The organism is Bradyrhizobium sp. 190, from assembly GCF_023073415.1.
Lineage (GTDB): Bacteria > Pseudomonadota > Alphaproteobacteria > Rhizobiales > Xanthobacteraceae > Bradyrhizobium.
In genome coordinates this window covers 909,162-966,198 of the sequence record NZ_JADPJL010000008.1, presented here as the reverse complement: position 1 = coordinate 966,198, position 57,037 = coordinate 909,162, and the positions used below count along the sequence as shown (strand labels likewise).

At 61.9% G+C, this 57,037-nt stretch carries 55 protein-coding genes (1 of these 55 running past the window's edge); 24 read left to right on the top strand and 31 right to left on the bottom strand.

The genetic code is table 11. The features are described from left to right. Nucleotides 1–1,227: the 3' portion of a glycerophosphodiester phosphodiesterase family protein gene (locus IVB22_RS08450; protein WP_247516828.1), read on the top strand. The gene continues 18 nt to the left of window position 1, outside the view; 1,227 of the gene's 1,245 nt are visible here — the last part of the coding sequence; its start codon lies beyond the left edge, outside the window; its stop codon occupies nt 1,225–1,227. 137 nt (nt 1,228–1,364) lie between these two features. Here the strand turns inward: IVB22_RS08450 and IVB22_RS08445 are convergent, their stop codons facing one another. From IVB22_RS08445 to IVB22_RS08415, 7 genes are all read right to left on the bottom strand, one after another. Next, nucleotides 1,365–1,712 carry a hypothetical protein gene (locus IVB22_RS08445; RefSeq protein ID WP_247516827.1) on the bottom strand — a complete coding sequence of 116 codons (348 nt, stop codon included), beginning with the start codon at nt 1,710–1,712 and terminating at the stop codon, nt 1,365–1,367. Between the two features lie 88 nt (nt 1,713–1,800). After that, on the bottom strand, nt 1,801–2,790 hold the full coding sequence (locus IVB22_RS08440; RefSeq protein ID WP_247516826.1) for a tripartite tricarboxylate transporter substrate binding protein: 990 nt from the start codon (nt 2,788–2,790) through the stop codon (nt 1,801–1,803). A gap of 196 nt (nt 2,791–2,986) precedes the next feature. Then, on the bottom strand, nt 2,987–3,583 hold the full coding sequence (locus IVB22_RS08435; RefSeq protein ID WP_247516825.1) for an N-acetyltransferase: 597 nt from the start codon (nt 3,581–3,583) through the stop codon (nt 2,987–2,989). Nucleotides 3,584–3,667: 84 nt separating this feature from the next. Continuing rightward, entirely contained in the window at nt 3,668–4,399 is a 732-nt protein-coding gene (locus IVB22_RS08430; protein WP_247516824.1) for a protein-L-isoaspartate(D-aspartate) O-methyltransferase, read from the bottom strand. A gap of 194 nt (nt 4,400–4,593) precedes the next feature. Continuing rightward, nucleotides 4,594–5,406 carry a hypothetical protein gene (locus IVB22_RS08425; protein WP_247516823.1) on the bottom strand — a complete coding sequence of 271 codons (813 nt, stop codon included), beginning with the start codon at nt 5,404–5,406 and terminating at the stop codon, nt 4,594–4,596. Nucleotides 5,407–5,672: 266 nt separating this feature from the next. Then, the gene (ftsZ, locus tag IVB22_RS08420; protein ID WP_247516822.1) at nt 5,673–6,926 is read right to left on the bottom strand and encodes a cell division protein FtsZ; all 1,254 of its coding nucleotides are present in this window, start codon (nt 6,924–6,926) and stop codon (nt 5,673–5,675) included. Between the two features lie 51 nt (nt 6,927–6,977). Further along, a complete protein-coding gene (locus IVB22_RS08415; protein WP_247516821.1) occupies nt 6,978–7,475 on the bottom strand; it encodes a hypothetical protein in 498 nt (165 codons plus the stop codon). A gap of 242 nt (nt 7,476–7,717) precedes the next feature. Here IVB22_RS08415 and IVB22_RS08410 point away from each other — a divergent pair, with 242 nt between their 5' ends. The 3 genes from IVB22_RS08410 (at nt 7,718) to IVB22_RS08400 (ending at nt 9,281) form a co-directional block, all read left to right on the top strand. Further along, nucleotides 7,718–7,927, top strand: coding sequence for a hypothetical protein (locus tag IVB22_RS08410; RefSeq protein WP_247516820.1), 210 nt, complete (start codon nt 7,718–7,720; stop codon nt 7,925–7,927). 238 nt (nt 7,928–8,165) lie between these two features. Then, complete coding sequence (locus IVB22_RS08405; protein WP_247516819.1) at nt 8,166–8,516, top strand: cupin domain-containing protein; 351 nt, start codon at nt 8,166–8,168, stop codon at nt 8,514–8,516. 306 nt (nt 8,517–8,822) lie between these two features. Continuing rightward, entirely contained in the window at nt 8,823–9,281 is a 459-nt protein-coding gene (locus tag IVB22_RS08400) for a glyoxalase/bleomycin resistance/extradiol dioxygenase family protein (protein ID WP_247516818.1), read from the top strand. 456 nt (nt 9,282–9,737) lie between these two features. On the opposite strand, the gene IVB22_RS08395 is transcribed toward IVB22_RS08400, so the two are convergent. Further along, a complete protein-coding gene (locus tag IVB22_RS08395; protein WP_247516817.1) occupies nt 9,738–10,322 on the bottom strand; it encodes a hypothetical protein in 585 nt (194 codons plus the stop codon). Continuing rightward, complete coding sequence (locus IVB22_RS08390) at nt 10,319–11,851, bottom strand: acyl-CoA carboxylase subunit beta (protein ID WP_247516816.1); 1,533 nt, start codon at nt 11,849–11,851, stop codon at nt 10,319–10,321. Before IVB22_RS08390 ends, IVB22_RS08395 begins: the two co-directional genes overlap by 4 nt. A 133-nt stretch (nt 11,852–11,984) precedes the next feature. On the opposite strand from IVB22_RS08390, the gene IVB22_RS08385 reads away from it, so the two are divergent. The 3 genes from IVB22_RS08385 to IVB22_RS08375 all read left to right on the top strand — a co-directional run bounded on the left by IVB22_RS08385 (nt 11,985) and on the right by IVB22_RS08375 (nt 14,059). Continuing rightward, nucleotides 11,985–12,392, top strand: coding sequence for a DUF4260 domain-containing protein (locus tag IVB22_RS08385; RefSeq protein ID WP_247516815.1), 408 nt, complete (start codon nt 11,985–11,987; stop codon nt 12,390–12,392). 72 nt (nt 12,393–12,464) lie between these two features. Next, entirely contained in the window at nt 12,465–13,466 is a 1,002-nt protein-coding gene (locus IVB22_RS08380; RefSeq protein WP_247516814.1) for a dienelactone hydrolase family protein, read from the top strand. Nucleotides 13,467–13,555: 89 nt separating this feature from the next. Continuing rightward, nucleotides 13,556–14,059, top strand: a complete 504-nt coding sequence (locus IVB22_RS08375) for a hypothetical protein (RefSeq protein ID WP_247516813.1) — start codon at nt 13,556–13,558, stop codon at nt 14,057–14,059. Between the two features lie 48 nt (nt 14,060–14,107). On the opposite strand, the gene IVB22_RS08370 is transcribed toward IVB22_RS08375, so the two are convergent. From IVB22_RS08370 to IVB22_RS08330, 9 genes are all read right to left on the bottom strand, one after another. Next, on the bottom strand, nt 14,108–15,490 hold the full coding sequence (locus tag IVB22_RS08370; protein ID WP_247516812.1) for a serine hydrolase: 1,383 nt from the start codon (nt 15,488–15,490) through the stop codon (nt 14,108–14,110). An 85-nt stretch (nt 15,491–15,575) separates the two neighbouring features. Continuing rightward, complete coding sequence (gene blaOXA / locus IVB22_RS08365) at nt 15,576–16,394, bottom strand: class D beta-lactamase (protein ID WP_247516811.1); 819 nt, start codon at nt 16,392–16,394, stop codon at nt 15,576–15,578. Between the two features lie 192 nt (nt 16,395–16,586). Further along, entirely contained in the window at nt 16,587–16,853 is a 267-nt protein-coding gene (locus IVB22_RS08360; RefSeq protein WP_247516810.1) for an EscU/YscU/HrcU family type III secretion system export apparatus switch protein, read from the bottom strand. After that, on the bottom strand, nt 16,850–18,433 hold the full coding sequence (locus IVB22_RS08355; protein WP_247516809.1) for a flagellar hook-length control protein FliK: 1,584 nt from the start codon (nt 18,431–18,433) through the stop codon (nt 16,850–16,852). The genes IVB22_RS08360 and IVB22_RS08355 overlap by 4 nt, the downstream gene beginning before the upstream one ends. Nucleotides 18,434–18,502: 69 nt before the next feature. Then, nucleotides 18,503–19,276: an ATP12 family chaperone protein gene (locus IVB22_RS08350; RefSeq protein WP_247516808.1), complete on the bottom strand. Its 774-nt coding sequence runs from the start codon at nt 19,274–19,276 to the stop codon at nt 18,503–18,505. A 143-nt stretch (nt 19,277–19,419) separates the two neighbouring features. Further along, entirely contained in the window at nt 19,420–20,646 is a 1,227-nt protein-coding gene (locus IVB22_RS08345; RefSeq protein WP_247516807.1) for an amidohydrolase family protein, read from the bottom strand. Nucleotides 20,647–20,744: 98 nt separating this feature from the next. Further along, nucleotides 20,745–21,941: an RluA family pseudouridine synthase gene (locus IVB22_RS08340; protein ID WP_247516806.1), complete on the bottom strand. Its 1,197-nt coding sequence runs from the start codon at nt 21,939–21,941 to the stop codon at nt 20,745–20,747. Further along, the gene (locus IVB22_RS08335) at nt 21,938–22,255 is read right to left on the bottom strand and encodes a HigA family addiction module antitoxin (protein WP_247516805.1); all 318 of its coding nucleotides are present in this window, start codon (nt 22,253–22,255) and stop codon (nt 21,938–21,940) included. The genes IVB22_RS08340 and IVB22_RS08335 overlap by 4 nt, the downstream gene beginning before the upstream one ends. Nucleotides 22,256–22,267: 12 nt before the next feature. Further along, nucleotides 22,268–22,552 (bottom strand): type II toxin-antitoxin system RelE/ParE family toxin, encoded by a 285-nt coding sequence (locus IVB22_RS08330; protein WP_247516983.1) that lies wholly within the window; start codon nt 22,550–22,552, stop codon nt 22,268–22,270. Nucleotides 22,553–22,739: 187 nt separating this feature from the next. Between IVB22_RS08330 and IVB22_RS08325 the strand changes: the two genes are divergently transcribed. From IVB22_RS08325 to IVB22_RS08285, 9 genes are all read left to right on the top strand, one after another. Continuing rightward, entirely contained in the window at nt 22,740–23,684 is a 945-nt protein-coding gene (locus tag IVB22_RS08325) for an alpha/beta hydrolase (RefSeq protein ID WP_247516804.1), read from the top strand. Nucleotides 23,685–23,903: 219 nt separating this feature from the next. Further along, nucleotides 23,904–24,863, top strand: a complete 960-nt coding sequence (locus IVB22_RS08320) for an alpha/beta hydrolase (RefSeq protein WP_247516803.1) — start codon at nt 23,904–23,906, stop codon at nt 24,861–24,863. 199 nt (nt 24,864–25,062) lie between these two features. Then, the gene (locus IVB22_RS08315; protein ID WP_247516802.1) at nt 25,063–25,353 is read left to right on the top strand and encodes a hypothetical protein; all 291 of its coding nucleotides are present in this window, start codon (nt 25,063–25,065) and stop codon (nt 25,351–25,353) included. 18 nt (nt 25,354–25,371) lie between these two features. Continuing rightward, nucleotides 25,372–25,680 (top strand): GyrI-like domain-containing protein, encoded by a 309-nt coding sequence (locus IVB22_RS08310; protein ID WP_247516801.1) that lies wholly within the window; start codon nt 25,372–25,374, stop codon nt 25,678–25,680. A 351-nt stretch (nt 25,681–26,031) separates the two neighbouring features. Further along, a complete protein-coding gene (locus tag IVB22_RS08305; protein WP_028346689.1) occupies nt 26,032–26,325 on the top strand; it encodes an acyl carrier protein in 294 nt (97 codons plus the stop codon). 9 nt (nt 26,326–26,334) lie between these two features. After that, the gene (locus tag IVB22_RS08300; protein WP_247516800.1) at nt 26,335–26,808 is read left to right on the top strand and encodes a 3-hydroxyacyl-ACP dehydratase FabZ family protein; all 474 of its coding nucleotides are present in this window, start codon (nt 26,335–26,337) and stop codon (nt 26,806–26,808) included. Next, complete coding sequence (locus tag IVB22_RS08295) at nt 26,801–28,003, top strand: beta-ketoacyl-ACP synthase (protein ID WP_247516799.1); 1,203 nt, start codon at nt 26,801–26,803, stop codon at nt 28,001–28,003. Before IVB22_RS08300 ends, IVB22_RS08295 begins: the two co-directional genes overlap by 8 nt. Before the next feature lie 45 nt (nt 28,004–28,048). Beyond that, a complete protein-coding gene (locus tag IVB22_RS08290; RefSeq protein ID WP_247516798.1) occupies nt 28,049–29,326 on the top strand; it encodes a beta-ketoacyl-ACP synthase in 1,278 nt (425 codons plus the stop codon). Nucleotides 29,327–29,346: 20 nt separating this feature from the next. After that, nucleotides 29,347–30,282 (top strand): lipid A biosynthesis lauroyl acyltransferase, encoded by a 936-nt coding sequence (locus IVB22_RS08285; RefSeq protein WP_247516797.1) that lies wholly within the window; start codon nt 29,347–29,349, stop codon nt 30,280–30,282. Nucleotides 30,283–30,598: 316 nt separating this feature from the next. Here IVB22_RS08285 and IVB22_RS08280 read toward each other — a convergent pair whose 3' ends face one another. From IVB22_RS08280 to IVB22_RS08265, 4 genes are all read right to left on the bottom strand, one after another. After that, nucleotides 30,599–31,666, bottom strand: coding sequence for a polyamine ABC transporter substrate-binding protein (locus tag IVB22_RS08280; protein WP_247516982.1), 1,068 nt, complete (start codon nt 31,664–31,666; stop codon nt 30,599–30,601). Nucleotides 31,667–31,708: 42 nt separating this feature from the next. Next, complete coding sequence (locus IVB22_RS08275; protein ID WP_247516796.1) at nt 31,709–32,881, bottom strand: aminotransferase; 1,173 nt, start codon at nt 32,879–32,881, stop codon at nt 31,709–31,711. Nucleotides 32,882–32,889: 8 nt separating this feature from the next. Continuing rightward, on the bottom strand, nt 32,890–33,222 hold the full coding sequence (locus IVB22_RS08270; RefSeq protein ID WP_247516795.1) for a rhodanese-like domain-containing protein: 333 nt from the start codon (nt 33,220–33,222) through the stop codon (nt 32,890–32,892). Between the two features lie 157 nt (nt 33,223–33,379). Then, complete coding sequence (locus IVB22_RS08265; RefSeq protein WP_247516794.1) at nt 33,380–33,829, bottom strand: GNAT family N-acetyltransferase; 450 nt, start codon at nt 33,827–33,829, stop codon at nt 33,380–33,382. A gap of 680 nt (nt 33,830–34,509) precedes the next feature. Between IVB22_RS08265 and IVB22_RS08260 the strand changes: the two genes are divergently transcribed. The 8 genes from IVB22_RS08260 (at nt 34,510) to IVB22_RS08225 (ending at nt 45,866) form a co-directional block, all read left to right on the top strand. Then, a complete protein-coding gene (locus IVB22_RS08260; RefSeq protein ID WP_247516793.1) occupies nt 34,510–36,249 on the top strand; it encodes a PQQ-binding-like beta-propeller repeat protein in 1,740 nt (579 codons plus the stop codon). A 54-nt stretch (nt 36,250–36,303) separates the two neighbouring features. Next, nucleotides 36,304–36,696 carry a cytochrome c gene (locus tag IVB22_RS08255; protein WP_247516792.1) on the top strand — a complete coding sequence of 131 codons (393 nt, stop codon included), beginning with the start codon at nt 36,304–36,306 and terminating at the stop codon, nt 36,694–36,696. Beyond that, nucleotides 36,689–37,495, top strand: coding sequence for an ABC transporter substrate-binding protein (locus IVB22_RS08250; protein ID WP_247516791.1), 807 nt, complete (start codon nt 36,689–36,691; stop codon nt 37,493–37,495). Before IVB22_RS08255 ends, IVB22_RS08250 begins: the two co-directional genes overlap by 8 nt. Nucleotides 37,496–37,635: 140 nt before the next feature. After that, nucleotides 37,636–39,663 (top strand): alpha-amylase family glycosyl hydrolase, encoded by a 2,028-nt coding sequence (locus tag IVB22_RS08245; protein WP_247516790.1) that lies wholly within the window; start codon nt 37,636–37,638, stop codon nt 39,661–39,663. A gap of 162 nt (nt 39,664–39,825) precedes the next feature. Next, a complete protein-coding gene (locus IVB22_RS08240; protein WP_247516789.1) occupies nt 39,826–40,053 on the top strand; it encodes a hypothetical protein in 228 nt (75 codons plus the stop codon). Nucleotides 40,054–40,226: 173 nt separating this feature from the next. Next, nucleotides 40,227–41,447 carry a vanadium-dependent haloperoxidase gene (locus tag IVB22_RS08235; RefSeq protein ID WP_247516788.1) on the top strand — a complete coding sequence of 407 codons (1,221 nt, stop codon included), beginning with the start codon at nt 40,227–40,229 and terminating at the stop codon, nt 41,445–41,447. A gap of 322 nt (nt 41,448–41,769) precedes the next feature. Continuing rightward, on the top strand, nt 41,770–42,294 hold the full coding sequence (locus tag IVB22_RS08230; protein ID WP_247516787.1) for a hypothetical protein: 525 nt from the start codon (nt 41,770–41,772) through the stop codon (nt 42,292–42,294). A gap of 233 nt (nt 42,295–42,527) precedes the next feature. Beyond that, entirely contained in the window at nt 42,528–45,866 is a 3,339-nt protein-coding gene (locus IVB22_RS08225; protein ID WP_308200366.1) for an AAA family ATPase, read from the top strand. Nucleotides 45,867–45,915: 49 nt separating this feature from the next. Here the strand turns inward: IVB22_RS08225 and IVB22_RS08220 are convergent, their stop codons facing one another. From IVB22_RS08220 to IVB22_RS08180, 9 genes are all read right to left on the bottom strand, one after another. Then, entirely contained in the window at nt 45,916–46,488 is a 573-nt protein-coding gene (locus tag IVB22_RS08220) for a hypothetical protein (RefSeq protein ID WP_247516785.1), read from the bottom strand. Between the two features lie 410 nt (nt 46,489–46,898). After that, nucleotides 46,899–47,864, bottom strand: a complete 966-nt coding sequence (gene corA / locus IVB22_RS08215; RefSeq protein WP_247516784.1) for a magnesium/cobalt transporter CorA — start codon at nt 47,862–47,864, stop codon at nt 46,899–46,901. A gap of 128 nt (nt 47,865–47,992) precedes the next feature. Next, complete coding sequence (locus IVB22_RS08210) at nt 47,993–48,829, bottom strand: DUF4118 domain-containing protein (RefSeq protein WP_247516783.1); 837 nt, start codon at nt 48,827–48,829, stop codon at nt 47,993–47,995. Nucleotides 48,830–49,228: 399 nt separating this feature from the next. Further along, on the bottom strand, nt 49,229–51,151 hold the full coding sequence (locus IVB22_RS08205) for a potassium transporter Kup (protein ID WP_247516782.1): 1,923 nt from the start codon (nt 51,149–51,151) through the stop codon (nt 49,229–49,231). 154 nt (nt 51,152–51,305) lie between these two features. Continuing rightward, on the bottom strand, nt 51,306–53,204 hold the full coding sequence (locus tag IVB22_RS08200) for a potassium transporter Kup (RefSeq protein WP_247516781.1): 1,899 nt from the start codon (nt 53,202–53,204) through the stop codon (nt 51,306–51,308). 158 nt (nt 53,205–53,362) lie between these two features. Beyond that, nucleotides 53,363–54,190 carry a flagellar motor protein MotB gene (locus IVB22_RS08195; RefSeq protein WP_247516780.1) on the bottom strand — a complete coding sequence of 276 codons (828 nt, stop codon included), beginning with the start codon at nt 54,188–54,190 and terminating at the stop codon, nt 53,363–53,365. A 32-nt stretch (nt 54,191–54,222) separates the two neighbouring features. Next, nucleotides 54,223–54,996, bottom strand: coding sequence for a motility protein A (locus IVB22_RS08190; protein WP_247516779.1), 774 nt, complete (start codon nt 54,994–54,996; stop codon nt 54,223–54,225). Between the two features lie 192 nt (nt 54,997–55,188). After that, nucleotides 55,189–56,157 carry a tripartite tricarboxylate transporter substrate binding protein gene (locus IVB22_RS08185; RefSeq protein ID WP_247516778.1) on the bottom strand — a complete coding sequence of 323 codons (969 nt, stop codon included), beginning with the start codon at nt 56,155–56,157 and terminating at the stop codon, nt 55,189–55,191. A gap of 37 nt (nt 56,158–56,194) precedes the next feature. Continuing rightward, nucleotides 56,195–56,914: an RraA family protein gene (locus tag IVB22_RS08180; RefSeq protein ID WP_308200365.1), complete on the bottom strand. Its 720-nt coding sequence runs from the start codon at nt 56,912–56,914 to the stop codon at nt 56,195–56,197. Between the last annotated feature and the right edge of the window lie 123 nt (nt 56,915–57,037).

The following is a 57,037-nucleotide window of genomic DNA, read 5'->3' as shown; positions in this document are numbered from 1 at the left end:
TCCGCCCTTCTCTCCGCGCTCTGGTTCCTGACCGCGACCATTCCTGCCGCGGCGCAGGATATCGCCCTCCCCCGCGAGCCGCAGATCGGGCCGCGGCCGTTTTATCTGGTCGACAAGATGAAGGACGGGCCGCTGAAGCAACAGCTCAGCCAATGCACCGGGCCGTTTCGCAAGACCGACTTTTCCATCGGCCACCGCGGCGCCGCGCTGGAGTTTCCCGAGCACACGAAAGAGTCTTATGTGGCGGCCGCCCGGATGGGTGCCGGCATCATCGAATGCGACGTGACCTTTACCAAAGACCGCGAACTGGTCTGCCGCCATTCGCAATGCGACCTGCACACCACGACCAACATTTTGACGGTGCCGGAGCTTGCCGCAAAATGCACGCAGGCCTTCAGCCCGGCCGATCCCTCCACCGGCAAGAAGGCGTCGGCAAAGTGCTGCACCAGCGACATCACGCTCGCCGAATTCCGGCGACTGACCGCGAAGATGGACGGCTTTAACGCGGATGCGAAGACGCCGGAGGAGTACCAGAACGGCACGCCGCGCTGGCGCACCGATCTTTACGCCAATTCCGGCACGCTGATGACGCATGACGAGAGCATCGCGCTGATCAAGAGCCTGGGGGCCAAATTCACGCCGGAATTGAAGGCGCCCGAAGTGGCGATGCCGTTCGACGGCGATTACACGCAGGAGAAATACGCGGGCCAGATGATTGCGGCCTACAAGAAGGCCGGCATTCCCCCGAGCGACGTGTTTGCGCAAAGTTTTAATCTCGCCGACGTGCTCTATTGGGTGAAGACCGAGCCGGCGTTCGGGGCGCAGGCGGTGTATCTCGAGGACCGCTACGAGAAGCAGGGTCTCGATCCCGCCAAACCCGAAACCTGGAAGCCCTCGATGGCGGAATTGAAGGCGCAAGGCGTCGCGATCCTCGGACCGCCGATCTGGACCATGCTGACGCTGAACGACAAGGAAATCGTCCCGTCCGAATACGCCAAGGCGGCGAAGGCCGCCGGCCTCGACCTGATCGGCTGGTCGCTGGAGCGCGACGGCCCGCTGCACAAGGGCGGTGGCTTCTATCACAAATCGATCAGATCAGCGGTCGATCGCGACGGCGATACGCTGACGGTGCTGGACGTGCTCGCCAAACAGGTCGGCATCCGCGGCATGTTCTCGGACTGGCCAGCGACAACGACTTTCTATGCGAGTTGTACGGGGATGAAGTGAGCTTCGTAGCTTCGTAGGGTGGGCAAAGGAGCGTAGCGACGTGCCCACCATCTGTCCGCAGTAATCGCCGTGAAATGGTGGGCACGCTTCGCTTTGCCCACCCTACGGACTACGCACGGCCTTCACGAGCACCCACGTCAACTCAGTTTCATGGGGCTATCACCAACCACCCGTAGATCGATCCTGCCGATCAGATCCGAACGGAGCGCCTCGGCGGCGCTGATGGCGTCGCTCGTTTGCCGCAACGTGCTGACATTCGATCCGAGCGAGACGATTCCGCCGAGTACCGCGGCGATCGATCCGAGGGCGGCAACCTGACTTGAGCCGAACAGGCCGAGCATCATGACGAGCAGCAATACGACGCCGCCGGCGATGACCGCCTTGGAAACCATAATGATCTTCCGGCATCGCTCCGAGACTTCGGCTAGCTCCTCGAGCCGCTCCTCGATGAGTGAAATCTCGTCGGTCGGGTCGTCCTCAGCCATCGCATTCAAGATCGAGCACCAATGTATCAGGTTCGTAAGGTGGGTTAGCGCAAGTGTAACCCACCCTACCCGCTGATCGCCCTTCGCGCTAGGCTGGCTCCAGGCCGAGCGCCTGCGCGCTCTCGATCCAGGTTGGCAATTCGCGCTGGTACAAGGCATTGCTCTCCTTGAAGCCGATCGCCGGATCCAGCACGAAGGTGGCGAGAACTTCCTTCACCTTCGGATCGCTATTGGCCGCCACGCACAGTTCCGCCAACCGATCGACGATCGGTTGCGGCACAGCCTTCGGCACCGCCCAGCCGCTGAAGCCGCTCACGGTGAAGAACTTCGATGTCGCGCCTTGTTCGGGCAGAGTCTTGACGTTCGGGATCGCGGCAACCTTCCTCGAGTGCACTGCGAACACCACGCCGTGGTTGCCTTGCAGGACAGGTTGCGCCGCTGTGTAGCTGCCCATCGCAACGTCGAGCGTGCCGTCCATCAGCCCCGTCCACATCGGCGCTTCGCCACGGTAGTGGATCGGTTCGATCTTGAGTCCATACTGCTTGTTGAGTTCGTTGATGGTCATGTGCGGGGCCGAGCCCGCGCTGTAGGTGCCGAAATTCACCTGGCCCTTCTTGCGCGCGAACGCGACGAAGTCGTCCAGCGTCTTGACCTCGGACTTCGTGCTCGCGACCAATGGCAGCCCGGCGCCCGGGATGATACTGACGAGCGTCAGGTCTCTGTCCATGTCGTAGCCGGGATTCTTCATCATCACCCGGTTCATCACATAAGTGGTCGAGATGGAGCACAGGATGGTGTGGCCATCGGGCGCCGCGCGCGCGACTTCCGCCGCGCCGATCGAGCCGGAGGCGCCCGCCTTGTTCTCGATGACGACGTTCTGCCCCACCTGCTTGGAGATGTAATCGCCGAAGGCGCGCGCCAAAAGATCAGTCTGCCCGCCCGCCGGGTAGCTGCAGACCATGCGGATATTTCGTGACGGCCACGCCGCTTGCGCCGAGGCGCTGCGCAACAAGAAAGGCGTCGCGGCGGCTGCCGTACCGGCAGCGATGAAGTGACGGCGATTGATTTTCATTGACATGATTCCCTCCCTGAATTTTCAGGGAGCGTAGCGCATCGCCCGGCTAGTGCCACATGCGAATGCCGGGACAGATTGGCGCATTGCTCAAACTTGTGCTTTCCAGAAATGCCTCGCAGGCGTGCAATGACGATATATGCAACTCGATTTTTCCGCCTAGGAGAATAAGCGCAGGCTGGGCAACCTGTTCGCTAGCTCGTTAGAGCGCTCGGGATGCGGGCCGCAGCATCGGTGTCAACACGGGAGAAGAGCCGCTTTGTATCTTGCCGGTCATCTTGAAGCCATGGCGTTCATAGAAGGAAATGTTACGCGGATTCGAGCTTTCGAGGTAGGCCGCGACGCCCTCCTCGTCGCATCGTCGAAGAGCGTGTTTCATCAGCAACGTGCCGAGCCCTTGCCCGATCCAGTTCGGATCGGCGGCAACAAGGGGTAGATACCAATGCGGCTCATGGGGATGATGTTCGGCCATGCCTTTCATGACGGCGCCAATGTCCGCGGCGATCTCGGGGCGCAGCGACTGCTCCATGACTGCGTTCATTTCTGCCTCGTCTGGCTCGATGCCTGGCGGCAGCCAAAGGGCTGCGGCGCGAGCCCCTTCAGTGATGTAGGCTGTGCGATGCTCGAAAGCCCGGCCGCCGATAGCATTGACGAACTGAGGCATTATTCTCAGGTATTCGGACGATTCGGGCCAAGCCCAACGCGCCATCGGGTCGGCGGCAAAGCCGAGCACAATGATGCTGATTGCGCTTTCCCGGATGCTCGCGCCCGCGGATTTGACTTCCGGCACCGCCGCCATCGTGTCGTTCCCTTGGTCACCATTCGATTTTAGGCATCGTTAATGTAACCGAGCCGGTGCCTTCTTCAAGAACCCGGCCGGCTCTTAATTTTGTGAACGCGTGAAGGGCACAAAGCGCACGAGAGCGACGGCGCGCGTCGTCGTTTTGTCAGGGGCGATTTTTTCGACGACCGTAAGCTGCTGCGTGGAGTAAGCGGCACCCACCGGCATGACGAGCCGGCCACCTACTTTAAGCTGCTCGATCAGCGGCGCCGGTACCTGCCCAAGCGCGGCGGTCACGACGATGGCGTCAAAAGGACCGCATTCGGGCCAGCCAGCATAGCCGTCGCCCAGCCTGACGCTCACATTGTCATACGCGAGGTCTCTGAGTGCTTTCGCGGCAGTCTCGGCCAATGCCGGGATAATCTCGATGGTGCAGACCTTCCGCGCCAGGTGCGCAAGGATGGCGGCCTGATAGCCCGAACCCGTGCCGACTTCGAGCACGACATGATCGGGCGCGACCTCGGCCAACTCTGTCATCAAGGCGACGATGAACGGCTGCGATATGGTCTGGCCGTGGCCGATCGAAACCGGCCTGTCCGCGTATGCGATGGAGCAAGACCGCTCAGGGATGAACAGATGGCGTTTCGTTCGCCCCATGGCCTCTAAAACTCTCTCCGAGAGGCTCTGCTGTCCGGCACCACTGGAGGCGGAATGGGCGTAGCCCCTGATAGTTTCGACCATGGCGGCGCGCTCGCGGGCGCATAATTCGTCCTGTGCGGTCGCCTCCCGCGCGAAGGTAATCATGGACAGCACCAGTGGCAGCAAGATCTTCATGACCATGCGCTCGGCTATAAAAAATCGAAAGCACCATCCGCTATCTCGGAGGGCTGTGAACGTTGCTGTCGCACCTGTCCATACGGCCTGGGCAGAGCGGATATGCACTGCCCAGCCGCCGGTTTGTGCCCAGAGCCCCTCTCCCGGCAAGAGAGCGAATAGCGCCTTCGGCGGGCGGCGGCGCCGATGAAAGACTACTGTCTCGGCTGCAACTGCACTGGCGCCGCCCGCGCTTGCGCTCTGGCTTCCGTCGGCGCACGCGCCGACACGGGCTTACGCGTCGGCGGTAGTGGGGTCACTGCTGTCCTCGGCCTCAGATTCTGCTCGGAGGCGTTGGCGATCGCGCGCGCCATTTCCTCCTGGTTCGCCCTGAGCTGCTCGGCGGTCTTGGCACTTTCGCGGGCCAATTCAGCCTGGCTGGCCTTGAGCTGCTCGATCTCCTGCTGCACGCTTGCGAGATCGCGCGCCATCGTCTGGAGCAACTGTGCCTGCTCGGCAGCGATCGGGGCGGCTGCCACATCTTGCGGTACGGTCTGGGCCGGAGGTGGCAATTGCGAAACCGCTGCATCTGCCGCAGCCAGCTGAACGGCAGGCGGACTCTGCTGGTCGGCAAGCTTCGGTGCTTCCGACGGCAACGACGAAGCCTCGGCCAGTTGCGGTGCCCACCGGGAGATCATCGGCCTGACCGTCTCGCCATAGGAGTGCCAGGCGAAAGCAGCGGTACAGATGCCTGCTGTCAACAGCAGGCCGATCAAGCCGCGTAGCGCCGGCCTGCCGCGCGATGGCTGACGAATTTTTTTCACCTTCTCCAGCCTGGAAATCTGCTCATTGAACCGCGCAAGCTCTTCATCCGCACGGGCGATCTGTTCATAGGCATGTGCGAGCCGTTCATCGGCGCGCGCGACCAGTTCTTTCTCTTGCGTGGATAGTACCGGATTGACGTGTGGATCGGTTTGCCTGGTGTCCACCGAGGAATCCATAGGCGCCTCCTGCCAGTTTGCCGTCAACTGAACGGGCGATTGTCGGATTGTGGACACTCCCTACCGCCGTTTTGACCAAAGCAAGGCTGGAGCATGGAAAGTATGGGGCTGATTTTGGGCAATAGCCGCTCAGGCATCGCCCCAGAAGACCAGGGCCCGCGGCAGCGTGGCTGGAGAAAGAATAATGCCACGGCGGCATTCGGTGCGATCCGATTGAGTGTAGTCCTCTTGAAGTCGACTAGCAGCGGTCTGCTTCCGGCGCCGGGAAGCGTTGTCCTGGTCCTAACGACGGCTCAATTGGCCTTGCGATTCAGGAAGACCGGGATATCGAGAACCTTTTCCTCGACCGGGTTGCGCACGGGAGCGGCGCGGCCGAATGGATCGAGGCGTTGCGGAGCCGTCGGCCGCGCATGCTCCGCGATCGGCCTTGCCGGTCGCACTTCAGGGTGGCGGGCCGCCGGGATGAGCGATGGCGGGCTCGCGTATTGCGGCGGCGGTGTACTACGGTCGGCGATGCGGCGCCGGTCGTTGCTCAGCCGGCCGGCGAGATCCGTGAGTGAGCTTTCCGCCGGCTGCGTCGGACGCGCCGCGGCGAGATTATCGATGCCGGTCGCCACGACCGAGACGCGGACGACACCTTCGAGGCTTGCATCGAAGGTGGCGCCGACGATGATGTTGGCGTCCGGATCGGCCTCGTCGCGGATGCGGGTCGCAGCCTCGTCGACCTCGAACAGCGTCAGGTCCCTGCCGCCGGTGATGGAGACAATGAGACCACTGGCGCGCTTGATCGAGGGATCCTCGATCAACGGATTGGAAATCGCAGCGACGGCCGCGTTGAGCACGCGCTTCGGGCCGGAAGCCTCGCCCCTGCCCATCATGGCCTTGCCCTTCTCGCGCATGACCGAAAGAACGTCGGCAAAATCGAGATTGATCAGACCTTCCTTGACGATGAGGTCGCTGATGCAGGCCACGCCCGAATAGAGCACCTGATCGGCCATGGCGAAGGCATCGGCGAACGTGGTCTTCTCGTTGGCGACCCGGAACAGGTTCTGGTTCGGGATGATCAAGAGGGTGTCCACCTCCTTCAGCAGTTCCGCGATGCCGGCTTCGGCATAGCGCATGCGGCGCTGGCCCTCGAACTGGAACGGCTTGGTGACGACGCCGATGGTGAGAATGCCGAGCTCACGCGCAGTCCTGGCGATAATGGGCGCGGCGCCCGTGCCGGTACCGCCGCCCATGCCGGCGGTAACAAACACCATATGCGCGCCGTTCAATTGCTCGCGGACCACCTCGATGGCCTCTTCCGCTGCAGCGCGCCCTATGTCGGGCTGCGCGCCGGCGCCAAGACCGCCGGTCACCTCCCTGCCCATCTGGATGATGCGCCCGGCCTTCGAACTGGTGAGCGCCTGGGCATCGGTATTGGCGACGACGAAGTCGACGCCTTCGAGCCCGGCCTCGATCATGTTGTTGACGGCATTGCCGCCGGCGCCGCCGACCCCGCATACAATAATGCGCGCCTTCAACTCGCGGATATCAGTGCTAGACATTCTTGCCCCACGATTGCTCCGCGACGCTGCGGAATGAGAAGACTGGGATAACTACCCACGTGCCGCCTTGCGGTCTGATTCCACCAGCGTCGCCGCGAGCTGCCCCAGCCGGCGTTCCGTCTTGTCGATCGAGCTATCAGTTCGGGCACGGGTCCGCAGGACCGTCACCTCCCCCTCAAGCCGCGCCGCCGCTTCCCTGGCGGCCGTGGCCTCGGCGGTCGCCTGCAGCAGTTCGGCCATCAGGCGATCGGCGCGCTCGCGTTCGTGCTCGAAATCGGCGCGGTGGCCGGCTGCGCTTGCTTCAAGCTGCGCGATCTCCACGTGCAATGCCGCGACCATTGTCGTCCACTGAGCGACGTCGACTGCCTGGCGACGGCTCGGCGGATGTGGCGTATGGCGTATTTCGGCGAGATCAACGCTCACCAGGGCCTTGCCATCCTCCGAAAGCGAGCGCGGCAAGCGGAGCCGCCTGGCAAGCGAGCGGGCGGCCACTGGCGAAATGTTCAGGCGGGCGCCGAGGGCGCTATAGGTCAGAATCTCAACGGACATCGGCTGTTCTCCCCGAACGAACCGGCGGTAAATCCGCTAGTGGTGACTGGCAATGACCACAGGCTAGGCCGCTATGGTTAACAGATGGTTAACGGGCAGGCAGCGAGCCACCAATGTGAACGTGGCCGGGCAACGATGACCGCCCGGCTTCGTCCCCGGAAGGTAACTAAGCGTGTCGAAAGTTGGCACAGGATCAACAGGTTGCGGTATATTTTTGGGATTGCGGCTGAGGCGCGATGCCCATGGACGACGAACAACTCGCTGACCTGCACAGATTCCTTGCCGAGCACCATCGAAGGCTCGCCAAGGAAGCGGTGCTCGACGTCGTGCAACAATATCACTCCGATCTCGCGCAGCGACTCGCGGATGAGGCCGCGCTGATCTCAAGACGAACGGCGATCGCACAGCGCCTTCGCGAAGGCGAGCAGCGGAAGAAGAACGATCTGGAGTGAACGGCAGCGGCGGCGGTCTCAGTCTCGTAGGGTGGGCAAAGGCGCGCTTCGCGCCGTGCCCACCGGTTCTGGCGCGTCGATAAAATTGGTGGGCACGCTTCCGCCTTCGCTCTTCGAGCTACGGCGGACAAGTCGCTTTGCCCACCCTACGAAGCTAAGCGTTTCGTCAATGGCAGAGGAAAGCTATCATCGCGCGACATCACCACGCGAGGGGGCGGATGATCCGAGGGAGGCCGTCATGAGCCAGCCGCAGCCAGTCAAGGACGCCAGTCACCTTTACGAAGTCGAGCGTCGTGCCTACCACGCCGAGCGCCCGGGCTTTCGCATTACGGAGTTGCAGCTCTCTGCAAAGCAGAAGGTGCCGTGGCACACCCACAGCAATGTCTCCGATACTTTTTACGTTCTGGAAGGCCACATGAGGCTGTTCCTGCAAAATCCGAAAGAGGAAGTGAATTTGAAGCCCGGCGAAGTCTACGTCGTCAGGCCCACGCGTCCGCATCTGGTGACTAACGGCGACACGAAATCGCTCACCTTCCTGGTCCTGCAAGGGGTAGGCGAATACGATTTTGTTCCGCTGGTGTCGCGTTAGGCCGCGCTTTCATGATGTTGAGGAATGTTCGGCGCGATCTGCAGAAGCGTGCGCCTGCGCGCGCACGCTAGACCATCGCGCTGCGTTGCGAACTTCGTGCGGGATGCTCAAGCGATTGTGTCCACCGAAGCTTTCCTGCTGTTCCGCGAAGGAACGCGGAACCCCCGCAGTGCGCGCACCCGCGGACCGCCGTCGTGGCAATGAGACCGTCACACTTTCTACAAACAACCGCGTGAAAATCCAAAGGAACAAGGGGGAATGTTGGGTCGTTCTGCTGCAGACGTCATCCAAACCAAGGAGACAGCGATGGCAACTCAAGTAAAGCCCGTTCCTGACGGATATCACACCCTCACGCCTTATCTCGTCGTCGACGGCGCGGAAAGGGTCGTCCAGTTCATGAAGAACGCATTCGGCGCACAATTCGTGTTCGAGCCGATGATGCGACCCGACGGCAAGATCATGCACGCGGAGCTCAAGATCGGCGATTCCGTTGTAATGATTTCCGATGCTTCCGAGAACGCCAAGGCCACTTCGGCCATGCTGCACGTCTACGTGCCCAATGTGGATGCGGTTTACCAGAAGGCGCTGAAGGCTGGCGGCACGTCGGTGATGGAGCCTGCCGACATGTTCTACGGCGACCGCAGCGGCGGCGTGACGGACCCGGCCGGCAATCAATGGCACATCGGCACCCACGTCGAGGACGTTTCGCCTGCTGAGCTCAAGAAGCGCGCGACGGAATACATGAAGCAGCACAAGGCGGCCTAGCGCCCCTCGCTGTAGAATAATGCGGGGCGGGTTAGCTTGTCCGCCGAAGCTCGACAAGAGCGAAGGCGGAAGCGTAGCCCGCACCTTACGAATTCTAAGTCATCAGACCCACGCGACCGCATCTGGTGACAAACGGGGGACGACGTCGCTCACCCTCCTGGTTCTGCAAGGGGTCGGCGAATACGATTTGTTCCGCTAGTGTCAGGCTAAGTCCCGCTCTAGGGGCGGCGGCTTCTATCACTACTCGATCAGGTCGGCGATCGACCGCGATGGCGACGCGCTGACTGTGCTGTATGTGCTGGCAAAACAGCTCGGCGTGCCCGACGGCTTCTAGGACTCGTCGGCGCGCCGACGACGTTCTATGCGAGTTGTATGCGGATGAGGGTGCAACAAGGCTAGCTCATGTGGCAGATAGCGCAGCCGTTCTGGCTCACGCTAGCAAGAGGTGCGATCATGTTAGCGGTGATGGACTTCAATCCGAAAGATTGAAACTCTCATATCACCTCGGTCGGCGTTTCCTTCGCGCAAAAGAGAACATGCGGAAATGCCACTTAATGAAAGAACACGTTCAAGCGCTTTGCGGGGCTTGAGCGTACCCAATCCAACATCGTCAATCGCAAATCTCAACGGCTCCTTGGTCAGCTCCTTGTACAGTTTCGTTGAGGCAGCGTAGCCGAGGACAAGATACGCGTGCCATTCTTGACCCAAGCAACAAAGTTTGAGGATATCGTTTGAGATACGTTCGAAGGGTTGAGTGGGCGCACCAGTGTTTCTGCCCTTTAGAAACTTGAACTCGAACGCTAAGCCGTTCGCCTTCATATCCGGATTTCGGGCTACAAGATCACAGCTCCGATAGTCTGCAGGACCTGTGCCCAAGTTTTCTTCTGCCGTAATCTCATACCCTTGCTCGACCAAATATTTCGCTGCAGCATAGGTTAGCAAGGCCTCAGAAAATACCGGCGCTAGCGACGCGAGTTGTTTCCGCTCGAGCCACCCGTGAACGCTCTCTGCAAGTTGGTTGACGTCGACCGTATGTGTCACAACGGCAAATTGTCGTGCTTTTTCGCCGGCATCTCGACCTTCTTATCCCTGAGCATCGCCAGCGACCTCGCGATCCGCTTCCGCGTCGAATGCGGCATGATGACGTCGTCGATGTAGCCGCGCTCCGCCGCAATGAACGGCGACAGGAAGCGGTCTTCGTATTCCTTCGTTCGCGCTGCGATTTTTTCGGCGTCGCCGATGTCTGAGCGGAAGATGATTTCGACCGCGCCCTTGGCGCCCATCACGGCGATCTGGGCGGTCGGCCAGGCGTAGTTCATGTCGGCGCCGATTTCCTTGGACGCCATGACGTCGAAGGCGCCGCCATAGGCTTTTCGGGTGATGATGGTGACGAGCGGCACGGTGCATTGCGAATAGGCGAACAGCAATTTCGCGCCGTGCTTGATCAGGCCGCCATATTCCTGGGCGGTGCCCGGCAGGAAGCCCGGCACGTCGACGAACGTCACGATCGGGATGTTGAAGGCATCACAAAAACGAACAAAGCGCGCCGCCTTGCGGGAGGCGTCAGAGTCGAGCACGCCTGCCAGCACCATCGGCTGGTTGGCGACAAAGCCTACCGTGCGGCCGGCGATGCGGCCAAAGCCGGTGACGATGTTCCGGGCAAACGTTTCCGAGATTTCGAAGAAGTCGCCTTCGTCCACGACCTTGCCGATCAACTCCTTCATGTCATAGGGCTTGTTCGGATTGTCGGGGATTAGCGTATCGAGCGACATGTCCACGCGCTCGATGTCATCAAAGCTCGGCCATTCCGGCACGCCGTCGGTGTTGTTGGATGGCAGGAAGTCGATCAGCCGGCGCATCTGCAGCAGCGTCTCGACGTCGTTCTCGAACGCGCCATCCGCAATCGAAGAACGCGTGGCGTGCACCGAGGCGCCGCCGAGCTCTTCGGCCGTGACCACCTCGTTGGTAACGGTCTTCACCACGTCCGGCCCGGTGACGAACATGTAAGAGGTGTTCTTCACCATGAAGATGAAGTCGGTCATCGCAGGCGAATAGACGTCGCCGCCGGCGCACGGGCCCATGATGACGGAGATCTGCGGGATCACGCCTGACGCAATGACGTTGCGGCGAAACACGTAGGAGTAGCCCGCGAGCGCGGCCACGCCTTCCTGGATACGCGCGCCGCCGGCATCATAGAGGCCGATGATCGGCGCCCTCGCCTTCATCGCCATGTCCTGAAGCTTTGTGATTTTCAGCGCGTGGGTTTCCGACAGCGAGCCGCCGAATACGGTGAAATCCTTGGCGAAGACGAAGGTTTTGCGGCCGTTGACGGTGCCCCAGCCGGTGACGACGCCATCACCCGGCACTTTTGACTTCTCCATGCCGAATTCGGTCGAGCGGTGCTCGACGAACATGTCGAATTCCTCGAACGAGCCCTTGTCGAGCAGCAGTTCGATGCGCTCCCGCGCGGTCAATTTTCCGCGGGCGTGCTGCGCCTCGATGCGCTTTTCGCCGCCGCCGAGCTTGGCGCCGGCGCGCCGTTCTTCGAGGGTGTCCAGGATATCCTTCATGCTGCTTCCGCCCGCCTTTGGTGCCGATTTAAGGGCCTTCTAACACGGCATTTTCCGATCCGGAAACACCCTTCCGGCCTCTGGTACCGCGGCCAGGCGAACCCTATATCCGCATCCTGATCAGGGGAACGGAATGACCGATGCTGCTAGCGCCGACGCCTCAGGCGCCGTCACCGGGGGCGTGCGCATGGTGCTCCGGCTGGAAGGATTAGCGCTCTTTATCGGTATGACGCTGCTTTATTATATCTGGGACGGCGACTGGTGGATTTACGCCCTGCTGTTCTTCGTGCCCGACCTCAGCTTTGCGGCCTACCTGTCGGGACCGCGTTTCGGCGCCCTGATCTACAACGCAGCCCATAGCTATCTCGCGCCGATGGCGATGATGACGACCGGATTCGCCACCGCCTCGCCGCTCATTCTCTCGATCGCCATGATCTGGCTGGCCCATATCGGCTTCGACCGCGCCCTCGGCTACGGCCTGAAATATGCCACCGGTTTTGGCTTCACCCATCTGGGACGAATCGGGAAGCTTCCGAATTGACAGCCGATTGACCGCTTGATGTAGTTCCACCCAAAGCTGCCCACAGGACAGCAATAAAATTTGGGGGGATTGATGCTGACGGATTGGCGCGTCGCGGCTGCGGTTGCGATTTTCTGCACGGGACTATTGTTCACCTGCATCGAAACCTCAGCGCAATCGATGCCGAAGGACGTAGCGGCACGTACCGAAATCTACGCGATCCCGTCGCTGACGATTTCCGACCAGCAATTCCTCACCGGCGACGCCAACGGCAAGCAGGTAACCGTTGCCGGCGAATTCCGCATCGCGCAGGGCACCGGCAAGCTTCCCGTCGTGGTGCTGATGCACGGGTCGAGCGGCGTCGGCGCCGGGATGGATCCGTGGGTGCGCCACTTCAATGCAATGGGGATTTCCACCTTCGTCATCGACGGTTTCAGCGGCCGCGGGCTGACGACGGTCGGCCCCAACCAGGCCCTGCTCGGCCGGCTCAATTTCATCGTCGACATCTACCGCTCGCTGGAGATCCTCGGCAAGCATCCGCGCGTCGACCCCGAAAGGATCGTGCTGATGGGATTTTCACGCGGCGGACAGGCCGCGCTCTACGCCAGCCTCGATCGCTTCCACAAGCTGTGGAACAAGTCCGGCGCGCAGTTCGCCGCCTACATTCCGTTCTATCCGGATTGCTCGACCAGCTATGCCACCGACGCCGAGACCGTGGCGCGTCCGATCCGGGTCTTCCACGGCACGCCTGACGACTACAACCCGGTCGCAAGCTGCAAGGCCTATCTCGCCCGGCTGCAGGAAGCCAGGCGCGACGCGGCGCTGACGGAATATCCAGATTCCGCACATGGTTTTGATGCCGGCCTGCTCGGCCTCAGCACGGTCGTCGTATCGACCAATGCCCAGTCGGCGCGGAATTGCCGCCTCAAGGAGGGCGAAGGCGGCGTGCTGATGAACGACGATACCAAGGCGCCCTTTACCTACAAGGACGCCTGCATCGCGCTCAACCCGCATGTCGGCGGCAATCCGGCGACCGCCCAGGAAGCGCGCAAGGCGGTGAGCGAATTCCTGCAGGCGCTGCTCAAGCTGGGCTAGCGGCGGCGTGATGGAACCCACCCCACAAGTCAGGCGGCGGTGAAACCGATGAACCCGTTTGCGGTTCTGGCGTTGATGGCCATACCGAAATGGAGGCCATCAAGATGTCGGGATCCAGTCTCACTCAAAAGGCGGTGCTGTTTGCTGTGCTAAGCCTGTCCGGCTGCACGGCGCTGGCCGCACCTGTCTCGCCTTTCGTCGCCATGGCGGGCACTTGGTCCGGTGGTGGCGTGCTCAGCACCAGCGACGGACAACAGGAGCAATTGCGTTGCCGCGCGTCGTATGATGTCGCCGGAAGTGGCGAGCAGCTTCGGCTCAATCTGACGTGCGCGAGCGCGAGCTATAAATTCGATCTCGCAAGCGAGGTCGAATACCGCGGCGGTGCGATCAGGGGTTCATGGACCGAAGCAAGCCGCAACGCTTCCGGCATCCTTTCCGGACGTGCGGCCGGCGATCACATCGAGGCTGCGGCACGAGGCGACAGCTTCTCGGCCAACCTGTCATTGACGACGCGTGGCGGGCGCCAGACGGTGTCCATTGAGCCTCAGGGCACCAACATCACGTCCGTCTCGCTCGCGCTGAGCCGGCGTTAGCGATATCGGCGAGGCGACGTTGCGTCGCGATCCGGCTGCAGGGAGATCTTACGGCATGCGCTTGCCCGGCAGGTTCTTGCCGTTCTGGTGCAGCGTCAGCGACGGCGACACGCCGCCTTCGGGCCGGGCGAAGCTGACCTGGGCGTCGACCACGCGATAGAAAAACTCGGTCTCGCTCTCGGCATAGGCCTCGTACTCGGGCTGCGCCGTCGCTTGAATGAACAGTCGCCCGCCATCAGGACGTACCGTCAGGATGAATTTCGGCGATATTTCGTAGCGGCCGGCATAGGTTGCGAGTACCGTCGGATCGACCTGTACCTCGCGGCGAAGTTTTGGGAGCGGGTATGCCGCGTTCACCAGATGCATGCCAAGCGCGATATTGGGATCATAGTCGGCTGCATTGGAGAGCAGGATGCAGTTTCGCCGGGTTTTGGTGGAGTAGCCGATGAAGGTCGCATAGCCGCCGGTGCCGCCACTCTTCCAGATCAGTTCGTCGCCGAACCGCAAGGAGACGAACCAGCCGAGCGCCACGTCGCGCTCTTCGGCCCGCGGGCGGCGCTCGGAAAGCGTCATCTTCAGGGCTGCGCCGACCGGCGTATCGGTGGGATCGAGACACATCTGAAGAAACTTCAACAGGTCGTTCGCCGTTGAACGAAACGCGCCGGCGCCAGCAAACGCCGAATAATCCCAATTCGAGACCGGCGCCAGGCCAGCGCTGTGGCCCTGCGCCAGGCGCTGTCGCATCGAACTTTTTAGGGTGATGCGCGTGTCGTCCATGCCGAGCGGCGCGCAGATGCGCGACACGACGAGTTCCTCATAACTCCTGCCGGCACGCAGCTCGAGGATATGACCCAGCAGGCCGAAGCCGAGATTGGCATATTCGTAGTGCGTGCCCGGCTTGAAGCCGAGCTTGTGGTTCGACAGGTAGTCGTAGAGCCGCCCGGCCGTGTAATCGATGTAGGGATTGGCCCAGTCTTTTGGCGCGAAATTGGACGGCATCCGCGGCAGGCCCGAGGTGTAGGTCGCAAGGTCCATCAGCGTAATCGGCGCGCCCTCGAAATCCGGCATCTTGACGCTGGCGGGCAGAAATTTAGCCGCAGGGTCGTCCGCCGCCACCTCGCCCCGCAGCACCATGTCGGCCAACAATAGCGCGGTGAGCACTTTTGTGATCGAGCCGATCTCGAACACGGTGTCGGCATCGAGCGGGCGATCGGTGCCGGAACGCCCGTAGGCCATAACGCTGCGCCGGCCTCTGTCGATCGTGGCGGCGACCAATCCCATGGTGTCGCGGCCGATATCCACGCGCTCTCTGAGGATGGCAGCGAGGTCCTGCTCGGGCATTGCCTGGGCTTGCATTGACTGGGCCTGTGCCCTTCCCCGCGCGAGCAACAGCGCCGGGCCTGCGAGCAGGACCGAGCGACGGTGCAGCATGTAAAGCTCCGTTGGCCGTCCCTGCCACCGTCCGTGTCGCGGCAGGACTCATACAACCCTAGCCTGCGCAACCCGGATCAGCCCGTCAATAGGCCACAATATCGGCGAGGCACTGCTGCACCACGGTCATGCGCGCGGCGATGTGGCTTTGCTCCTTGCAGTCCATGTTCATGGCGAACACGGTGGCGGAAGAGCCCTTCTCCACCCAGCCGACCATCCAGCCCAGTGACGGCTTGCCCGCTTCCGCGCCCAGAAGACCGCTCTTGGCGCGGATGGTGGCGTCGCCGACCTTCGTCACGGTGAGGATGTCGCGCGTCAGTTCCTGGCTACGCTTGGACACCGGCAGCACGCCGCGCCGCAGCCGGTCGACGAAATCGATCTGCTGGACGGGATCGATGCGCAGGTTTCCCGTCAGCCAGAACTGGTCGATGCCGCCGCCGATGTCGCGGTTGCCATAGTCGAACAGGTCGAGATATTTCTGCATGCGCTCGGCCCCGATGCGCCGGGCGATTTCCTGATAGACCGGCACTGCGGAAGCCGCGATCGCCGAGCGCAGCGTGTGGTCCTTGTTCCAGGGCTCGATGCTGCGCTTCACGCCGTCCCACTTGAAGACGTCCTTGTCGGGGTCCTCGACCACGCCGGTCTCCAGCGCGATGACCGAATTCGGAATCTTGAAGGTCGAAGCCGGCAGCCTGCCCTCGCCCGAGCGCACCTTGTCGCTGGCGATGATCAGGTAATCGTCCACCTTGTAGCCGACAAAGGTCCCTGTCGTGCCGAGATCGAAAAACCGCTTGGCCAGATCGTCGCGAAACTCGCTGCGCTGGTAGGAGACATTGGCGAGGGTGCGCCCGGGCAAGAGAGTGGTAGCGGCAAGAAGGCCGAGCGCATGACGACGATTGATCACGGTGGTATCCGAACTGGTTGAGGGAGGCAGAAACGATGCAAATGGCATCGTGGTAAAACAATGACAAGGGGACTTTCGTGTGACGCGTTTTCTGCGCAGATAAGTCTGCGCAATCTGCGTAAACTTGATTGCTATGCGAACCGGAATCCACCCCGGATCAGTTCCACGGCAGGCTTTCGCTTGAAAACGCTATCAGCGGATCCGCCCCGACAGCCGCAGCACGAAGACCAGCACTTCGGCGACCGCCTTGTAGAGATCCGGCGGAATTTCGTCGCCGATCTCGACATGGGACAAGGCGCCCGCCAGCACCTCGTTTTCCTCGATCGGGATGTCATGTTCCCGGGCGAGTTCGATGATCTTGGCGCCGATTACGCCCTTGCCCTTCGCTACGACTAGCGGGGCGCCGGTCTTGTCATAGTGCAGCGCGACCGCAAGCTTGCTTCTGATATCGACGCTCATAGCGCGCGGTCCAGAAAATGCCCGGCGCGGGCGGCGCGCGCGGGCTGCGGCGGCGCGCCGTCGCGGATCACGATGTCGCCGGGCTGCAATTCGGCCCGGCTCAGCGCCTGGCTCAGGTCGGATGCACCGGCGCGCAGTTGCTCTGCGGTCGCGGGCCGTTCCGCCCAGATCCGCACCGAGGTCTTTTCGCCGGTGAGCGAGATCAGCGCGTGAACCGGACCGGCCGGCTCGACGTCGAGCGAAAATCGCGCCCGCCACACCCGCCTTGCCGCCTCGACTTCTTGCTCGCCGCCATCGCGCGAAATCTCGAACTGTGCCATCGCCGTGCCCTGCGGTGTAGCGAAGGGAATTTCGAAATTCCAGCGCGGCACATTCATGTCGGCCTTCGGCGCCGATGTGTCGATACGGTCCGGCAAGGACGCCACCTGCAGCAGGGTCTGCCGTGCAATGGCGGCATCGGTATCATCGAGCAGGTGATGCGCGGTTGCCTCGAGCGGCGCATGCGGTGCGATCGTCGGCGATGCGATCGGCTGTGCGGCCGGAAGCGCGCCGCGGACGGGCGGTGGCGGCGTGTTGGTGTGAAAGGTCACGTCCGCGCCACGAACGTTCGACGTGGCGGCTGCGCGCGCGGGGTTGCCAAGCTTCTGCAGCGCTTCCTGCAGCAGGTTCAGCGTTGCACCGGCCGAAGGTCCGGCGTTAAGCGCAGCCGCAAGCGGACTGCGGGCGGCCTGGCCGGCCGCCGCGAGATTCTCGGCTGCAGGCAATCGCGCTTGCGGCAGCAGGATTTCCTGCACATCGACGTTGGCCGGCAAGGACGGCACGAGGCTCGCGGCGGCCTGTGGTGCCGCGGCTTGCTGTGCTCCTGCCGGTGCCGCCGGGGTCGCGACCGTCGAATTGAAGCCAAGCGCCGACTGCAGCGTCTGACGAAGCACGATCAGTGCGGCCTTGAGATCGGGAACGCCGCTCGGCGGGACTGTACCTGCCGCCAGCGACGCTTCAAGAAAAATTCCGGACTTCTGGAACGCGGTCTTGATGTCGCCGCCGTCGAGGTTTTGATCGAGGCTCGTCTGTTGCGCCAGTACCTGCGCAATCGCCGCCTGCAGTTTCGGCGGCAGATTGCTGGCGGAAACCGCCGCGCCGAGATTGGCAAACAACGGCGCGAGGCTGTCCTGTTCGGTGACCGCGGCTTGCGCGGCGGCGGAGACGGCGACGCGCTCCAGCGGCGTCAGCACGTTCTTCGGTGACACGATGGCCGGATGGTTGGCGGGGACATCGGCCAGCGCATCGGGTGAAAGCGTGACGGCATCAGCCGCAGCGCCGCCCTGCCCGACCATGGCCAGGCGAATGCCGTCCTTGGTCTGCGACACCGCAAGCTGCAGGTTCTGACCCTGCTGCAGCGGGATTTCCGTGGCCACGTCGATCGAGAGGCTGGCGATCGCAATCCGCACCAGATCGGCGGACAGCACTTTCAGGACCTGCGCGTTGACCACGCTCCCCGGCTGCAGCACCAGTTCGGGCGCAATACCGCCAGCCTCTTGGGCTGATAGCACCGGGAGAACGGGATTGATTGAGATCGCCATGGTTTGAGGTCTCGGCCAGGCTAGAGGCTAACCCGGCGTCGTAAACCTCTCCTTAACCGATGGCGGGCCTCAGGCCTTCAGCGCGTGCAAAATCGTCACCGCGGCCCGGAAATCGACCAGCCGGGCGGCCCGGCGGGCCGCCACCTCCTCGTCCACGCCCCATTTTTCGGCGTTCCAGTCCTCATCGACATGGGCGGCGGTCCAGATCTGATCGGGATCGAGGACGCCGTGCAGCAGCGCCAGCGCCAGCAATGCCGAGCCCGTGAGGGTCGTCACCACATGCATGGCGGCCACGGACCAGGGGTCCGCCGGGAACACGCCGCGAGCCGCGCTGATCGCCTGCTCCGGTTGGGTCACATGCACGATGCCCTCGGACAGGATGAAATGGGCCCCGAGTTCGTTCGCGGCCCATGACAGCACCGGGTCCCAATGCGCGGCTTCGCGTGCGACCAGCGCCTCGGGATGGCCGGCGCGATAGAACAGCAAATCCGTGCCAAGGTATTTTGCGACATCGTCGGCCACAACATCGACGCGATCGGTCACCTCGGAGACGCTGTTGGCAAAGCGCGTCAGCGGCATGGTCAGGGGATCGATGGTCTCACCCTGCGCATTCCATTCGACGGCGATCGCTTCCGCGATGCCGCTGGTCGGCGCCACGACGTGGCGGCCGGAAGGCGTGCGGATCGGCTTGCCGTCGAGCGTGACGGCAAACCCGCCATCGGCTGGCGCGATGCCGGCTACCTTGTAGAAGCGCTTGCGCTGGGGCACCCGCGTGGCGCGTCGCACCGCCTCCTCCGGATCGAGCGGAGAATGTCCGGCGACTTCATCGAAGAGTTCACGCATACGGGTCTCGGCTTCCGGCAGTCGATGAATAATCCAGCCCCGACAATACGATATCGGGGAATGCAAATAAAGCCGATGAAGCCGTTGCAGAAACTACTTGCGATTTTGGATCCGGCAATGGGCTGTGCCCGGTTCCGCTGACTTCAGAGCTTTTGATAGATCACCTTGCCGGCGCGGATGGTGTAGGTGACCTTGGCGAGGTTGGTGACGTCGGCTGTGGGATCGCCGTCGAGCACCACGACGTCGGCGTCAAACCCCTTCTCGACCCGCCCCTTCTTCGCAGCCTTGAAATATTGCGCGGGATTGGTCGTCAGCGACGCCAGGATCTGGCGCGCGGACATTGCGCGATGCATCAGCTCGTATTCAAGCGTGGTGTCGTAATAGGTGGTGAAGCCGACATCGGTGCCGAACAGGACCGGACCGCCAGTGTCGGAGAACACCTTGACCTGACTGACGGTCGTAGCAACGAGGCGCGTAGCGATATCGGGCGCGACCGGAAGCTTTGCAAACAGCGACAGCGTCGGAATCAGGGCAATGCCCTGCTGCTTGAAGCGTGCGAGTTGCTCGGGCGAATAGACCGGTTCGCCGGCCACCGTGTGAGCCATGATGTCGACGCCGGCCGCGATCACGGCGTCCACGCCCGCCATGTTTTGCGGATGGGCGAACACCGGCTTGCCCGCGGCATGCGCCACGTCGACCGCGGCCCTGGCGATGGCCGGATCCATGTTCACGACCGGCTTGCCGGAGCCCTTGAAGGAGCCGGTGAACAGTTTCACGCCATCGAGGCCAAAGCCCATAAAGGTACGTGCCCATTGTGCGGCTTCCTCGGGCGTCGAAGCCATGGGTAGTTTCATTTCGGCTGGGAGATAGGCGGGATGGCCATCCTTGGGGAAGATGCCACCCGCGGTATGAATGTCCGGACCCGGCACCTCGCCGGAGTTGACCCGGCGACGCAACGCTAGGGTATCTCTTCCGTCTGAACCAAGATCCCACACGGTGGTGAAGCCCCAGCGTGTCAGCATTGCCTGCATGTGCTCGGCCAACGGTGCAGCGGGTGCTGACCCGGCATCCTTCCACACGGCTTGCGTGAAGTGGACGTGGCTGTTCCAGAAACCGGCAACGACGGTCTTGCCGGCGCAATCAATGACCCGCGCATCGCTGGGAATTTGGACGTCGCTGCGGCTGCCGATCGCGGCAATGACGCCATTGGCCGTGATGACGACGGCATCGTCGAGCGGCATGGCGTCAGGCGACGCGTAGACCTTGCCACCCACGAGGGCGAGGGTCTGCGCGTTGGCCGTAGCGCTGATGCCGGCGGCCGCCGCCAGAAGGCAAAGGAAAAGCGCGGCACGGAACAGATTTCCAATCATGCGGAGTCCCCAACTGGATAACACGGCCGAACAATACGCGATGCGTGCGTTTCCGGTTTGACAGTTGTTGCGCAAACCGGCGGCACTGGATGGCCGCGCTATTCCTCCGGCGCGTTCTCGATCGGATCGAACCGGTCGGCCTCGAGCCCGAGCAGATTCCAGGATTGCAGCATGTGCGGCGGCAGCGGCGCGGTGGCATCGATGACGCCGCCGCGCGGATGCGGGATCACGATCCGCCGCGCCAACAGATGCAGCCGCTTCTGCAGGCCGCCCGGCAGCTCCCAGTTCTCCTTATTGAAATATTTGGGATCGCCGACGATGGCGTGGTCGATATGGGCCATATGGGCACGTAATTGATGGGTCCGCCCGGTCACCGGCTTCAGCGACACCCAGGCGAGCTTTTGCGCGGAGGTTTCGACCACGGCATAGTAGGTCACCGCGTGGCTCGCGCCCTCGTCGCCGTGTTTTGCTACCCGCATGATGCTGTCGTCCTCGCTCTCTTCCTTGGCGAGGTAGGTCGAGATGCGGCCCTGCTTCGGCTTCGGCACGCCGGCCACCAGCGCCCAGTAGATTTTGCGCGCCGAGCGATGGCGGAACGAGCCGGTCAAGGCGGTTGCGGCAAAGCGGGTTTTTGCGATCAGCAGACAGCCCGAAGTTTCCCGGTCCAGCCGATGCACCAGCCGCGGCTTCTGCCCTTTGGCGTCGCGCATCACTTCCAGCATGTCGTCGACGTTTCGCGTGATGCCGGAGCCGCCCTGCACCGCAAGCCCCGCCGGCTTGTTCAGCACCATGACATCGGCGTCCTCGAAGATGGTCATCTCCTTCAGCGCCTGCAGTGTCTTGGTTGCGGCTTCGGAGAGCTGACCCACGCCTTTCGGCGTGTCGAGCTTCAGCGGCGGAATGCGGACGCTCTGGCCCTCCTCCAGCCGGTCCTTGCTGTCGGCGCGCTTGCCGTTGACCCGCAGCTCGCCTTTGCGGACGATGCGCTGGATGTGGGAGAACGACAGGCCCGGAAAACGCGCCTCGAGGAAACGGTCGACCCGCATATTGTTCTCGTCGGCGGTGACGACGACGGTCTGGACCTTGGTCGGCAGCGGCGGCGGCTCCACGACCGTCTTTTCGGGCTCAGGCACGACAGGCCTCGCCGCACGGGGCGGCGAAGCCGGAAACCGCGCCGGTGACTTGCCGCCCGGACGATACGACTGCGGCCGCTCGGCTGCCGAGCCCCGATAGGGTCGCGCGCCCTTCGGGCGATCGCCCGCCGGGCGGAGAGGTCTCTTGACGCGGCGGCTCATGCCGTTTTTCCAAGCTTTCGAGATGTCGGACGGATGGTACGACGCGGCAATACCGCAATCTTCGCACCTACCTGGCTTTCGGCGAGACGCAGCTCGTAATTCTGCTGCAAGTTCATCCAGAATTGCGGACTGGTGCCAAACCAGTGCCCAAGACGCAGCGCCGTATCGGCCGTGATGCCGCGCTGGCCGTGAATGATCCCCGTGATCCGGTTCACCGGCACGTCAATTTGACGTGAAAGCTCGGCAGCACTCAAGCCAAGTTCGCGCAACTCTTCGGCAAGATGTTCGCCGGGGTGGATAGGTGTACGAGGCACGATGTTCTTCCCTCAATGATAGTCGACGATCTCGACCTCGACAGGCCCAGGCATCCCGTCGGGCCATGCGAAGCAGATACGCCATTGATCGTTTATCCGAATTGAAAACTGTCCAGCACGATCGCCCTTGAGCGCTTCCAGGCGATTGCCCGGCAATCCTGCCAAGTCAGCGAGGCTCGCTGCAGCATCCAGTCGGTCAAGACGCATCTCGGCCTGCTGCGCAAAACCCGAGAACTCCTTGACACGCTGACCGGAAGCAAACCGCTCGGTGCGCCTATCCCGATAGCTCACGATCATCGCTGACGAGGTTAGCAGCATTTACGATTTACGTAAATAGTAAATCCCGTGCCCCTGAGCGCGTCGCAGAGCAGAAAACGGTGCGCAGCGAGCAAATGCAGCGGATCGTCACGGGGAATTCGGTACAAATCGGCCGCGGGTTCGGTCATCTTGGGCCGAACACGGAAGAAGCAAAGGAGTATCGCCGATGGCATTCGCGAGATTGGCGCTGGCTACGCTTGCGGTCGTCATCGCCGGCGCGGCATGGGGGCAGCAGAGTCCGATGCCGGAGGATATCGCCTGGAAGCTCCTGGAACTCGGCCGCGTCATCGACCCACCGAAGACCGTCGAGATCTACGCTCCGCTGCAGGAAAAAGAGCCGTATCAAGGCGTCAAGGTCGAGCGGGACGTCAAATACGGTCCAGCCGACCGCAACCTGCTCGATATCTTCCTGCCGGAGACGGCTGCACCTCCCCGGCCGGTACTGATCTTCGTCCATGGCGGCGCGTTCGTGGGCGGCAACAAGCGGACAACACCGACCAGCCCGTTCTATGACAACATCATGCTGTGGGCGGCAAAGAACGGCTTTGTCGGCGTCAACGTCACCTACCGCCTCGCGCCCCTGGCGCCCTGGCCGGCCGGCGCTGAGGATATGGCCACCGCGGTCCAGTGGGTCAAAGACAAGGTCGGCGAGCGCGGTGGCGATCCCGCGCGCATCTACCTGATGGGGCACTCCGCGGGCGCGGTTCACGTCGCAAGCTATGTCTCGCATCCCGAGTTTCGCAAGGTGAAGGGTGGTGGGCTCGCCGGCGCAATCATGGTCTCCGGCATTTACGACCTGACCGCGACGCCGCTCGCCGATACCCAGCGCGCCTATTTCGGCACCGATCCCGAGCGCTACCCCGAACAATCCTCGTTGAAGGGTTTGGCGACGACTGAGGTACCGCTGATGCTCGCCGCCGCCGAACTGGACCCGGCGGGCTTCGTCCTGCAATTCGATCTCGCGAAGCAGGCGAGTTGCAAACGCGCCAGCGGATGCGCCCGCACTTTGCTGCTGCCGCAGCACAGCCACATGTCGGAAGTGTATTCGGTCAACACTGCCGACACGCGGCTGACCGACGAGTTCCTGGATTTCGTGAAGACGGGAAAATAGCTTTCGAATGAGGCGCGCATTGCGTCCGCTGCAAACTGACAGGAGGTACCAGTGGCTTGGACGAAATCACCACAGTCGCTGATCGACCTGTTCGAGAAGTCGGTCACTAGCAACACGAAAAATACGAGGGAGGCACCGTTGAGACTTTCAATCGCGACAGCAGGCTTTTTTCTCGCAATTCTCCTTTCCATTCCCGCACTGGCACAGACGAGGGCTCTGGTGACTGAAGAGATGATGGTCAAGACGGCCGATCCCGGCATCGAAATATATGTCCGCAACAAGCGGCCGGCGGACATGACCTCGTTCCGGCCGGAGCAGACCGTGCTGTACGTCCACGGCGCGACCTACCCTTCCGAGACGGCGTTCGACCTCAAGCTCGATGGCTTGTCCTGGATGGAATACATCGCCGCGCGCGGTTATGACGTGTGGCTTCTCGATCTGCGCGGCTACGGCAAATCCACCCGCCCGAGCGAAATGGCCGACAAGCCCGAAGCCAATGCGCCTGTTGTCACCGGCCAGACCGCAGTCAAGGACATCGGCACCGCCGTCGATTTTATCCTGCAGCGCCGCAACATTCCGCGTCTCAACCTTCTGGGCTGGTCGTGGGGCACGACGCTGATGGCCACCTACACCACGCAAAACGCTTCGAAGGTCGAACGGCTCGTCCTCTACGCGCCGTCATGGATCCGGCAAACGCCTTCACTCGTTCAGCCAGGCGCCGGCAAGCTTGGCGCATATCGGATGGTCAACCGCGATCAGGCGAAGGAGCGATGGTACACCGGCGTGCCCGAGGACAAGAAAGCCAATCTCATTCCCGCCGGCTGGTTCGACGCGTGGGCCGATGCGACATTCGCAACCGATCCGGACGGCGCGAAGATGACTCCCCCGGTGGTTCGCGCCCCCAACGGCGTCGTGCAGGACAGCGCGGAATTCTTCGGCGCCGGCAAACCCTATTACGATCCCGCCAAGATCACGGTACCAACGTTATTGGTCGGCGCCGAATGGGACCGCGACACGCCGCCCTACATGGCACAGACCCTGTTTCCGCTGCTGGTGAACTCACCGGGAAAACGCTACGTGGCACTGGCCGAGGGAACGCACACTATCATCATGGAAAGGAATCGCCTCAAGCTGTTCGAAGCGGTTCAGGCGTTTCTGGATGAGGCGAAGAAGTCGTGAGGCGTGGGTAACCCGCATGAGCGCATGCGACATGCGGATCCGTTGGATGAAGGACCCGGATGTCGCTTCCGCCTACGCTTCTTGAGCTACGACGAACAAGTCGCTCATTCGGGGCGGCCAGTGACCCGATGGGTTTCGCTGCGCTCTACCCATCCTACTGGCCTGGACACAGCGCACCAATAACCGACTAGAGACGAACGTGGACAAGATCGATTTCAAGAAGAAGCTCTCAACGCTCTACAGCGCACCTAATGGCAGTTTTGCTACCGTCGAAATGCCGGTCATGAAATTCGTCAAGATCGACGGCAAAGGCGACCCCAATCGTGATCCAGCCTACCAGCGTGCCATCGAGTGGCTATATTCCGTGAGCTACGCGATGAAATTTGCCAGCAAGACCAAATCGGCAAAAGACTACGTCGTTCCGCCCCTCGAAGGCCTTTGGTGGGCTGACAATCCCGATGATTTTGTCGGGCGCCGGAAGCATCTGTGACAATGGACGATGATGATCATGGTGCCTGACTTCGTTGAGCGATCCCTATACGAGGCCGCCCTGGCAAGATCGCGGGACAAGCTCGGGGAGCCTCCGGCCTCGCTGCGCCTTGAGCCATTAGACGAAGGGCGATGCCTGCAGACGCTGCATATCGGCAGCTATGACGACGAAGGCCCGACGCTCGCCAGGCTTCACAACGAGATCATGCCTGCGAAGGGGGTGACGTTTGCGGGGCCACATCACGAGATCTATCTGAGCGATCCACGCAAGACGCCGTCGGAAAAGCTCAAGACGATTCTGCGGCAACCGGTCAGAAGCGCTGGCTGAAGGCCACGCCCTTTGAACTATAGTAGCGCGGCTTGCGACCACGGCTCATGAATGAATCGGGTTAAGCGCCCATGGCGGATAGCGTCGTTCGTAGGATGGGTGGAGCGTAGCGATACCCATCAATTGCGGCCCGGATCACAACAATTCCGCGTCATCACTCCCCGGGACCAAAAGCCGCCATTTTTGCTCCCAAATCCATCCCCTTCCGCCCGGTCCCTTTCCATTGAACTCAGCCCCCCGCTCCGATATACGGGCTCTCGACTCCGGCCGGGGGATCAGGGCCTTCCGGGGCCGTTCACCCGCCTCCTCCAAGCCGTTCCGGATTAGCTCCAATATATCAAAGGCTTAATGATGTCTTCCACATTCGATCAGATCGCCAACATTATCGCGGAAACCTGCGACATTCCGCGCGACACGATCAAGCCGGAGAGCCACGCAATCGACGATCTGGGAATCGACAGCCTGGACTTCCTCGACATCGCCTTTGCCATCGACAAGGCGTTCGGGATCAAGATGCCGCTCGAAAAATGGACCCAGGAGGTCAACGACGGCAAGGCCACGACCGAGCAGTATTTCGTGCTGCAAAATCTCGCCGATCGCATCGACGAACTGGTCGCCGCCAAGAATGCAGCGCCGGGCGCCTAATCGCCCGCCATGAACCTTGATTACTTTCAACTGATCGATCGCATCGTCGACCTCAATCTCGACGAGAAGAAAATCACGGTCGAGGCCCAGGTTCCGGCGTCGCATACCATCTTCGAAGGGCATTTCCCCGGCTTTCCGATCATGCCGGGCGTGCTGCTGACCGAAGCGATGGCGCAGAGCTCCGGCTGGCTGATACTCGGCGTCCTGAAGTTCGAGCGCATGCCGTTCCTGGCCATCGTGAAGGAAGCCAAGATGCGGGGTTTCGTCAGCCCCGGCCAGTTGCTGACGATCGAGGCGAAGCTCGAGCACGAAGGTTCCGGTTTTGCCGTCACCAAGGTCAAGGGACGCGTCGGCAAGGAACTGAAGTGCAGCGCTGAATTAACCTTCGGCCTTGCCCCCTTCCCCGACCCGGCCCTGCGCGTGCACATGGACGCGAAGGCCAACGAAATCGGCTTCCCACTGCAGGCGATGACGCATGACTGAGCCCAAATCTCCGGCTGCGAAGGAAGTCTGGATCACCGGTATCGGCATCGTCTCCTCGCTCGGCGAAGGGCTGGATGCGCATTGGGATGCGCTGAACGCGAAGAAGATCAACGTCGACGACAAGCGGTTTGCGCCCTACATCGTGCATCCGCTCGCCCCTGTTACCTTCGACGCCCAGATCCCGAAAAAGGGCGATCAGCGCCAGATGGAAGCGTGGCAGCGCATCGGCACATATGCGGCGGGCCTTGCGCTGGATTCGGCCGGCATCAAAGGCAACAAGGAAATCCTGGGGCGGACCGACATGATCGTCGCCGCCGGCGGAGGCGAGCGCGACCTCGCGGTCGACCTCGCGATCATGACCGCCGACGCCAAGGGCAATTCGAGTCCCGCCTTTCTCAACGAACGGCTGATGAACGATCTGCGGCCGACGCTGTTTCTGGCCCAGCTCTCCAACCTGCTCGCCGGCAACATCGCCATCGTGCACGGCGTGTGCGGAACGTCGCGCACCTTCATGGGCGAGGAAGCAGCTTCCATCGACGCGGCGCGGATCGCACTGGCCCGCATCTCGTCCGGACAGAGCGATATCGCCCTGGTCGGCGCCGCTCACAATGGCGAGCGCTCCGATCTGCTGGTCCTCTATGAATTCGGCGACTTCAATCTGAAAGAGAAGTATGCCCCCGTCTGGCAGCGCGAAGGCGGAAGCGGTTTTGCGCTCGGCTCCGCCGGCTGCTTCCTGGTGCTGGAATCACGTGAGCACGCCGAAGCGCGCGGCGCCAAGCCGTATGCAAAACTGACCAAGGTGGTCGCCGACCTTGCGCAGCGCAAGCAGCCGGGCGCGGTGACCAAATCGCTGGAAGCGCTGTGGCCGAAGCTCGGCGTTGCCGGCGACAGCGGCCATCTGATCACAGGCGCGACCGGCGTCGAGCCGGTGACCTCGGAAGAGAAAGCCTTCTTGCGCCAGCATCCGGGATTTGCCGTGCGCGCCACCGGAACGATGTTCGGCCATACGCTGGAGACCCAGTTTCCGCTGGGCCTGGCGCTGGCCGCGCTCTCGCTCTCCCGCGGCGCGCTGTTTCCGCCCAACGATCCGACCGGGCTTGAGGTTGAAAAAGCAGATAGCCCGGACCAGATTGTGGTGGTGGGGGCCGGTCACTGGCAGGGCGAAGGCATGGCCCTGGTCGAGGCCGTCAAGTAATCGGCGCGAGAGCGCTTTCAGTTACGGCGCAACATCGGGGGAACCATGTCAGCACCATCAGATAAATTCGGCAGGCCGATCGTCGTCGTCACCGGCATGGGCGTGGTGACGTCGCTCGGCGCCGGCAAGCAGGACAATTGGCGCAAGCTGACCGCGGGTGAATCCGGTATTCGCACCGTGACGCGGTTCCCGATCGACGGGTTGAAATCGACCATGGCGGGCACGGTGGATTTCGTCACCGTCGATCCCGTCACCTCGACGGGATTGACCGAGCGGCTGGCCGAAATGGCCACCGAAGAAGCGCTCGAACAGGCCGCTATCGGCGCCAAGGCCGATTTTCCCGGGCCGCTGTTTCTGGCGGTGGCGCCGGTCGAGGTCGAATGGCCGCAACGACTCGAACTCGGGCGCGCGATCGGCAAGACCGAATTCGGCTACGACGACATGCTGCGCGTCAGCGGCGGCGGCCGGTTCACAGCCTACCATCATCGGTTCATGTTCGGCTCGGTGGCGAGCCATCTCGCTGAAAATTTCGGCACCAAAGGCTCGCCGATCTCCCTCTCCACGGCTTGCGCCTCCGGCGCGACCGCGATCCAGCTCGGCGTCGAGGCGATCCGCCGCGGCGACGCGGATGCCGCGCTGTGCGTGGCGACCGACGGCTCGGTCAATCCGGAAGCGCTGGTGCGGTTCTCGCTGCTGTCCGCGCTGTCGACGCAGAACGATCCGCCGCAGGCCGCCTCAAAGCCGTTCTCGAAGAACCGCGACGGTTTTGTGATGGCCGAAGGCGCCGGCGCGATGGTGCTGGAAAGCTATGAGTCGGCAACTGCCCGCGGCGCCAAAATTCTCGGCGTGGTAGCCGGCTGCGGCGAGCTGACCGACTCGTTCCACCGCACCCGCTCCAGCCCCGACGGCAAGCCGATCATCGGCTGCATGCGCAAGACGCTGGCGGATGCCGGCCTCGAGCCGGAGCAGATCGACCACATCAACGCGCACGGCACCGCGACGCCGGAAAACGACAAGATGGAGTACAACACGACAGCGGTCGTGTTCGGCGAGCATCTGCCGAAGATTCCGGTGTCGTCGAACAAGTCGATGGTCGGACACACGATCTCGGCGGCCGGCGCGGTCGAGGCGGTGTTCTCGCTGCTGACGCTGGAGCACCAGCGGATTCCGCCGACCATCAATTACGAGATTCCGGATCCGGCGATCCTGTTCGACGTGGTCGGCAACACGGCGCGCGATGCCAGGGTCACGGCCGTGATGTCGAACTCGTTCGGTTTCGGCGGCCAAAACGCCTCGCTGATCCTGACGCGCGAACCGGTCTAGTAGGTAGCTGCTTCGCAAACATGAACCGCCTGCTCCTACGCACCAAGGCGCGCCTGCGCGACGCCGTAAAGCCCGTGGCGGAAGCCGCCGTGGGCGCGCTGACGATCGCGCTGCTGCGCACCACGCGCTATTTCGACCCGGACAAGACCGCGAATTTCTTCGGCCGCGTCACCCGCTTCATTGGCCGGCGGCTGCGCGAGGACCGCATCGGGCGCGAGAATCTCACGGCAGCATTCCCTGAGAAATCGCCCGAGGAGATCGAAACCATTCTAGCCGGCGTGTGGGACAATCTCGGCCGCATCGGCGCCGAGTTCGCTCATCTCGATCACATCTGGGACTACGACGTCGACCATCCGGACAAACCGAGCCGCGTTGAGTTCGGGGCGCGGACCAAGCAGATTTTCGACCACCTGCGCGACGACGGCAAGCCGGCGATCATCTTCGCGAGCCATCTCGGCAATTGGGAGATCCCGGCGCTCGGCGCGGTCGCCCATGGGCTCGATTGCGCGATCCTGTTCCGCCGCCCCAACATCGAGGCCGCCGACCGCGCCATCGAACGGATCCGCGCCGTCAAGATGGGCACGCTGGTGCCGGCCGGCCGCGAGGCGCCGCTCAAGCTCGCCGAGGCGCTGCAGCGCGGCCAGCACGTCGCGATGCTGGTCGATCAGTACATGGGCAACGGCGTCGAGGTGACGTTCTTCGGCCGCAAGACCAAGGCGAACCCGACGCTGGCGCGGCTGTTGCGGCAGGTCGAATGCCCCGTGCACGGCGTGCGGATCATCCGTTTGCCCAACCACCGCTTCCGCGCGGAGCTGTCCGAAGAGGTCAAGCCGGTGCGCGATGCCTCAGGCCAGATCGACATCCAAGGCACGATGCAGGCCGTGACGTCAGTGATCGAAGGCTGGGTGCGCGAATATCCGGATCAGTGGCTGTGGCTGCACAGAAGGTGGCGGTAGTCCGCGATGCCGTAGCCCGCACGGCCGACCTTCCCTATCCGCCGAACAGCAAGCCGAGGCTCCACGCCTTCATCGCGACGGCCGATCCCAGGATGAAGATGATCTGCAGCAGCGTGCGCGTTGAAAAGAACGTGAGAATGTTGGTCATGTGATGCTCCCGAGGGAGCTATAGATTCCGACTCGGGTTCCGGCAACAATCAAATTGTAGGGTGGGCAAAGCGAAGCGTGCCCACCATTCCCCCGGTGAACTCGGAGAGATGGTGGGCACGTCGCTAACGCTCCTTTGCCCACCCTACGATCGCAATGACGGCGAAAATCACTTCCCCGTCTTCACCTTCGTCCAGAGACGGTTGATGATGCGCTGGGTGGCGGGGTCGCGGGCCTGGATGACGAACAGCTTTTTCTGCATCGCCTCGTCCGGATAGATATTCCTGTCGTTGAGTATCTTCGGATCGATCAGCTTCTGGCTCGCCAGGTTGCCGTTGGCGTAGGACAAAAAGTCCGAATTCTTCGCCGCAACGTCCGGGCGGTAGAGATAATTGATCAGCTCGTAGGCCTCCGCGACGTTTTTCGCATCCGCAGGGATCGCCAGATTGTCGAAGAACATCTGCGCGCCTTCTTTCGGAATCGTGTAGCCGATCTCGATGCCGTTCTTTGCTTCCGCCGCACGGCTGCGCGCCTGCATGATGTCGCCCGACCATCCCACCACAAAGCAGATTTCGCCTGATGCCAGCGCGCCCAGATATTCCGAGGAATGAAACTTGCGGACATTGGGCCTGATCTTGCTGACGAGCTCGGCGGCCTTTTCCAGATCGGCCTGCTTGGTGGAGTTCGGATCGATGCCGAGATAGCTCAGCGCCGCGGGCAAGATGTCGTCGGCGGAATCCAGCATGTGGATGCCGCAGTCTTTGAATTTTGCAAGATTCTCCGGCTTGAAGACGATGTCCCAGCTGTCGATCTTGGCATCCGGCCCGAGGATTTTCTGCATCGTCTTGACGTTGTAGCCGATGCCCGTGGTGCCCCACATGTAATTGGCGGCGTAATTGTTGCCGGGATCGTAGGTCGCGAGCTGGCCGGTCACGACAGGCCAGGCGTTGGCGAGGTTCGGCAGTTTCGACTTGTCGAGCTTGAGAAAGACTTTTGCGGTGATCTGGCGCTGCAGGAAATAACCGGTGGGAACCACGACGTCGTAGCCCGACTTCCCTGCCAGGAGACGCGTCTCCAGCGTCTCGTTGGCGTCGAACGTGTCGTAGACTACCTTGATGCCGGTCTCCTTGGTAAAATCCTCCAGCACCCCCGGTGCCATATAGTTCGACCAGTTGTAGAAGTTCACGGTGCGCTCCTGCGCCCGGGCGGGCGAGAGCGACAGCGCGACCGTCATCATACTGATCAGGCGAAGCAAGCCCCGGATTGGATCGCGCATCTGCTACCTCTTGCGGCGGCCGTGCACCGCGTCCGACAGGCGCTCCAGCGCGGTATCCAGCGTTTCGTCCTTCTTGGAAAAACAGAAACGCACTACCGAGGTCACCGCGTCCTGCTCGTAGAACGCCGATACCGGAATCGCGGCGACTTTATAATCGGTCACGATACGCTTGCAGAATTCGACGTCGGTTTCGTTGAGACCGAGCGGTGATAGATCAACGGTGAGGAAATACGTTCCCTGCGACTTCAGCACGGGAAAGCCGATGCTCTCCAATCCCTTCGTCAAACGGTCCCTGCTCCGCGCCAGTTCCTTGCGCATGTCGTAAAAATATTCGTCGGGCTTGTTGAGACCGTAGGCGACGGCGGCCTGCAGGTTCGGCGCTGTCGTGAAGGTCAGAAACTGATGCACCTTGGCCGCTACCCTGAGCAGCGGCGGAGCGGCGCAGACAAAGCCGATCTTCCATCCCGTCAGCGAAAAAATCTTGCCCGCGCTGCCGACCTTGATGGTGCGGTCGCGCATGCCCGGAATCGTGATCAGCGGGATATGCTCGCGGCCGTCGAAGATCACGTGCTCCCAGACCTCGTCACAGATCGCGATGGTGTCGAACTGCTGGCAGAACCGCGCCAGCAATTCGAGGTCCTCGCGGGGATAGACGACCGCGGCCGGATTGAGCGGGTTGTTGAACAGCACCGCCTTGGTCTTCGGGTTGAAGACGCTGGCCAGCATTTCTTCCGTCAGCCGCCAGCCCGGCGGTTCGAGCCGCAACAGGCGCGGAATGCCGCCGGCCTGGCGGATGATCGGCAGATAGCTGTCATAGACCGGCTGGAACACCACGACCTCGTCGCCGGGTTCGACCACGGCGAGGATGGACGCCGTCAGCGCCTCGGTGCCGCCCGAGGTCACCATCACTTCCGTCATCGGATCGAGCGAGAGCTTGTGCCAGCGTCCGTAATGGGCCGCGATCGCCTGCCGCAGTTCGGGAATGCCCATCATCGACGGGTATTGGTTGTAGCCATTCACCGTCGCGTCGGCCGCGGCGCGGCGGATATCCTCCGGCCCGGGATCGTCGGGAAAGCCCTGGCCGAGATTGATGGCGTTGTTGTCGCGGGCGGCCTGCGACATCGCCTCGAACACGGTGACCGGAAGGTCGGCAAAGACCTTATTCATGGATGTCATGGTGGGGATCAGCCGCCGGTTTTGGTCGGCAACCCCGCAGCCTTCCAGCCGATGATGCCACCGGCCAGATGCTTGTCGTAGGGAAGGCCCGCCGCCTGGGCAGCCAGCGAGGCCGTCACCGAGCGCTTGCCCGAACGGCAGGCGAAAACCACCTGCTTTCCCTGCGGGTCAGGAATGGCCGCCGGATCGAAGCTCTGGAGCGGAACGACCACACCGTCCGGATAGGCTTCCACCGCGACCTCATTGGGTTCGCGGACGTCGACCAGAAGATAGCGCCCTTCCGCCATCCCCTTCGAGACGTCTTCCGGCGTCAAATCGTGCACCTGATGGTCCGCCAACATATCCTCCCGAAAACCCGCCGCGCAGGGCTCCAATCAGCCCCGCCGCGCGGGCGCCAAAGTCGCCCCTGGCGCGCCGAAAATCAAGCGCCGCGAACGTCTTAAAGGGCCGTCAAAACTGGCCGCCGCCCAACGCACTTATTCTCTTGCCAGCCCTGTTTCAGGCCAGAAGTTCTTTCGCGATCGGCCAGGCACCCTCCGGCGTTTGAGGACCGTTCGCCCTGTAGCCTCGACGAAGGTAGAAATCGCGGGCGTTTGAGCTTGCCTCTGCATGCACCGAAGGGAACCCGAGGTCGCGCATCAGCCCTTCGAGCATATCGAGCAATCCGGCACCTCCGCCCTGCCCGGCAAACTCAGGCGCAGCATACAAACCCTCCAGCCTGTCGCCGTGAATGGCCCCCCAACCGACGACGATGCCGTCCAGCTCGGCAACCCAAACTTCCAGCTCACGCAGCTTTCGCTCCATTCCGGATGGTGTGAGCTTCGTTGCCCACGCCTCCGCCTCGGCCTTCGGCATTGTCGGAGGTGCAAGCTCAACGATCGATCGCCGTCGAATGTCGTAGAGACGGCTTGCGTCCTCGCGCATCGCCAGACGGTAAACCGCACCCATCGTCACCTGCCCCTAAGTCTTCTTGTCGCGAGAGACGGTCGTGGAGCACATCGCGAGGCTCGCAGCCTCCAGACATAACGAAAAACCCCGGCATGAAAGCCGGGGCCCGAAAAGCCACGGCGTACATCCGGCCATGACGATCAGGTGCCATTTAGCACGCAGTTCTTGAACGAAGTGTGACGTTGGCTTCGCGTGTCCACCGAGCAACTTTAGCGACTGACGCTCTCGGCGTCTGTGGGCAACGGCGGCATCGGATCTTCGCCGATCAGCTGATGCTGCGATGCGCCTGCGCAGGCGCTATCGCTGGCCCTAAGGTTGCCGACCGATGGTCCACAAAAAAACAACAATCCGGTCAACTAATGGCGTGCGCATCGAGGGACGTGTCATGGTGCACCGCACCGACATCGCCGGGAGCAGCACGGGGCAGGCAAGTTCTGGCCATGGCGGCATCTGCCGCCCTGCCCTGGATGGCGCCCTCCTCGAAAACAATCCTTCGCCCGAACCTCTGTCCGCTTCTCACTCAGGCGACAAGAAGTGCTGCCGTCTCCTCGCGATGGTAGTCCCGCCGGTACGTGCCATCCATCTCGAACCACCGACCCTATGAGGCTTTGACACCAGAGCATTCTGCAAGGGTCGCGACGAAAATTCGGCCCAACCAACAAACCAAGGGGAGGATACAGATGACTTTCCATGAAAGATATCTCGTCGGCTGCGCCGCGCTGGCGGTGGCTGCCCTGGTCACTGTCTCGCCGACGCGCGCTCAAGCGCCGACGCAGCCTCAAGACGCGGCCCTCAATGCCGAGGCGGCCCAGAACGACTGGCCGACCTATCACGGCACCTACAAGTCCTACCATTACAGCGGCCTCGACCAGATCAATACCGGCAACGTCAAGAATCTCGAAGTTGCCTGGATGCATTTTCCGGAGCGCGCCACCCGCGGTCTGCAGTCAACGCCGCTGGCCCTTGACGGCGTGCTGTACTATTCGGGCTCCTACAGCCGTATCTGGGCGCTGGACGGCGCGACCGGCAGGACAATCTGGTCCTACGCGCCGGAGCTCGACGAAGAGCTGGTCGCCAAGCAGACGCATTCGCCCTACAACCGCGGGATCGCCATCGGACACGGCAATCTCTACGTCGGCACGGTCGATGGGCGCCTGATCGCGCTCAATCTGAAGGACGGCAAGCCGGCGTGGGACACCAAGCTGCTGGATTCCAAGAAGATGACGGTCGGCTTCACCGGCGCGCCGCTAGTGGTCAAGGACAAGGTGATCATTGGCGCTCAGGGCGGTGAATGGCCGCATCGCGGACCGATCTTCGGCGTCGACGGCAAGACCGGACAGAAGAAATGGGAATTCTTCACGGTCGCCGGTACCGAAGAGGCCATGAAGACCTGGGGTGGTGACTCCTGGCGTACCGGCGGCGGCGGCGGCTGGATGCCCGGCACCTATGACCCGGAAAACAATGCGGTGTGGTGGGGCACCGCCAACCCGGCCCCGCTCTACGACTGGGCTGGCGCGGACTGGAAGAAGAGCGGACCGCGGCCGGGCGAAAATCTCTACACGACTTCGGTCATCGCGCTCGATCCCGATACCGGCAAGCTCAAATTCTACCATCAGGAGCTACCGCACGACGCCTGGGACTTCGACTCTTCCGTGGGAGAGTTCGTCATGATCGACCGTGGCGGCAAGAAGCTCGTCGTGCACGCCAACAAGGGCGGACACATCTTCGTCTACGATCGGTCCAACGCCAAGATCGAGAACGTCTGGCAGCTGGTAAAGAACATCAACTTCGTCAAGAGCATCGATCCGAAGACCGGCGAACTGATCGGTCGCCGCGATCTCTCGGAAGGCAAGGTGGACCCGCCATTGTGCCCGGCCATCGCCGGCGGCATCAGTTGGAACTCCGGCGCCTACAGCCCCAAGACCGGCCTCTTCTACCGGATCGGGCAGGAGTGGTGCATGGAGCTGACCGTCGAGAAGAGCACGCCGGTCCTGGAGCCGATGGCCCAGCTCAACATCGGCGCCACGTTCAAGTTTATCCCGCCGCCGGACGGACCGGCCCGTGGTCATCTCAGCGGCCGCGATCCGGTCACCGGTGCCAAGAAATGGGAGGTGCAATACAAGTACCCGCCGCTCGCCAGCGTTCTCGCCACCGCGGGCAATCTGGTATTCGTGCCGGACTCCGAAGGCATCGTGCACGCCTACAATGCGGAAACCGGCGAAGAGCTCTGGTCGCGCAACAACGGCATGGGACATAACGCCGGCATCATCAGCTACATGGCCGGTGGCAAGCAGTACATCGCCGTACCGGCAGGCTGGGGCAGCCTGGTGGCCGACGAGTTCGTCGCGCTCTATGGCGAGCCCTTCAAGAGCATGTCGAAGAATACCGGAGCCCTGGTGGTCTTCGCGCTCAGACAATGACGTTGGCGTGGGCGGCAGGGATCGATCGCCCCTGCCGCCTTTGCCTGCCAATACATGGCCGCGCTTGCGGCAAATACGGATGCCGGAATGCGAATACCGTTTGTAACTGCGGCCTCCCTGGCCATCATCTGGCCATGGCTGTCGACCGTCGCGTTTGCCCAACAGCCCAACTCAGCAGACTCTACGAGTTCGCAGGCGAAAACCGAAGCCTCGCCGAACGACCTCGAGGGCCGGAAAATGTTCTCTAGCAATTGCGGCTTTTGTCACCAGGATGGCGGCCGCCATGCCGGCCGGGGTCCGAAGCTGTCGAAGTCCGAGCGCAGCGACGAATTCATGATCGAGCGTATCAAGAAGGGCAAGACGGGCTCCATGCCCGCGTATGGGGCGGTGTTCAATGACGCCCAGATCACCGCGCTCATGGCGTACATTCGAGGGCTCGATGACTAAGGCGTCTTCTGCGGCGTGGAGACCGCGATATCGCCTCATCAGATACGCGGCAAGCCTGTCGCTGGTAATGCTGTGGAACGCGTCGGCGGATGCCCGCTCGCTGGAAGCCGTCATCGAACGCGGCGCGCTGACGCTCTGCGCCAGCCCCAACGCGCTGCCGTTTGCCAGCAAGTCCGGACCGGTCCCGGGATTTCAGATCGAACTCGGCGAGAAGATTGCCGAGCAACTCGGTGTCAAGCTGACGCGGGAATGGGTGGTCAGTGCGATCCAGTATCGCCGCGCCGATTGCGACCTCGTGCTCGACGTCATCGCCCGCAAGGATGCGCCGCCTGCGGGCGGTGTACGGGTTACGCGCCCTTATCATCGCAGCGGCGTCGTGCTCGCGGTGCGCAGCGATTCGAAGGCGTCGTCGCTGGCAAGCCTCGATTCCTATCAGCGGGTCGGGGTACAGGTCGGCTCGCTGGTCTCCATGACGCTCGGCAAGGGCGGCGCCGTCACCTCCCCGTTCGTATACGAGGATGACATTGTTGCAGCGCTAGCCAATCGCGAGATCGAAGCGGCCGCCGTCACACCGATGACGGTCGGCTGGTTCAACCTGCAGCATGCCGACAAGCCGTTACGCCTGATTCCGGCCTTCGAGAGCGACCAGGATTTGAACTGGAATATTGCGGCGGGGCTGATCCGCCCCGACGACAAGCTGCAACAGGGTGTCGATGCGGCGATCGAGGCCATGCTGGCCGATGGCACCATCGCGCGGATCTATGCTCGCTACGGCATCGAACTGCGACCTCCGCAGTGAGGCTGCGGTATCGCGCTATATTCATCAGGGCAACGTACCTGCGCGCGAGATGATTGCGGCAGCCAGTATCCCGATCGCGGATTATTGGCACGCGCGTAACGTGGGTGGTGCGGTGCCGCAGACATCCGAGGAAGAGGCCGATGCCCTTTGATCTTCTCCAGAGAAAGCGAACCCATTTCGTGCTCTGGCGCCCGGGACGTGTGAACCCGCCACCCGCCCTTGTCATCGGCACGTTCCTCGAGGGAAACCCACCGAGCTTTCAGCAGCTGAACAGGTTCGATCTGGCTGCTTCACCGGTCTCGGCCGATCTATGGGAAGTAGCGGCCGCAGCCTGTGGGCTGGCGAACAACCGCGTCTATCACTATTGGTTCGAAGTCACCAACGCGAACCCGAAGACGCCGGTGTCGACGCGCATCCTGTGCACGGACCCGACCGCCTGGACGGTGGATTGGCGGCTGCGCGCACCGGCGCTGCCGCTCCCGTTCACCGACGACGACCGCGGGCCGGCGGCCGTAGTGAAGTGGCGGGAAAATGAGCTGGTGCCCTGCGATCCCGCCGGCGACGAACCGGACTGGCAGAACGACCCACGGCTCGAAGGACTTCCCGGCAACAACCATCTCGTCATCTACGAGCTGCCGACGCGGTGGAGCCGGATTGAAACAGAGGGCACCGTCAGCGTCGCCAGTGGGACTTTCCGTGATATCCTTGCGCTCATCGAGCGGACCGCGGCAGCGACCAATTTCGCGGGCGTAGCCGCGCTCGCGCCCGGCGAGGCACATCTCGAAGACCTCGGCGTCAATGCTCTCGAACTCTTGCCGCCGGCTGACAGCTTCGTCAACCGCGAGTGGGGCTACGCGACAAGCAACTATTTCGCCGCCGATTTTGATTTGGGATTTCCGAGGGTCCATGCCTCGCCGACGGCATCCGCCGATCTTGCAGCGCTTGTGACCGCGTGCCATCGGCATCGCCTTCGGTTCTTCGCTGATGTCGTGATGGCCTTCGCAACACGGTATGCGTATCGGTACATCAATTTTCTCGACTTCCACATCCACCGCGGGACGGGCGACCCCGAGGAAGACGCCCGGGACGACTTTGGCGGTGACCTCTTCAAGTACAACTTCTTGACCGACGCTTACGATCCGATCGCCGGCGGAACCGCCCGCCTCGTGCCGGCGCGTCGCCTCATGCTGACCTGCCTTGCGCACTGGATGCTCGACTTTCGGATCGATGGCATCCGGATAGACAGCGTGCCCAACATCATGAACTGGGACTTCGTACAAGAGTACAAGGATCTTGCCCGTGCCATATGGCGCTCGCGGTGGCTGGCGCAGGGCTTGCTGGAACAGGTTGCCGACGAACGCTTCCTCGTCGTCGGCGAGGATCTGGCGGTACCGATTGATCTTGTGCGCCAGAACCGCCTCGACGGCCTGTGGAACGAAGAGTTCAAGCGGATGGTTCGCTACGCCATCATGGGACGAAATGACGAAAAGGAGCCGAGTTTCGAGTGGACGGTGCGCAAACTGATCGACTGCCGTCTGCTTGGCTTCGCCGATGGCTCTCAAGCGATCAACTACGTGACCTCGCACGATGTTGAGGGCGTCAGGAACGAGCGGCTGTACAATCTTCTCAACAACAATGGCGTTTGGAACACGGAGCGGCGGATCAAGCTCGCCTTCGTCTGCCTGATGACTGCCGTCGGCATCCCCATGATTTTCGCGGGCGAAGAGTTCGCTGACCAGCATGACCTCGCGGTCGTCCATCCGCAAAAGCAGGTCGATCCAGTGAACTTCGATCGCCTGCAAGACACTTGGCGCCGGCGCGTATTCGACTATTGCGCCCGCCTCGTCCGTTTTCGCACGAGGTCTGATGCGCTTGCTGTCAACGACACGCAGTTCATCCACGTCGATTTCGAGCAGGGTAAACGCGTGCTTGTCTGGCGGCGGGGCCGGCCGGGAATCGACCACCCCGTGGTCGTCGTCGCCAATTTTTCGGATTTTGAAACGGCGCTGCCGTTCGCGCCCGCTTCTGAATACCGCGTGCCGAACTGGCCGACGACCCCAACGGGCATGCACTGGCGCGAGGTCACGCAGGATCGCAACGTGCCGCTCGAATGGGCCGGCCGGGAGCCGATCTTTCCGTGGGAGGCCAAGGTCTATGCCTTGACCTAAGTGTATCCGCGCCCAGCACTCGGTCTGAGCAGCAATTGCATTTGGAACAGCTTCGTTGTCGGATCTGTGAATTCGCGCGATCCATACGTGTCGCTTGCTGTTGAACCTTCGCCAAGTTCCCGTGACCCACGCTAAGGGACTTTGGGACCACAGGAGGTTCTGATGACGAAGCATCGAACGATTACTGGGTTCGTGGCCGTCGCGCTGCTCGCTGTTGCCGCAACCGCCGTCACCATGAGGTCGCACTCGCCTTGGACCGAGGGCACGACCAACTCGAAAGGCGGCCCGGCTGACTCGAACAATCTCCCAACTGCGAGTTTTGAAGACCGCTGGTCCGCGATGTCAGCTTCGACAACGGACACGGCTGAGCGCAGGCTCGACGTTCACTAAGCACTGCCGCAGTCGCACTACCTGGCAAAAATTGTAATGGACCCCAGTAGTTGAGTGACGCTTTCGCGTGACGGAGCGCGGATGCGGATGCGCGCACGGCAAGATGATTACGGAGGTACATTCACACCACATTGGCGGTCATTCGAAAATCCAACTTTTCGAAGGAGGCAACGATGAACGTGCTGAAAGCTGCAATCGTCGGCCTGGCTCTAATTTCAGCCAATACACCGGTCCGTGCGGACGTCATCACCGACTGGAATAGCACCGCAATGGACGTGATGAAGGCGGTCAACGTGGCCGGTAATCCGTGGACGCGCAGCATGGCTCTGGTGAACGTGTCTATGTCTGACGCGGTCAATTCGGTGCAGAATCGATATTCACGGTACATACCGGAACTTCCAAGTGACCCGATCGCCTCAGCCGAGGCCGCGGCCGCGGCGGCTGCCCGCGAAATTCTCATGCGCCAGTATCCTGGCCAGAAGGAGCGGATCGATGCAGCCTTCGCAGAGACGATGAAAACCATTCCGGACAACCCCGCACGAACCGCGGGTATTGATTTAGGCGTAAAAGTTGCGGACGCCGTTTTCACGGAACGGCAGAGCGACGCGACAAACACGCCCGACACATACCGCCCACTCACCACGCCCGGCGTATGGGTACCGACCACGCCGCCGCTCTTCCCTCAATATGCGACCGCCAAGCCGTGGGGCATGGAGAGTGCGAGTCAGTTCCGCCCGGCTCCGCCACCGGCCCTCAACAGTGCGCTTTACGCGCGCGATTACAACGAAACCAAGGAAATGGGCGGAGTGAAAAGCACGAAGCGGACCGACGCGCAGTCCGACGTCGTGCGCTTCTGGACACAGGCCAACCTTGGGCCCGCATGGTTCCAGGCGGCCAGACAGGCTTCCGCTCGTCACAGCCTCCCGGTGGCGGAAAGCGCGCGGGTGTTCGCACTGATGTCCATGGCACTCGCCAATTGCTTCATCGTCGATTGGGACGCCAAATTCCAATATAACTTCTGGCGGCCGATCACCGCGATCCGCAACGGCGACCAGGACGGCAACGATGCGACTGAACGCGTCGCAGGCTGGCAGCCACTGAACACCACGCCGATGCATCCGGAATACCCGTCGCAGGCGGGGATCAACGCGGGTGCGGCGCGCGGCGTTCTGGAGGCAGTTTTCGGCAACGGGACGGAAAGTTTCGTCGCGACCGATACTTCCGACGCGCGGCTTTCACGCCAATTCACCAGCTTTGCGCAGATGGCCCAGGAGCACAAAGAAGTGCGCGTCTGGGGCGGCATTCATTTCCGCAATTCGCTGGAGATCGGAGATGCAATGGGTCGCAAGGTCGCCGACCATCTCGTGGCAAATTACATGAAGCCGACGCGGTAAGCCCATGTTCGGCAGCCTTCGACCGATGCCGGCGCAGCCTGTTCGGCGACTCCGCGCTGCGGCGCAGCCTCGCGCCGCGACTGCTGTGGGGTCGCCGGAACCAGGATGCCGCGGCGGCGCTCAGTGACACCAACCTCACGCAGTTTTCGCCCGATGTGATTACCGGTCTTTACCTCCCGCTGTTCATGTACAGGCGGCGAGTACAGCACCGAGTACGTCGAGCGCGAGCGATTGTACCTGATCCGTCTGCGGGCCGGGTTCCGCAACTTGTTGCCGCCTGGGCAGTTTCCCTATCCGTTCTGGCACCTGGAGGCGAAGTGGGGTGTTTATCAAGCCGCGAATGCGGTCCTGCTCTGGGTCAAAGACCGCGAAGATCGTCATCGGGCAATTTACCGAGCGGGGCAGCGACAGCCCTGTTGTCTCCACGCAACCGATATGGCCCAGGTTCGACAGCAAATGGATGTGGATGGACAAGGAGGGACGCATCCAGCCGCGCGTGACGCTCTTCGACGGCTTGTTCCGGCCAAACAATCCTTATCTAGCAACGCTCGACTCCACCTACAGGACGCTGGCGCTGCGGATGCGCGACGCGCAATGCGATAATTGTCACGTGCCGAACAACCCCATGCCGATGCGCCGGCTGGTGCTGATGCACACACCGGCCCATGCGGCAGGCGAGATTGCCCGGTTAATGACGGCGGTGCGGGAAGACAAGATGCCGCTCGACGATACTGGCGCCGAACAGCCGCTCGAACCCGCATTCAAACGTGCGCTGCTCGAAAGCGGCGCAGCTTTCGAAGAGTCGGTGAAGGCTGCAAAAGATTGGGAAGCGGCACACCGCGATTGAATGGCACCGGACTGATCCGGTCGCTGAGCGAGTAGCTCTCGTCCGCCTTTGGCACTTTCAGACGTAAACAGGCGACCTGAGGAACCCCGTTATCGAGGGCCAGCACCGACATCACCCGGCTAAGTCTCGATGCCCCAGTCTGACCCGTACCGGAACATCGAGACGGACCACCCGGAGTTGTGACCACGATCACATGGATCGCTCGACTTCTGGCGCATTGTAGTGGCGTCTTGATGTCCGTTGAGGTCCGGATGCACTGCACGAATTGCGCAGCCGAAGTCCTGGAGCAAAGGAAATTCTGTGGGCAATGCGGAGCTGCAGTAGTGCGGCGCTGCATGGCCTGCGGCGCGGCAAACTCGGCCCTAGCCAAGTTTTGCGGTGACTGCGGCACCAAAATGCGCGTGGATTCTCCCGCGGTGGTGCCGATGGCACGGGACTCACGCCCGATCGAGCGCCGACAGCTTACGGTACTGTTCTGTGACCTGGTCGGATCGACTGCGCTCTCCGCGAGGCTCGATCCCGAAGACTTCAGCGCAATCATCGCCGGCTACCGGCGCTGCATTACTGAAACGGTTGCCCATTTCGACGGCTTTGTCGCGCGACATCATGGGGACGGTGCGGTCGTATGTTTTGGCTATCCTCAGGCGCACGAAGACGACGCAGAACGCGCCGTTCAAGCCAGCCTCGCGTTAGTGCACGCGATCGCCGCCTTGCCCGCGAAAGAGAAATTGAGCGCGCGCGTCGGTGTTGCAACGGGTGTCGCGATTGTCGGCGATATGTCTGACAGCGCGATTTCGGAGGAGCATGGCATCCTTGGCGACACCCCGAACCTTGCCGCCCGACTGCAATCGCTCGCACAACCCGGCAGCGTTGTTATCTCGGGTCGCACAAAGACGATCGCGGGACCGCAATTCGAGTATCTCGATCTCGGTAAAGTCGAGATCAAGGGTCTCGTAAAACCAGTCGCCGCTTGGCAAGTCGCCGGCAGGACAACGGTGACCAGCCGATCGCACGCTCTCCAAAGCTGCGATGTACTGCCGCTGATCGGTCGTGATGAAGAAATGGAGCTAATTCTGAGCCGATGGAAGCGGGCCAAGGGTGGCGAAGGTCAGGTGGTGCTGCTTTCAGGTGAAGCGGGGATCGGAAAATCGCGGCTCACCGTCGCGCTGTTGGAACAGCTTGCTCACGAGCCGCACATACGCCTGCAGTACTTCTGCTCGCCGCAGCATACCGACAGCACGCTCTATCCGGTGATCGGCGAGATGTTGCGCGCCACTGGCTTTGCTCACGATGACAGCCAGCAAGCGAAAATGGACAAGCTTGACGCGCTGCTGGCGCAAAGCTCGACGCCTTCAGAGGATGCGGCGCTGTTTGCCGAAATGCTGTCGCTGCCCAACGATGGACGCTATCCGCCGGTTGAAGTTGAGCCACAGCTCCGCCGTCAGAAAACGCTGAAAGCTCTTGGTTCGCACATCGAGGCGCTGGCGCGGATCAATCCCGTGCTGATGATTTTCGAAGATGCGCATTGGACCGATCCAACCAGCCTCGAATTGTTCGCCCGGGCGGTGGACCTGGCCGTGAGCCACCGGCTCTTGATACTCGTTACCTTCAGGCCGGAATTCAGCCCGCCCTGGATCGGACCGCCGCACGTGACTGAGCTGACCCTCCATCGACTGGCGCCGTGCGACATCGATTTCCTGATCGAGAGAGTCGTCGGCAACCGATCGTTGCCGGCGGGCATTCGCCAGGACATCATCGAGCGCACCGACGGCATTCCACTGTTCGCCGAGGAGATGACCAAGGCGGTGCTGGACGCGGAGGATGAGAGTGATGCGCAGCGGGTTTGCGCGGGGGCACCAACGCCTGTCGTGGCGGTTCCGGCAAGCCTTCAGGCTTCGCTGATGTCGCGGCTCGATCGGCTCGGCCCGGCGAAGGACGTGGCACAGGTCGGCGCGGCGATCGGCCGGGAATTTCCTCACATGCTGCTGGCTGCGCTCGTGCGAAAGCCGAAGCCAGAATTGGACTCCGACCTCGACCGGCTCATTGCGGCGGGCTTGTTGTTTCGACAGGGCACCCCGCCACATGCCAGCTACCTGTTCAAGCATGCGCTGGTGCAGGACGCAGCCTACAGTACGTTGTTGAGAGAGCCGAGGCGTGCGCTGCATGCGCGCATCGCCGAAATCCTCGAAAGTCAGTTCGCAGAAATCGCCGAGAGCCAGCCTGAGCTGCTGGCGCGTCACTACACAAAGGCCGACCTGATTGAGAAGTCAGCGCGCCTGTGGGGCAAGGCGGGACAGCGGTCACAGGAGCGCTCGGCACTGGTCGAAGCCGCAGAACAACTTAGCCAGGCTCTGGCGCAAATCGCAACCTTGCCCAGCACGTCCGACTTACGGCGCGAGCAGATCATTTTGCAAGTCGCACTCTTGAACACGCTCATGCATGTCAAAGGATATGGCGCACCCGAAACGAAGGCTGCCGTAGCCCAGGTGAGAGCGTTGATCGAGCAAGCCGAACGGCTCGGAGAACCTCCCGACGACCCTTCGTTGCTGCTGTCAGCTCTCTTTGGCCAGTGGATCGTTAATTTCATAAACTTCAATGGTGATGCTGCGCAAAAGCTCGCGGCACGGTTTTTGGCGCTCGGCGAGAAGGAGGGAGCGGCGGTGCCGCTCATGGTTGGACACCGCACCATGGCGAGTACGCTCGCGTTCATGGGAGACCTCGTTGAGGCCAAAGCACACTACAATGAAGTCCTTGCCCTCTACCGCCCCGCCGAGCACCGGCGATTGATGACGCGATTTGGCCAGGACCTCCGGGTGACGTGCCTGGCCTTTCGTTCAATGGCCTCATGGCTGCTCGGTTATCCTGAGGCTGCGCTCAACGACGCAGAGTGCGCGCTAGCGGAAGCGCGCCAGATTGAGCATGCTGCCACCTTGATGTTTACGCTGAATTTCCCGATTCTTGTTAATACCTACTGCGGGAATTACCACGCGGCAAACGAGCGTCTCAAAGAGCTTGTCGTGTTAGCCGAGGAGAAAGGTGCCCCGTTCCGAAAAGCGGAAGGCGTGTTACGGCGGGGCTATATCCTGACCCTCACAGGAGCCGCAAAAGCCGTCGAGATCGTCACGGCGGGCATCGATTTATGGCGGTCAGCCGGATCGACGATATTTACACCGGAGCACGAGTTCATGCTGGCAACCGCTCACGCCGATTCAGGCCAGTTCGATGATGCCTGGCGCTGCATCGACAAAGCAATGACGGCGATGGACGCAACCAAGGAAAGATGGTGCGAGGCTGAAGCTTATCGCGTTGCCGGTGAAATCGCGCTCAAGTCGCCGCAGCGAGACGTGGCGAAAGCCCAAGCGTATTTCGAGCATTCCCTGACCGTTGCGCGAGCACAGCAGGCAAAGTCGTGGGAATTGCGCGCGGCCATGAGCCTGGCGCGGCTCTTGAGCGATCAGGGAAAACGGCAAATGGCACGTGACCTTCTCGCCCCCATCTACCATTGGTTCACCGAAGGTTTTGACACAAGCGACCTTCGAAAGGCCAAGGCGTTGCTCGGCGAGCTTCATTGATAGGAGACGGCTTTCGGAAATCGCCGGCCCGCGTGTCCTGTTCTTGACGCTATTTCCTTTGCTGCCACTGAATGAATTTTTCAAGCAGAGCTTGGGATTTTTCGGGCCCTGCTTTAGCCGTTCCAACGGAGGCGGGTTCGGAAACAGCATGTTCCGGGTCTTGGCCTTCTTGTATCTTTTGAAACTGCTTGAATCCTTGAAGCAGCGCCTGGGAGTCTTCGGACGTCACCTGGGCCGGCGTCGCCGATGCAGGAGTCGAAATGGAAACGGCGAGTTCCGAGGGATCACTTTTCGACCTTGGAAACACGTTGAACAAAACGAGCGCCAGGATCACCGTGACACCGATCGCTGCGGCAATTGCACCCGCAGTGGCGAGCAGTCCGCGTGGTCGACGGCGTTCATAAACGAATTGGGACTCCAGCGGACGGGTGAATTTGGCGAAAGCCTCCTCGCGCATCTCATCATAACGAGACAACGGGGGCGTGGGAGGCAAATGGTCTGATCTCTGCGGTGTCACGCTAGATCGTGGGTTCGCCGTGCCGCGCGCCGAGCGCGGTGCGTAGTACAGCGGATCTTCGGGATTATCGGGGCTGGAATGGTCGTTCGCGCCGATGAAACTCATTTGCGCTACTCCTCACAGTGTCATCGCATCGGAATATTTTGCCACTCTCAAGGCTTCAGCTTAGGCTTCCGAGCACAGTCCCACAGTCGCATTGAAATGCCGCGGGCATTCGCGCCCTGCGGCCAGCCGGGCAAAACTTCGATCCGCCGACCCCCGGCTTCAAGAGACTGGTCCAAACCGGGATGCGTGTGGAGTCAGATGTTCTGTTCCGCCCAAAAAAAATCAAGCTGTTGCCGTCTTGCGACAATTTAGGCGGAACTTTTGGGTTCACGCCCTGGATCGTGACCTGCGTTCCCACTTCCACCACCCGCCCGCCGGGATCTGGAAATAATCCGTGGCGCCGTTGGCGGATTGGCTGAGGCGGATGAACAGCAGGTCTTGCCAGCCCGGCAAAGCGGCGACCCCTACTATCAGAGCCATCGAGCGCGTTTGAAACGCAAGTAAAGCACTGTGCAAAGCAGAGCGATAATACCAACGACGACAAAGTAGCCATATTGGGTCTTCAACTCGGGCATATTTTCGAAATTCATGCCGTATATCCCGGCGATCGCGGTGGGTACGGCCAGTATCGCAGCCCAAGCGGCCAACTGCCGCGTGATCACACCCTGACGCTGCTGCTCCAGTAGGTTGCTCACCTCAAAAACTGAAGTCAGGACGTCTCGCAAGGAGCTCACCATCGCATCGACGCGTCGCACGTGGTCCAGGACGTCTTGGAAATAAGGACGAGCGTTGGCGTCGAGACACGGTGTATCGAGGTGCACGAGCCGGCCGCAGACCTCCGTCATGGGGCCGATGATCCGCTTAAAGCGGATCAGTTCCTGGCGCAGGCCGAAGATTCGCTTGACCTCTGTGCGGCTGAGGAAGCTGTCGAGAGCGCTTTGCTCCATGACCAGAACGCGCTCCTCGATCGTTTCGACAACCGGGAAATAGCCATCAACGATGAAATCGAGGATGGCGTGGAGAACATAGTCTGGGCCTTGGCCCAGCAGGCTAGGCGCCGCTTCGAGTTGCGCGCGGAGCTCGCTATGCGCCCGTGCCGAGCCATGCCGGACCGAAATGATGAAATTCTTCCCGACAAAAATTGCGGTTTCGCCGTAGGCTATGCGATCGCGCTCAAGATGAGCGGTGCGCGTCATTACAAATAGTTGGTCGCCGTAGACGTCAACCTTCGGTATTTGGTTCGCTTTGAATGCGTCCTCAATCGCAAGAGGATGAAGCCCGTAATTCTTCTCAAGCTGCTCAAGCTCTCGTTTCGAAGGTTCGAACAATCCGATCCAGACAAACTCGGATTTGCCCCTGCAATCGATGGGCTCATCTAATGAAACGACTTTTGCTTCCCTGCCATTGCGATACAGGTGGGCTGCCACGACGCTCACAACGAGCTTCCTCCGAACTATTGGGCGGGATGCACCATCTTGGCACTATAAGATTGGCGGGGCTTTGTTGCAGTCTTGCAGCGCCTGTATCGCGTCCTCGGATTCGATTTGCGGGCCGAGTAGCGCGTCTAGCCCCGTGCATGTTGACGGTCAAGCACCAGGGCCAAGACACGCACGACGATGTTGACCAGCGTATCCGGTGCCGCAGGACGCTCGTCCGGATCGAATGCGAGTCCGATGACGGCGTTCGGTCCTTCGGCCGTCGGCACGGGCCAAAAGTCAAAGCGCGAGGCCAGGTTCGGGTAAACGTCGCTGCGCATGACAGTTCCAGTCGCCAGGGCCGATCGCGCCGCCTCTAATTCGGCCTCCTGGGGCTCTGCGTCGCCGACTTGCTCGAAGGAAACCACCCTGCCCTCCGTAACAAGCATCACGACGACAGGAACCCGGAAGAGTGTTGCAAGAGCTTGGGAAGTGATTGAGACGATCGTGTTGGTATTATCGGCCGCGACGACGTCACGGCTGTAGCTTTGCAGGACAGTCGCCTGCCTTCTTAATCGTGCCGCCTCGATCGCCCTCTGGCGGGAGGTGAAGGCAACGCCGCTCACGATCAGACCGACGACAAGCAGCAGTCCGATCGCCCAGATGTTCGACGGGTCGTCGACGGCCAGTGAGTAGCGAGGCTCGGTCAGGAAAAAATTGAAGGCCAGAGCGCCCAGTATCGCCGAACAGAGTGACGGACCCAGACCGAGGCTGACGCCCGCGATGATCACTGGAACGACAAATACCAGAGATAGGTTGGGGATGGTCACCTTGGTCTCGACACCGACAGCCACCACCGTCGCAGCGGCGGTCATTGCTATTGAAGCAAGGTAGCGCACTAACTCCGATGCTACCGGGCCAAAAAGGGCATCGGCATCGGGCGCCGGTGTGATGTCCTGCTGCAGCTTCGATTCAACATCGGCCACCGCTTGAACTCCTGTCTAGCACTCGGGCGACAACACGTTGGCCGAAGAGCACCAGCACGCGAGGTCGCGGCTCTGAAATGAGCCAGCCGGTTATGGCCTGCTGGCATCGGCGAAGATTATCATCGCGTTGACCGCGACGCTAACGGTTAGAAGGACGCCGAGCAGCACGGCCAAGCGCATGGACTTTCTCGACATCCAATCCGCTAAAAGGGCGCGCCGTTCCTGAACAACGACCTGCGCACACATGACTCGTTCTCCCTCCGGTTCGGTCGCAATTTTCGACCGCACGAGAGAGATTGGTCTGCCGGCATATAAACTCGAGAGGACAAGCCGGCCGGCGGTATAGGAATGTCATAAAAGTCCCATGCCCGCTGATGGCGGAGTTATTGGCTCACGCTCCTAGATCGTCACCTGCGTTCCCACTTCCACCACCCGCCCGGTCGGAATCTGGAAGTAATCCGTGGCGTCGTTGGCCGATTGGCTGAGGCGGATGAACAGCAGGTCCTGCCAGCGCGGCATGCCTGAATGCGCGGCGGGCTTGAGCGCACGGCGGGACAGGAAGAACGACGTCGACATGATGTCGAACTGCCAGCCGAGCTTGCGGGCGATCGCCAGCGTCTTCGGCACGTTGGGCGATTCCATGAAGCCGAACTTCAGCGTCACCCGCGAGAAGGTCTCGCTGAGCTGCTCCATCCGCACCCGTTCGGCGTCGTCGATCCGCGGCGTCGGCGCGGTCTCGATGGTGAGAATGACGTTCTTCTCGTGCAGCACCTTGTAGTGCTTCAGGCTGTGCATCAAAGCCGTCGGCGCGCATTCGGGATCGGAGGTCAGGAACACGGCGGTGCCGGGCACCCGTTGCGGCGGACGCTTCTCCAGCATCGCCACCAGGTCGGCCAGCGGGAATTCCAGCTTGCGTGACTTCTCGAACAACAGCTTGCTGCCGCGACGCCACGTGTACATCAACAGCATCACGATGCCGCCCAGCGCCAGGGGCACCCAGCCGCCCTCGAACACCTTCAGCAGATTGGCCGCGAGGAAGGTGATGTCGAGGAACAAAAACGGCGCGATCAGCGCGGCGGCTGCGATCGGCGACCAGTTCCAGACCCGCCAGATCACCACAAAGCCCATCATGGCCGTGACCACCATGGTCCCCGTCACGGCGATTCCGTAAGCGGATGCCAGCGCGCTCGACGAGCGGAACAGCACCACCAGCAGGATGACCGCCAGAAACAGCAGCATGTTGATGCGGGGAATATAGATCTGGCCGGAATGCGCTTCCGAGGTATGGCGAATTTCAAGCCTTGGCATCAGCCCGAGCTGGATCGCCTGACGCGTCAGCGAATAGGCGCCGGTGATGACGGCCTGGCTCGCGATCACGGTCGCCACCGCGGCGAGCGCCACCATCGGGATCAGCGCCCACTCCGGGAACATCAGGAAGAACGGATTTTCGATGGCCTTGGGGTCGCCAATCAGGAGCGCCCCCTGCCCCAGATAATTTATCGCCAGCGACGGCAGCACGATGAACAGCCACGCGGTCTGAATCGGCCGCTTGCCGAAATGACCGAGGTCGGCATAGAGCGCCTCCGCGCCGGTGACGGCGAGAAACACCGCGCCCAGCGTGATGAAGCCGATCATGCCGTGATGGAGCATGAAGGAAACCGCGTAAAGCGGATTGAATGCCGACAGCACCTCGGGATGGAGCATGATCTGCGGCACGGCAGCGATCGCGATGACAGCGAACCACACACACATGATCGGTCCGAAGAATGCGGCAACGCGCGCAGTGCCGTGGGACTGGACCGCAAACAGCGCAACAAGAATGACCAATGTCAGCGGCACGACATAGTGTTCGAAGGTCACTGTGACGAGCTTCATGCCTTCGATCGCGGACAATACCGATAGCGCCGGTGTCAGGACTGCGTCGCCGTAGAACAGCGCGCCGGAGATGATGCCGAGCAGCACGATCGCGCCGCCCTTGGTGACCGCACGCTGCGCCAGCGCCATCAGCGCCAGCGTTCCGCCCTCGCCATTGTTGTCGGCGCGCAGCAGGATGACGACGTATTTCAGCGTCACCACGACGATCAGCGCCCACAGGATCAGCGAGAGCACGCCGAGCACGGCTTGCGGGCTGGCGATACCCGCAGGCCCGCTGGCCGCGATGATGGCTTCGCGCAAAGCGTAGAGCGGACTGGTGCCGATGTCGCCATAGACGACACCAATGCTGCCCAGCGTCAGGGCTTTGAAGCCAGCGGTGGAATGCACTTCCCCATGACCGTTGGCCGCGGGCGTTTCCGCCGCGGTGACCGCACTTGTAGATGACATGGGATTTGCGCCTCGATTGCTTATTGCAACGCACAATTCAGAACGGCAGGGCTATACTCCTACCGTGGACGCATAGGTTAGGCCGTATTCGGACCCTAGACATGCGTCGAACGCATGGGTCAGAGGGGCATGCTTGAGAAATCTCTCAGGCTGATCAGATAGTTACCTGAGTTCCGACCTCCACCACCCGCCCCGTGGGGATCTGGAAGTAGTCGGTGGCGTCGTTCGCCGACCGGCTCATCGCGATGAACAGATGGTCCTGCCATAGCGGCATGCCCGACTGCGCCGATGGCTTTAGAGACCGCCGCGACACGAAGAACGACGTCGCCATGATGTCGAACTGCCAGCCGAGCTTGCGCGCGATCACCAGCGCCTTGGGCACGTTCGGCGATTCCATGAAGCCGAACCGCAAGCGCACGGTCGAGAACTTCGGGCTGATGCTTTCCATCTTGACGCGCTCGGACGGATCGACGCGCGGCGTCTGGGCGGTTTCGATGGTCAGGATCACATTGTGCTCGTGCAGCACCTTGTTGTGCTTGAGATTGTGCATCATCGCGGTCGGCACGAAACTCGGATCGGAGGTCAGAAACACCGCCGTGCCCTTGACGATGTGGGGCGGACGCTTTTCGAGACTCTTGATCAGGTCGACCAGCGGCACCTCGATGCGCCGCGTCTTCGCGGTCAGGATCGCCGCACCCCGCCGCCAGGTCCAGATCATCACCGCCACGGCAACGCCGAACAGCAGCGGCACCCAGGCGCCGTCAAGCAGCTTCAAGAGGTTCGCAGCAAAGAAGCTCATGTCGACGACGACGAGGGGCAGGATGACGGCCGCCGCCGTCGCTGCGCGCCAGTTCCAGAGTTTCCAGATCACGACAAAGCCCATGATACCGTCGACCACCATGGTGGTGGAGACGGCGATGCCATAGGCCGAGGCAAGGCCGCTCGAGGTGCGGAACAACAGCACCAGCAGCACGACCCCGATCAGCAGCAGGCGGTTGACGCGCGGCAGGTAGATCTGGCCGGCATGCGTCTCCGAAGTGTAGCGCACTTCGAATCGCGGCAAGAGGCCGAGCTGCACCGCCTGGCGGATCAGCGAAAACGCGCCCGTGATCACCGCCTGGCTCGCGATAACAGTCGCCGCAGTCGCGAGCACCACCATCGGCAACAGCAGCATACCGGGAACCAACCGATAGAACGGATTTGCGATCGCTGCGGGATCGGCCAACACCAGCGCGCCCTGGCCGAAATAATTGATCAAGAGCGCCGGCATCACGAAATAGAACCAGCCGGCCTGGATCGGCTTCCGTCCGAAATGACCGAGGTCGGCATAGAGCGCCTCGCCGCCGGTCACGGCCAGAAACACCAGACCCATCGTCACCAGCCCGATCGTGCCGTGCGAAAGCATGAACTGGATCGCGTACCAGGGATTGATCGCGTAGAGCACCGTGGGATCGTCGCTGATGTGGATCAGGCCCAAAATCGTCAGCGTCGCGAACCAGACCACCATAACCGGCCCGAAAAGCGAGGCGACGCGGGCGGTGCCGCTGCTCTGCACCGAGAACAAAACGACCAGAATGAAGATCGTCAGCGGGACCACGTAGTGCTCGAACGCCGGCGTGACGAGCTTGAGACCTTCAACGGCCGACAAGACCGAAATCGCCGGCGTGATCATGGAATCGCCGATGAACATCGAGGCGCCGACCACGCCGAGCGCCAGCAACGGCCAGCTCCGCCGGCCCAACGCCCGCTGCCCCAGCGCCATCAGCGACAGCGTACCGCCCTCGCCGTTGTTGTCGGCGCGCAACAGCAGCAGCACATATTTGGCGGTGACGACGATGAAGAGCGACCACAGGATCAGCGAGAGCACACCGAGCACGATGATGCGCGATACCGGCTGGCCTTCCGCCGCGTGCGTGACAGCCTCACGAAACGCATACAGTGGCGAGGTGCCGATATCGCCGAACACGACGCCGATGCTCCCCAGCGTCAGGGCCCAAAAGCCAGAGGTGGTCTGGCCCTCATGGGCTTCGGTAGATGTGACGCTGACAGTCATGATGGAAGAGGAACGTTCTCGTCGTTGAATTGATCCGGGCGGCTATCGACGCTTCCGCGCTGCCTGTCAATCTCGGACAAGCATAGCACCGCATGCGATGCGGAGCTTACGCAAAGCCGATCGAAATAACGGGGTGGTACTATGGTAGTTCCGCCGTTTTACGGCTTCAGGTTTGGCGGAAGCGGCGGATTTTCGCGCATCAATGTGATGGTGACGCGACGGTTTGCCGGCAATGTCGGATCGTCGGGAAACAATGGCTGGCTGTCGGCCCTGCCGCCGACGGCGTAGATATGGGATGGCGGCAGCCCCTCGCGTTCGAGGATCTGACGCACGACGTTGGCGCGGTCCGCCGACAGATCGAACGCGCCATATTCGCTGCGCGCTGGCACCAAGCCGGCCGACGTGTGGCCGACAATTCTGACCCGCAGCGGTGTCGCCTTCAACGGCACGGCCAGTTTCTGGATCAACCGGCGGGTGCGGTCATAGGGGACCTTGGAGCCGTCGGCGAACATCGAGCGGCCATCCTGGTCGACGATTTCGAGATTGAGACCCTCTTTGGTTTCCTCGAACATGATGTGCTTGGACATTTCGGTCAGTTCCGGCATGTCCTGCAACGCCTGGCGCAATGAGGCCGAGGCGAGCGCGAACTCGCGATCGACCTTCAGTTTGGCACCCCATTCGCGCTGACGGTCCTTGTCGTCGGGCGTCGGGGTATTGGAGGATTCCTCGGGCGAAATATGCTCGACGTTCTTCAGTTTCGGCCGCGTCGGCAGGCCGTCGGCTTCGACGATTCCCGAATATCTGGACTCGGTCTGCACGCCGAACGCTTCGCGCATGGAGCCGGCGACGATCTTGAGCTTGGCGGAATCCTGGGTGGAGAACGCCACCAGCATCACGAAGAATGACAGCAATAGCGCCATCAGGTCCGCAAACGTCACGAACCAGCCGTGACCGCCATGCGCCTCTTCGCGTTTTTTCTTTGCCATATTCTACGTCCGCGCCTGGATGCCGCCGTCGATCAGGCCGGAGCCAGTTCGCCTTCCTCGTGACGATGTTTTTCGGGCAGATAGGCCAACAGCATTTCACGCACCAGCGCCGGGCTCTTGGAATCGCGAATCATCAGGATGCCGTCGATGATCAGCGTGCGATTGGTCTCCTCGTCGATCAGCTTGCCATGCAGCTTGTCGGCGATCGGCAGGCAGATCAGGTTGGCCACGAGCGCACCGTAAAGCGTCGCCAACAATGCGACGGCCATGAAGGGACCGAGTTTTGAGGGATCCGACATGTTCGAGAACATCTGCACCATGCCGAGCAGCGTGCCGATCATGCCGAACGCCGGCGCGCAATCGCCGATCGCGCGATAGATCTTCGAACCCTCGTTCAGGTGCATTAGAAAATTGTCGCGATCGCGCTCCATGTTGTCGCGGATGAATTCGAGATCGTAGCCGTCGGCGACGTAGCGGATTCCCTTGGCGAGGAACGGCTCGTCGGTCTCGACCTTTTCCAGACCGACCGGCCCCTGCTTGCGGGCGATTTCGGCGATGCGGGCCAGTTCGTCGACCAGGTCGCGCGCCGACAGGCGGCTCATGGTGAAGGCGAATTTCGCGCCCAGCGGCATGCCGTGCAGGATCGCGCTGAGCGGAAAGCGGATCAGCGTCGCCGCGAACGAGCCGCCGAAGATGATGATGACGGCGTGGATGTCGTAAAACATCCGGAAGTCACCGCCCATCAGGATCAGCGCACACAGTACGATGATGCCGACGACCAGGCCAACGAGCGTGGTGATATCCATTCTGAACTCCGACGCATACGCGAACCACCGGCCATCCTGACCGGCCGCGCCGCTCTGATCGGAGCCACGCAAAAGGCACCCTACGACCGCGCCATTAAAGACGCGTAAAGGTTAAGCCTAAAGCGTGGTCGTAGAATTGCGGGCCCACGGCCCGCACGGTCTCAAGGATTCGCTAACCATAGCGGTTGGCGCTCACTGCGCCTGCACGCCGATGCCGGCGGCCTTGATGATCGGCCACCATTTTTCGATCTCGGCCTTCTGGAAGGCGGCCAGTCCCTCCGGGGTCTGCTGCGCGCGGAACGCGACGTCGAGCCCCAATTCGGTAAACCGCTTCTGGATCGCGGGGTCGGCCAGCGCTTCCACCGTCGCGGCATTGAGCTTGGCGATGACATCCTTCGGCGTGCCCTTTGGCGCCCAGAAGCCGAACCAGCCGGACATATAGAGGCCGGGCACGCCGGTCTCGTCCGCGGTCGGAATATCCGGCATCGAGGCCGAGCGCGTGGCCGAGAGATTGGCGAGCGCCTTGATTTTGCCGGCGCGGATTTGCGGCAGCGCTACCGCGCCCTGCACGACCAGCAGATCCACCGTGCCGGAGATCAGGTCGGTCATCGCGGGACCGGCGCCGCGATAGGGAATGAACTGCACTTTCTGCTTGGTCAGGCTCTCGAACATCACGCCGGTGACGTTCGCCGCCGCGTTCTGGTTGACGAAGTTGATCTTGCCCGGGTTTTCCTTCATCCAGGCGACCAGTTCGCCAAGCGTGTTCGCCGGCAGGTCTTTCTTGGCGACCATGAGCTGGGGATTGTTCGAAACAAGCGCGATCGGCTCGAAGTCTTTCTCGAGGTCGTAGTCGAGCTTGTAGATGATGCTGCCGACATGGGTGTCCCACTGGCCGATGTCGAAGGTGTAACCATCGGGCGCGGCGCGGGCGACGCGCCCGACACCGATGCTGCCGCCGGCGCCGCCGACATTTTCGATGACGACGGACTGGCCAAGCGGAGCACGCATCCGCTCGGCCATGATCCGGGCGGCAGCATCGGTCGATCCACCGGGCGGGAAAGGCACCACCAGCGTGATGGGACGAGAGGGGTAGGTTTGCGCCTGCGCAGCCGCGGCACCGAAGAGGATTAAGAATGACAGCGCCGCCCAGAACTCCTTCATGACGTTTTCCCCCTGCTTGTTTAACCCTGACTTTTTGTCAGTGGATCTCGGACGAACGCTTCAGCGCCTCTTTCAGCTTCTCGAGTGTGAAATCCGGGCTGCGCGCGATCTCCAGAATCGGCGTTTCGCGCCGGCCGCAGAGTTCGGCGGCTTCCGGAATCTTCGCCGCGATGTCGACCGGGACTACGATGGCGCCGTGCTGGTCGGCGTGGATGAGGTCGTCGGAATGCACCGTCATGCCGGCGACGCGCACTTCGCCGCCCCAGTTTTCGGCATGGACCCAGGCATGCGACGGTCCGATCGAGCCGGCCAGCGCCTGAAAGTCCGGCGCCCATTGCGGGATGTCGCGGATCGAGCCGTCGGTGATGACGCCGAGGCAGCCGAGCGCCTTGTGCACGTTGCTCTGCACCTCGCCCCAAAACGCGCCGTAGCCGACGTCGGCGCCATCGATATCCTGGATCACGGTGATGCGCGGACCAAAACCAGTGCCGACATATTCGTAATAGGCGATGCGGCGCTTCGCCTGCTCATCGGCTGGAAGGGTAGATTTGAGCACCGAGCGGATCGTCACGGTGCGGGCATAGCCGACTATCGGCGGCAAATCGGGAAATGGGCAGACCAGCGGCTTGGTGGTGTAGCCGATCAGGCGGCGTTCGGGCGCCACGATTTCCATCGCATTGCAGATCGTCGGCGTGTCATAGCGCGCCAGCGCTTCGAGGACGGAAGCAGGCAGCGGGGCGGTAACGGCTTTGTTCACGGCGTTCTCTCCTGATTGTTCTTGGCCGGCTGCTTTTGAAAGCCGTGCGTCAGCATGCCCTATAGCCGAGATTGGCGTCGAACCCAACTCGGCAGCGGCTCATGGCAGCTATATCGGAAGTGG

Excerpts from the sequence above, each read along its gene's own strand:
- IVB22_RS08445 (WP_247516827.1), bottom strand. The coding sequence starts at position 1,712 with ATGGCTGAGGACGACCCGACCGACGAGATTTCACTCATCGAGGAGCGG.
- IVB22_RS08440 (WP_247516826.1), bottom strand. The coding sequence starts at position 2,790 with ATGTCAATGAAAATCAATCGCCGTCACTTCATCGCTGCCGGTACGGCA.
- IVB22_RS08435 (WP_247516825.1), bottom strand. The coding sequence starts at position 3,583 with ATGGCGGCGGTGCCGGAAGTCAAATCCGCGGGCGCGAGCATCCGGGAA.
- IVB22_RS08430 (WP_247516824.1), bottom strand. The coding sequence starts at position 4,399 with ATGAAGATCTTGCTGCCACTGGTGCTGTCCATGATTACCTTCGCGCGG.
- ftsZ (WP_247516822.1), bottom strand. The coding sequence starts at position 6,926 with ATGTCTAGCACTGATATCCGCGAGTTGAAGGCGCGCATTATTGTATGC.
- IVB22_RS08415 (WP_247516821.1), bottom strand. The coding sequence starts at position 7,475 with ATGTCCGTTGAGATTCTGACCTATAGCGCCCTCGGCGCCCGCCTGAAC.
- IVB22_RS08410 (WP_247516820.1), top strand. The coding sequence starts at position 7,718 with ATGGACGACGAACAACTCGCTGACCTGCACAGATTCCTTGCCGAGCAC.
- IVB22_RS08405 (WP_247516819.1), top strand. The coding sequence starts at position 8,166 with ATGAGCCAGCCGCAGCCAGTCAAGGACGCCAGTCACCTTTACGAAGTC.
- IVB22_RS08400 (WP_247516818.1), top strand. The coding sequence starts at position 8,823 with ATGGCAACTCAAGTAAAGCCCGTTCCTGACGGATATCACACCCTCACG.
- IVB22_RS08390 (WP_247516816.1), bottom strand. The coding sequence starts at position 11,851 with ATGAAGGATATCCTGGACACCCTCGAAGAACGGCGCGCCGGCGCCAAG.
- IVB22_RS08385 (WP_247516815.1), top strand. The coding sequence starts at position 11,985 with ATGACCGATGCTGCTAGCGCCGACGCCTCAGGCGCCGTCACCGGGGGC.
- IVB22_RS08380 (WP_247516814.1), top strand. The coding sequence starts at position 12,465 with ATGCTGACGGATTGGCGCGTCGCGGCTGCGGTTGCGATTTTCTGCACG.
- IVB22_RS08375 (WP_247516813.1), top strand. The coding sequence starts at position 13,556 with ATGGAGGCCATCAAGATGTCGGGATCCAGTCTCACTCAAAAGGCGGTG.
- IVB22_RS08370 (WP_247516812.1), bottom strand. The coding sequence starts at position 15,490 with ATGCTGCACCGTCGCTCGGTCCTGCTCGCAGGCCCGGCGCTGTTGCTC.
- IVB22_RS08360 (WP_247516810.1), bottom strand. The coding sequence starts at position 16,853 with ATGAGCGTCGATATCAGAAGCAAGCTTGCGGTCGCGCTGCACTATGAC.
- IVB22_RS08355 (WP_247516809.1), bottom strand. The coding sequence starts at position 18,433 with ATGGCGATCTCAATCAATCCCGTTCTCCCGGTGCTATCAGCCCAAGAG.
- IVB22_RS08350 (WP_247516808.1), bottom strand. The coding sequence starts at position 19,276 with ATGCGTGAACTCTTCGATGAAGTCGCCGGACATTCTCCGCTCGATCCG.
- IVB22_RS08345 (WP_247516807.1), bottom strand. The coding sequence starts at position 20,646 with ATGATTGGAAATCTGTTCCGTGCCGCGCTTTTCCTTTGCCTTCTGGCG.
- IVB22_RS08340 (WP_247516806.1), bottom strand. The coding sequence starts at position 21,941 with ATGAGCCGCCGCGTCAAGAGACCTCTCCGCCCGGCGGGCGATCGCCCG.
- IVB22_RS08330 (WP_247516983.1), bottom strand. The coding sequence starts at position 22,552 with ATGATCGTGAGCTATCGGGATAGGCGCACCGAGCGGTTTGCTTCCGGT.
- IVB22_RS08325 (WP_247516804.1), top strand. The coding sequence starts at position 22,740 with ATGGCATTCGCGAGATTGGCGCTGGCTACGCTTGCGGTCGTCATCGCC.
- IVB22_RS08310 (WP_247516801.1), top strand. The coding sequence starts at position 25,372 with ATGGTGCCTGACTTCGTTGAGCGATCCCTATACGAGGCCGCCCTGGCA.
- IVB22_RS08305 (WP_028346689.1), top strand. The coding sequence starts at position 26,032 with ATGTCTTCCACATTCGATCAGATCGCCAACATTATCGCGGAAACCTGC.
- IVB22_RS08300 (WP_247516800.1), top strand. The coding sequence starts at position 26,335 with ATGAACCTTGATTACTTTCAACTGATCGATCGCATCGTCGACCTCAAT.
- IVB22_RS08295 (WP_247516799.1), top strand. The coding sequence starts at position 26,801 with ATGACTGAGCCCAAATCTCCGGCTGCGAAGGAAGTCTGGATCACCGGT.
- IVB22_RS08290 (WP_247516798.1), top strand. The coding sequence starts at position 28,049 with ATGTCAGCACCATCAGATAAATTCGGCAGGCCGATCGTCGTCGTCACC.
- IVB22_RS08285 (WP_247516797.1), top strand. The coding sequence starts at position 29,347 with ATGAACCGCCTGCTCCTACGCACCAAGGCGCGCCTGCGCGACGCCGTA.
- IVB22_RS08280 (WP_247516982.1), bottom strand. The coding sequence starts at position 31,666 with ATGATGACGGTCGCGCTGTCGCTCTCGCCCGCCCGGGCGCAGGAGCGC.
- IVB22_RS08275 (WP_247516796.1), bottom strand. The coding sequence starts at position 32,881 with ATGACATCCATGAATAAGGTCTTTGCCGACCTTCCGGTCACCGTGTTC.
- IVB22_RS08270 (WP_247516795.1), bottom strand. The coding sequence starts at position 33,222 with ATGTTGGCGGACCATCAGGTGCACGATTTGACGCCGGAAGACGTCTCG.
- IVB22_RS08265 (WP_247516794.1), bottom strand. The coding sequence starts at position 33,829 with ATGGGTGCGGTTTACCGTCTGGCGATGCGCGAGGACGCAAGCCGTCTC.
- IVB22_RS08260 (WP_247516793.1), top strand. The coding sequence starts at position 34,510 with ATGACTTTCCATGAAAGATATCTCGTCGGCTGCGCCGCGCTGGCGGTG.
- IVB22_RS08255 (WP_247516792.1), top strand. The coding sequence starts at position 36,304 with ATGGCCGCGCTTGCGGCAAATACGGATGCCGGAATGCGAATACCGTTT.
- IVB22_RS08250 (WP_247516791.1), top strand. The coding sequence starts at position 36,689 with ATGACTAAGGCGTCTTCTGCGGCGTGGAGACCGCGATATCGCCTCATC.
- IVB22_RS08245 (WP_247516790.1), top strand. The coding sequence starts at position 37,636 with ATGCCCTTTGATCTTCTCCAGAGAAAGCGAACCCATTTCGTGCTCTGG.
- IVB22_RS08240 (WP_247516789.1), top strand. The coding sequence starts at position 39,826 with ATGACGAAGCATCGAACGATTACTGGGTTCGTGGCCGTCGCGCTGCTC.
- IVB22_RS08235 (WP_247516788.1), top strand. The coding sequence starts at position 40,227 with ATGAACGTGCTGAAAGCTGCAATCGTCGGCCTGGCTCTAATTTCAGCC.
- IVB22_RS08225 (WP_308200366.1), top strand. The coding sequence starts at position 42,528 with ATGTCCGTTGAGGTCCGGATGCACTGCACGAATTGCGCAGCCGAAGTC.
- IVB22_RS08220 (WP_247516785.1), bottom strand. The coding sequence starts at position 46,488 with ATGAGTTTCATCGGCGCGAACGACCATTCCAGCCCCGATAATCCCGAA.
- IVB22_RS08205 (WP_247516782.1), bottom strand. The coding sequence starts at position 51,151 with ATGTCATCTACAAGTGCGGTCACCGCGGCGGAAACGCCCGCGGCCAAC.
- IVB22_RS08200 (WP_247516781.1), bottom strand. The coding sequence starts at position 53,204 with ATGACTGTCAGCGTCACATCTACCGAAGCCCATGAGGGCCAGACCACC.
- IVB22_RS08195 (WP_247516780.1), bottom strand. The coding sequence starts at position 54,190 with ATGGCAAAGAAAAAACGCGAAGAGGCGCATGGCGGTCACGGCTGGTTC.
- IVB22_RS08190 (WP_247516779.1), bottom strand. The coding sequence starts at position 54,996 with ATGGATATCACCACGCTCGTTGGCCTGGTCGTCGGCATCATCGTACTG.
- IVB22_RS08185 (WP_247516778.1), bottom strand. The coding sequence starts at position 56,157 with ATGAAGGAGTTCTGGGCGGCGCTGTCATTCTTAATCCTCTTCGGTGCC.